A 57,671-nucleotide genomic window follows, 5' to 3' on the forward strand; every position below is an offset into this window, starting at 1 on the left:
TGAGTCGATCTCGTGCACTTGATTTGCACTGCTCACTTTCATCCGCCGCAGGTGGTATACATTGACCGCCCTATCCACTAGGAATCCTGTCACGAAATCAGACCGTCGAACTTTTTTTAACTTTGTGGCAATGGTTCCATAAAGTCGTCAAAAGTAAAGCAAATCGTATTTTGGAATGGGATCAAAAGCATAATCCTTTCCTATTCGGAAGGAAGTTAGCTAACAAATCCACAGGCTTCGGATAGAGCTACCGTGGTCGTTTTACGTTATTGAAAAAGGAATTTGTCAGACCCAGCCTTTTTCCAAACCGAACTTCAACAACTGAAGCACAGAACTGGTCTGCGTTTTTTTAAAGATACGCTTTCGGTGTGTACTGACCGTATGCGGGCTTATACTCAAGATATCAGCAATCTCGGTAGTTTGGCACTCATCGACCAGTAGCCGGAAAACTTCCATTTCCCTTTTGGTAAGTAGGCTCTTCTGTGATGTGCCTTTTTCAGCAGGCAGGATATCAAAATACGATGGTTCGCCTTCAAGCCCTATGATGGACAACACCATTTTATTGCTCTGTTTCAAATCAGTGATGTCCGTAAAGATCACAAAGGTCCGGAGTACGGCCCCTTCCTCATCGCTCTGGATTACCGCGACCTGCTGTAGAAGTCTTTTGATTTGTCCATCCTTGCACCGGATCCTAAAATCATATCTGGTCTTATACCTGAATACTTTTTCCGTTGGAAGGTTTCCCCAAAAATCGGTTATGGCCGCTTCAAAGTCCAGATAGGTGACCAGGTCATCGGGATGGATCGCTTCCAGAAATTTTTCCAAGGTAAATTCCTCCATGGTATAGCCCAACAATTTTGTAATGGACTCATTCTGGTATTCCATCTTCATTTGTGGTGGACTAAAGATGAAATAACAATAATCGCCCACCTGGAAGAGATTGAGTATCTTTTTGTAGATATCCATCTCTATATGTAGTTCCTGAGGGGTCTTGTGCTGGCCAATTTCCTTCCAAATATCAGTGGCCTTTTGGAGCGTGTGCTTATTCATTCAACGGGGGTTACTGAATCTCTAACGTCAAATATTGGGAATCTTGAAAAATAACCCATAAAAAATACCCTCCACAGGGTATTTTTTAAAAGATGCCCAATGAATAGCTTAGACCTTTAGAAAAAATGAAGTTTTAGGAAGCCATAATTGCATGCCCAATATGGCCCATACCACTAGTGAACCGTACCATCTTGCATATCAGCCCCCACACCTTTACCTACCTTGGTATCCTATTGGATAAAATCCCATTGATCGCTTTTCTGCTTTTGGGCACCATCGGTACTTCCCAAACCATCCTCAAAAAAGGGGAAGACCATTCCTATCAGGGATATGCATCTTCCCTTGTGATATCCGACGATCCTTCCGGTTACATGAAATCCTTTGAGATCGGTATCAAATGGACAACCTATATGGGGGAACCTGTAGAGAATTATTCCTTCTCCTGGGAGGCCAATGATCGGTTTACGGTCAAGGTCGATGGAAAGAGCGTTTCCATTTCAAAATACGAACTGGACAAATATCCAGACCTGGTCAAGGAACTGCAAGCGGTAAAACCATCCCGGGCCGATGTGGTACTGTACGGAAAGGCAAAGGGAGGCTCGGCAAGCGTCAAACCAGGAAGCCTGCCCAACGAACCCCGTTTGTTCGAACAAAATGGGGGCTCGGTAAAAAGGGCCGGGCAGTCCTATAGGGTCTACAACCTATTGGGCACTTTTGTCTATGAGGTATCCGACAGCAACCTTCTCTTCGGTACCAGTGGAAAAAAGATAGCGGGATCCATCATTGGCGGAAGCCCCAATTGGAACAACTTCATCCAATGGAGGGACAAGCAAACCTATCTCGGTGGGGTTTCAAGTGTGGCAGACTACCATGTGCTCAATTACTCCCCGGCCGAATATGGCAACCTGTCCGCAGAGGAAAAAGAAAATGCCGACCGCAGGTTCAAGAACATCTACAAGATAGTGGATGAACTGGAGGTAAGGGCATCCTTAAAGACCTTGGAATGGGGATACCAACTGGAATCCATTGCCAGGGAGTACCTGAAAAGGGAAAAGAAAGAAGAAGAAGAAGAGGAGGAGCAAGAAAGCGAAAAAGATGAGGATGATTTTTGGTCCGATGAAGACCCTGTCGGTCATGGCGATTCCGATTTTTGGGATTCCGATGGAGGGCATCAGGAGGCCACTGATGATGACTTTTGGTCATCGGACCGTTTACAGGTGGATATCATCGCCCCAAGAAACGGCTCCACGAGCCAGACCAATGTGATCGACTTTGCTGCCAAGTACAATATACAGAGTGATGGCTTCACCGGGGTCGTGCTCTATAATGGTATCGAACAGCAGTTATTGCCATCCGATGGCCAATTCCGGGGAAAACTGGTCCTCAAGGCGGGCACCAACAATGTCCGTTTCCAGATCCGCCATGGGGAAACCGTCCTCAATGAACAACAAGTGGTCGTGAACTACTCCGGGAAGCCAGTAAAGCTCAGGACCACGCTGACGTGGAACGGACACGCCGATATCGACCTACATTTGACACATCCTAATAATGGGCATTGTAATTACGGGAACAAAAATACGGGACTGGCGGTGTTGGACGTGGACAATACCCAGGCCTATGGGCCGGAGAACATCAGTGTGGAGCACATGATCAGCGGGGAATATACCATAAGCGTTGTAAACTATTCCAATACCCCTGGCATCAAGGCCACGGTCTACATCTTTTTGGACGAAAGGCTCCACACTACCAAGGACATTTATTTTGACCACCAGAGAGAAGTGGTCGTTGAACGTATCAACCATTGACCTATGAAGCACCAATTTTCTTTTCTCTTTTTGATCATATCCCTTACTGCTTCCTATGCCCAAAATGACAGCGAACTGGCCAAGAGCTATTTTTCACGGGCAGAAAAAGAGTATGGGGACAAAAACTTTGCGGCCTCCCTGGACTATTTGCAAAAAGTATCCGAATACCTCAGGGGCTCAACCTATTCCAAAGTCGAGTTCCTCTATGTGATGAACTACTACAAGACAAAAAAATACAAGGAAGCCAACCAGCATGTAAAACGGTTCTTTGATCAAAACCCTTCCTCCTCTTCCTCCATGTACATCGAGATCATGGAAATCCTGCCCGACCTGAAATCCTATGCGGACGAGATCGAACGCCGGGAAAGGGAACAGGCGGAAGCCGCCGAGAGGGAAAGGATCCGTAGGGAAAAAAAAGCCGAGGCGGCCGCTGAACGTGAACGGGTCCGCAAGGAAGAGGAAACACAAAAAATACGAATGCAATTGGAACAGGGCATCAAGCCTGATAAATATCACTATGTGGGGAGTTTCACCCCTGAAGGCCTAGCCGTGATCCAAAGTGAACAAAGCAGAAAATATGGTTATGTGGACAAAACGGCAAAAGAGGTCGTCCCACCCGAGTATGAGGAAGCCGAAGATTTTAAAGAGGGCATTGCCAAGGTAAAACTAAATGGCAAGTGGGGCTTGATCGATCCCACCGGATGGCAGATGACCCCATTTAAGTACGACGAGATCAGTTTTTTCGCAAACGATATGGCCGCAGTCATGTTAAACCATAGATGGGGATTTGTGAACATTGCCGGGGAGGAAACGGTGCCATTGGTCTACGACGAGGTCCATTATTTCAAAAATGGTCTTACAACTGTGACCAAGAATAATAAAAAAGCACTGGTCAATAAAGTGGGCAAAGAGCTGACCGCTTTCAAATATGACACTATTTATAGTTTTTACGAGGGTATGGCAGCAGTGTCCATCAATGGCAAATATGGGTTCATTGACACATCCGGAAAGGAAGTCATCCCTTTGATATATGATGATCACGGACCTTTTAAAGGGCCCTTCGCCAAGGTAAAGCTGGACGGAAAATGGTTCCTCATAGATAAAAATGGAAAAGGGCTATAATTATGTATACAACACTGGGAGGATCGGCCATTTTTTACAAATATCCGCCTGGGACTGCCTTGAAATAAAAGAAGAATTTTTTAACCAAATAAATTTACAATGAGCAAAATACTTTTTACCACAACAATGTTGATAGGACTTTTTGTCCAATTGAACGCCCAAAGTGGTTATGACGAGATCTTGGACTTCAAAGAAGGGTTGGCCGCGGTTTCCTCCAATGGAAAATGGGGCTATATAGACCAGACCGGAAAGCTGGCCATTCCTTTAAAATATGATAAGGCCTATTATTTCCTAGACGGTATGGCCGTAGTGGCCAACAACGATAAGTATGGACATATAAATAAACAAGGTGTTGAGATAACCCCCTTAAAATACGATTGGGTCTACCGCTTCAATGAGGGAACTGCATGGGTAAATATGGGCGATAAATATGGCTTGGTCAATAGGGAGGGAAAGGAAATCACACCCATTAAATACATGCTCTATGGTGATTTTCTGGAAAATGTGGAGGATGTTCTTTTTTCTGAAGGGTTGGTCGTCGTTCATGTGGGCGATTGGGATACAGGGACGGCTGCATATATCGATACTACGGGAAAAGAGGTATTGACTACATCGTACCATAGGGGAAGTCAATTTCATGAAGGACTGGCCGCTGTTTCAAAAGATGGTTATTATGGTTTTATAGATCGTACAGGCAAAGAAGTCATCCCCATAAAATACGATGAAGCATGGGGCTTCTCTGAAGGCACTTCAATTGTCAAGCTTGATGGAAAATATGGATTGGTCGATACATCGGGTAAAGAATTGGTCTCTCCCCAATACGATAGAATTGGGTATTTTTCCGAGGGATTGGTCACGGTAAGAAAGGACGGGAAGTATGGGTATATGAATCGAAAAGGGCAATTGGTAATTCCCATAAAATATGACGAGGCCCATGCATTTAGCAACGGAGAGGCAAGTGTCAAAGAAAATGGAAAATACTTCACTATCTACAAACCATAAACTCGGTATAGAAATAAAAATTTTCAGCTACAAACTTAAATGGATGGATATGGGAACCAAAACCTACCCAAAAATAAAGTCGGTCGTTCTGATCTTTATGCTGTGTCTATGTGCCACTGGTTGCACCTGTGCCAAAAAATACACCCATCTCCAAGCCATGTATATGGAGAGCAAGGCACTGGGGCAAAACATGGAGGATGACTACAGACGGCAATTGCAGGAGAAAGACCAACAGATTTCCGAACTCGTGGCACATATCAAACGCTTGAACCAACAGATAAAGGAATTGGAACCCAAATGAGAACTATGCGAATCCTAGTTTTTCTATGGCTCTGTCTTTGGGGCAGGGACCTTATGGCCCAAGAAAAGGAATGGGGAAAGCTCATTGGGCTTTTGCAAAAGGAAGCTGGCTATTTTGAGGGAAAAAATGGCTTCATCCAATTGGGAAAAAGCAACTACAATACCTTTTTACTGGAACGCATATCCGTCACGGATACGCTGATTGTGTTGGCCACGTCCCTACAAGATCGCTTCGGGAACGAGGGTTCCGAACAGTATGTGGAAGAGACCATCGCCTTGGACCAACCGGAAACCGAAATCGTATCAGCGCAACTGGTCTACGATCATCCCCATTACTTTTCAGATTTTCCCAAATCCCTATTTTTACTGATGGACTTCAAGGGCGGGGTTCCTATGGTACATAGAACAGTGTCCGTACACAAAAACTTAAATACAGGCCAGATCGATAGGTCACAGATGGAGGGGACCACAGCCCAGATTCTATTTCCGATACGAAGTGGTCGTAGAAAATCCCTTTTCCGGGCCATTGACCAATACCAACTAAAGACCCTAAAAACCAAATTGGAAAGTGACCGGACCCATTGAGACAACAATTAGTTGGGGAGTGTTCCCCGTTTGGAGCACCAAAGACTGGAAAGACCCTATACCAAACCTTGCTAAAGGGATATGATATTTGACCGTAAAAAATTGGAAGACCTGAAAAAAAACCAACAGTTGAAGTTGAGGGCAAAAGCTTTTTTCAAGGATTCCATAGAACCGTTCAAGGAAATCACCTCAGTTTTGGACCGATGGGAAGTCCAATATATCCTATCTGGGCTATATATTCCGGACAGGGCGATTGTGCCCTACCTGTTGGACTTGACCAAGGTTTCCTCCCTTATGTGCGATGCCCACTTCCAGGGGACACAAGAGACTGAAAGGTTAGGGAAATTGTTTGAACAATATCCCAGTGTCCATCCGCTACGCTATGTCCCGCCGATTCCCATGATCCAGGGAGAAGCAAGCCTTCAAAAGGCCGGGGACAGTTTGTCTTTGGACGAACAAGATGTCTATCTGTATTACTTGCGCTATGCATGCGTCCTAAAATTATCCTGGAAAGAGCTAATTTCCATCCCTGAAGATGAGCTCTTTAATTTTTGGCATGCCGATACAGTACTATTCCCCGAGCAGTTGGACTGGTTGATTTCCTATTCCTTGGAAGAGGAATGGTACGCCGGAAGACCAGTCAATAGTAATTATTAAAGACCCTACCATGAAAATAAACAGACCCTTCAACCAGCTGACCCTATCAGAATATGTGCCCATCATTGAAAATCACAAGCAATATTCCGATTTCAATACCTTGGGACTTTATCGTTCCCTTTTGGAAAACCAAAACCTGACCTTGCAAGAAAAACAGGAAATCCGTGACTTTGCCCACCAATATTTTCAAAAAACCTTTGAATTTTTACAGCTCAAAGACCCACAGACTTATTTCGAGATATCCACTTTGGGGGAACAGCTCACCAAAGGTGATGAATTGAACCTGTGGCGCATCATACGCGAAAACCAGCAAGATATTTTAAAGAAGAAACAGATCAAGCACCGTAATTTTGGTACATATTCCAAACATGATTGTGGCTATGACCATTGTCCCTATAATGGTTTAATGATCCGACAAGGAACCCCTTTGGCCGAATTCTCCGTATGCTTTGACTCCGATAAAAACCAAGACGAAAAAAAGCAAAAATCCCAACGGTTAAAAAGGGAAAAACGAGATTGGAAGCGGAACAGACCCTCTAACTAATTACACAGAAACATTTCTTTTCACCTGAGAATACCAACCGCTGAACAGCTTAATTTCACTGCCTTTGAGAAACCAGAAATGACATTTCCATTGAGGGGCAATCCATTCACCACATGTTAAAGCTGGACACCTCTGCATAACTGAAAAACTCCACTGTTCTATCAGGTTCTTTGGAACATGGAACTTACTTCCTTGTGTACTTTAAGGTAATGTTCTTCCAAATCCCGTTCTGAAAATTCCAATGGTTTGGGCAAGCCTCGTTCAATCTCTGGTTTTTGAAATAGCACCTTTCGATCCTTCCCATCGGCAAACACCACAAATTCGCCCTGTTTCAGCCGAAAGAATACCTCGGCCCTACGTTTGGACACCTCCCGCTCCCCTTCTGTGATACGCCGTTCGAGGCTTAATCCCGAGCTCTTACTCACACTGCGGGTAGGCATTTTTACCAGTTCAAAAAACCGCTCATAATAACGTGCTGTATCCGGGTCGTTGACCTTTCCAAAGAATTGATACGATAGATTGGACAAAATAGCTTTACTGGCCTTCTCCCCATACATCATATCGTTCTGCACCTTGTCCTGTAGGACATATACACTTACAATATCATAACTCCGAAGGGTGGCCGGAATGCGGTGCATGTTCAATAGCCGTATAGTTGAGGCCTCTTCCAAGAGCATAAAGGAGGGCATGCGTTGCCGGATGGACATTTGTTTGGTGATGGTATGGATGATGGTGGCGATCACCGGGGAGAGGGAAGCATCCTTTTGCGGATTGTTGACCAGGGCAATGACCGAGGGATTCTCTGAATTGTTGATGTCCAAAGGGATCTCATCTGCGGACAACACCATAAAGATCTTTCGAGTGCTGATCTTTTTGATGGCATTCGCCAAGGTGCTCATAACCCCGGCGGTCTGCCGTTCCGACCCCACCCCACTGATAAAGGCATCTGCCATCGCTCGGGAAGTAAGGTTCCCCCTCAAAAACTTGATCAAGCTTTTGATACCCAATTGTTGGTAAAGTGCCATCAAATGGGGAAGGGTACAGAAGTCCGGGTAATCCGTTTTCAACCGCCATATCAATCCGCTGATCAGCCCCTCTGCGGCATCCTTAAAGAACCGGGAGGTACTGTTCCCATCCGAATCCTTATGCTCCATCAGGTTCTCCAACAAGACCCGGGATACCTCATGGACACTTTCCTCATCAGGTAGATATCGTGGCGCAATGGGATTCACCCTATGGTATATGGGTCCAAAGGAAACGATCCGGAAGGGCAACTTTTGGTCCATCCATAGTTGAAAGGCCATTTCGGTGATCTCAAAATCCTTGTAATCATGGATGACCCCTGAAAAACCCTGCTTCTTAAAATGCTCCAAAAAACCATAGATGACACTTTCGGTCTTTCCACTCCCCGCAGCTGCCATAACCGAAATCCCTCTACGGATGTTTCCAAGTACGAGGTCCCTCCCTTTGACCTTCAACCTTAGCTCGAACACCTTGGATGATTTCATGGAATCCTTATAATAATCCACCAGACCATAGATGACAGTATGCGCAAAAAACAAAGGGAGCCATAAGACCATCGACTGCTCCAAAAGCACAGTCGAACCCAAGGTCCATCCTATGGATACAATCACTACCACTAGACCTGCAATTACATAAACAAACCCATACTTGAGATATCTGTTGGCCACTACCGAAATCCCTCCTCCAAGTACCAAACCCAGTATACATTCCAACCAATTCATATGTCCCATTACACTATGATTTAAATTCCTATCGAACCTGATTCCAAGACCTTTCCGATTCCTTTCTTGAGTTGCATCATTGCCCTGTGGGCCAATTGAGCCTTATTGGTCGGAATGTTCGGAAGATTTATACCTGCCTTGAACAAGAGCTGTCGCGCAGCCTGTTGTTCATTGGTGGGCAATCCCAATAAGGCAGAGAAAAACCGTTTGGGGTCTTTATCGAGTACGTTCCTTGCGTGGTAGGTCTCCACATAGTTCCGCCGGTAGCCAAATTGCGCATCAAAGGTCTTTTCAGCCGCCCGAAAAAATTTGTCCCGATCAAAGCCCTGTTTGATGGTCTGTCCATGGAGGATAGTTTCCGAGGTGCGAAACTTGGACCCTGGGGAAAGGCTATGGGAATTGGTCACATCCATCCGGCTCACGATGATATGGACATGACTCTGGTAGCCTTCCTTGGCCATCCCCGGAACAATGCGTTTGCCCTGCTGTTTATGGGGTGCCTCAGCCTCCAAGGCCTTGATTTTCTCTTGGAGTTTGGTAATGTCACCTGTCCTCCTGCCCTCCTTGATGGCTCTGATCCGGTGTTGCAGTTCCAAGATCTTGCTGGCCGAGGCTTGGTTTTCCTTTACCTCCCGGTCCTTCTCGGAATAGGTGCGTTCCCGCTCCAGCTTGGCAAAATACAGGATGTCCTTGACGGTGACTTCTTGGTCACGGTAAAAGGAGGCCGCATAGGCCTTCATGACCTCACGGGTATAGTGTCTCAGTTTCTCAGGATCATCCCCGATGTGTTTGAGCTCTCGTTGGGAGGGACTGACCACTAAGGAATAAAACTTGGGTTCCCTTTGCTTGAGCTTGGCGGTATTGGCATCAATCTCGGCAATGGCCCGCTCGGCGTCAATCCCGTTCTCCTTGTGGTTGAAATATAGTTCCTGCAGCTCTGGGGCCTTGCCTTCGTTCTCCTTATCGAGGTATCGGACAAAGTCGCGGACACTGCCCCGAAAATTGTCCCCCAAATGTTGTCGTGTGATGGCGATGTACATGCTTATGGCTTTTTAAGTTTTGTGCGGTATTTTTCTAGGGCCCCTGCATTGAGGTCCAACTTTAAATGGTCCTTTCCGAATCGGTTGTGGAACAGACTCACATGGTCCAGGACATAGGCAAAGTCTGCCCTGAGTTCCTCGTACCGCTCTTCCAGACGATCGTAGCGGATTTTGGGAACGGTGACCTCGGCATCATAGGGTTCCATATCGGTGGGCTTTTTGGTCTCGGTCAATTGCTGTTCGATAAAATCGAAATCATTGTCCCATGCTTCCCCATCGGATGCCAGCTCCTGTTCAAAGAGTGCCTGGATCATACTGACCGTGGGCAGGGTCTGTTCCTTTTCGATGCTGCGCATGATGGCGACCATGGCATTGAAGCGGCGTTTGATCAGGTATTTGAGGCTGGCAATGGTCTCGTACATCCGCTCGTTTGGGGAAATCCCGTTGTGCTCAAAAAACTCCACCATGGCCAACAAGGTCATGGAATGGGACTTCCCTTGTCGTTTGGAAAATCCTTTGAATTTTTGGAGCACTGTTACTTTGATGCACACGGTCCGAAACGGTTCCTTTTCGTATCCTTTATCCATTTTTAGCTTAAAAATTCCTTGATTTTACTGACCTCAGCGCATTTTTACGCTAAAACCACTTTGGTCATTATTTTCAATTTCCCCGAACACCCCATAAACAGGGGCCTTGCGGAGCACTGAAGATCGGTAGGACGCGCCAGCGTGCTACCCTCTTGCTTCTCCGATTTGTCCCGAAGGGATCAAATCGTATCGCACAACATGGGTCAAAATCAATAGGAATTGAACCCAGTTGCCTAATCTGTAAAAGTCAAATCGATAGGTACGGAACAAGGAAAGTCAAACCCATATGCTAGGCATAGCAAAAGAATTCCGCACTTAAAATGTTGATGAAAACCAACCCTTTAAAGATAGAAAAACCAAGGTTCAGAACATAAAAAAAGCCCATCATAATGGATGGGCTTCGATGTTGTGTTTTGGGTTTTACATATTGAACACAAAATCATAATTGTATAGATTTCGCATGGCTTCCCTTCGACTCCGCTCAGGGCAGGCCTCAATTGAATCTCATGGTCCATGGCATGATTTTGGCAAATTGGCGCAATTCGGTCCCGGAACGACTTTCCACATCTTCCTTGGAAACGGAAAGCAAACGTTCCTGGGTTTCGCTATCGAGATTGGTAAAATTCAAATAGACCATAATTCAATGCTTAAAAATTTCATTGTTATAAATCATAAAGGCTAGGGTCAAAACCATCGGGAAAATCCCCAAGATCATGTTGCAGTTCCGACCCTATTTCTAGATCGGTCATTTCAAGATACACTTTCATCGGATTTGGATTAAAGAATTCCATTATCAGCAAAACTGTAATACCGACCATCAGGCGCAAGGATGATATGGTCCAATACCTTGACATCGAAAAGCTGTGCCGCCTCTTTGATCTTTTGGGTCAATTGTTTGTCCTGATAACTGGCCTTGAGTTGACCCGAGGGATGGTTATGGGTCAAGATGATCCCCACGGAAAGGGTTTTTAGGGTAATGGCAAAAAGGATGCGCAGATCCACCATGGTACCCGTTATACCCCCATGGGATAATGGATAGATACCCTTGACCTTGTTGGACTGGTTGAGCAGCACGATCTTAAAGGTTTCGTGTAGGCCGATGGTCTTGTTGTCCCAATTTTGGAACAATAGATTCGCCACCTCGTTGGAGTTGGTCATGGATAGGGATTTCAGGGTGCTGAGCTTTTCCCGATAACTGATCTGTATTTCATTGACACGGTGTTCCATTTCAAATGTGTTAAGGATGAAAAAGACAGGGATGCCCAAAAAGGTGGACACCCCTTATCCATTTTACTCGGCGGTATTGTTATCACCACCGCCCAACAATAAAATCTCACTGGCCACTACTTCGGTAACGTACCGCTTGTTACCCTCTTTGTCCTCATAGGAACGGGAGGTCAATTTCCCTTCGATGGCCACTTCCTTGCCCTTGGTCACAAATCCTTCGACAATGTCAGCGATCCTTCCCCATCCGATGACGGTATGCCATTCGGTGTTGGTGATGCGCTCCCCTTCGGAGTTCTTGTAATGTTCATTGGTGGCCATGGTAAACCTTGCCACACGTTTCCCTTTGTCAAGGTCTGTAATGGTAGGGTCTTGCCCTACATTTCCGATCAACTGCACTTTGTTTCTCAATGTACTCATGATAAAAAGTTTTAAAGGCCTGCCGTCTTCCTTTATTGGATAAATCAGCAAACAGGGTTAAAAATTTCCCCTCTATTTTTTTGGTCTTTGTTTCCCAAATTTTAAGGGGCGTTTGTTTGCTTCTTACGTGCGTAGCACAATAAAAGAAGGGGGTTCTGTCAAGGCTTTTGGACAGAAATCGGGAGGCTCCGCGACGTAGCAAAACCTTAAGGTTTTCAAGGAAGTGGAAACCCTATTTATGGACAAAACCTGCCTTGGGCTTGACAGGTTCGATAAGGGCCTTAGGAATTCCATCCGACCCATTTGTCAAGGGAGCGTACGGGAAGTTAAGCGACTGCAGGCGATGGTGTCCTGATGGGAAGTCCTTGGGTCCTGCCCTGTTTTTCGATGCCCCGAAAAACAACCAGGGCTTCTTTTATTAAGGACCCCTTAAAATTTGATGGGCGGACGGACGGATTTGCGGCGTTCCCGGCAAAGCCCCAAGAAGGGTTTGCAAAGGAAGGGCGCACCAAAAATCCGTTTGGAAGACTTCCGAATTGGCCAGGCTACTCCTAAATTATTTTGATTCCATAAGTCTTGTGACACTGTAGTTTAGGCATGCATTCTTAATATAAAGCCCCAATGAAAAAATCAAAAAATGAATGTCCAAGAAATGAAGATGGTCCCTAGGAAAAGCTCAAAGTGAAAGTGGTTCCTTTTCCCGCTATGGAAGAAAGCGAGATGTCACAACGTATGGCTTTGGCAAGATCACGGATCAGATGAAGTCCAAGTCCGGTTCGGATGCCCACTACCTCGGTATCGTCATAAAGGGCCCTGAATTTAGCATTGCTTCCCCCAGGGCCATTGTCCGTAATGGATAATTGAACCTTTGTACCTTCCTGCTTTGCATTCCATATGATAAGGGGGGTATCCGTATGATCGAGCACCTTCAACGCGTTACCCGTGAGATTGCGCATGATGGTTTTCAAATAGTTCCCATCCGTTTCAAGGTAAAGGTCTTGGGGGTTTTCAAATCTTATGGTAGTTTGATTTTCACTGGAGAAATGTCTGGATATATCCTGAAAAAGATCATCTATGGATATCCTTTCGAATTGTGGAATGAAATTTTCCATCTGACCCTTGCTCCACAAAAGGATATCTTCCATGGAAACCAATAAATTCTCAGCGGCAGCGATGGTATTCTGTTCGAGCCTAGACCTATTTTCCTTCGAAAGCAGTTCGGGATTTTCCTTTTGGAGGTGCAAAAAGTGGATCAGATTGGAGACAGGGGCCCGTAAGTCATGGTTCAATATCCCGAAGAAACGGGCCTTTAGCTTATTGCTCTCATCCAATTCTTGGTTGAGCCGGAGCAATTTTCGGTTGTTCTTGCGCCTAGTGCTGTTCTGGTAAAACAACAGTCCTCCAATCATTGCCAGGGATACAATTCCCCCAAGCAAGTAAAACTGCTGCTTTTTTTGTGTTTGGAGTTGCATTTCGTTCACTTCGATTTCCTTATCCCGAAGGGCTATTTCATAAGTACTTTCGATACTTGCAATTTTATTCTTGGTATTTTGGGAATACAGGGAATCACTAATTTGGTAGCTTTTGTTTAAGATTTCAATTGCTTTTTTGAATTGGTTCTGTTCTTCCAACACCTTGGAATACGCTTTGTAAAAGTGCATTAATTGCTCTTTGTTTCCGGACACCTTGGCGAGAGAAATCGCTTCCGTTAAACTACTGTCCGCGGCAGCCAATAACTCAGGGTCTGACATCTTAAAACTTGCCGGCATACTATGGCGTAGGCTATCTGTCCGGTATAGATTTATATAAATCATCCCTTTGTTGCCGACATTACTAATGGTGTATATATTTGGGGCATTGCTTTTTTCCAATATGGCAAGGGCCTTATCTATAAACTCCAACTGTCTAGCAGGCTCATTGTTATAGCTTTCAACAAGCTGCGTATAAATTCTTGCCCTTCCAAAATCATTTCCTAGGGTATCCAAGTATTTAAGTGCATCATAAAATGGCTTTTTTGCTTTTTCCGGGTTTTTCTCCAACAGATGGCTCACACCGATAATTTCAAGAGAATAAACAAGCTCAATATAATTTTTTTCCTTTTTAAAACTGGAGACTGCATTTTCTGCATAAGCCCTTGCTTTTCCAAAATTATGCTGTTGGACAAAAATGCTTGAAACCCGATAGGAGCCCATGGCCAACAAATTGTTGTCGTTTAAAGCTTCAGCAGCGGCAGTTCCTTTCATGAAATATTCAAGAGCTTCCGTATACTTGTTTTCGTGTTGTTGCAGACTGCCCAAATTATATAATGTCAATATTTCGCCTCTTTTATCCCCGAGGATTCCATATAACTCGTACGCCTTTATAAGATGCGGTAGAGCCTCTTGTCTTTGCCCCGATTCCATGAGCACATTACCAAGATACTTTTCCGAAGTAACAATACCTTTTGTCCACTTTGTACTTTCTGCAAGGGATAATGCTTCTCGGGCATAGCTTGTTGCTTTTTTTAAGTCAATGCCTGCATATGTGTAGGTCAATTCATTGAGTATCTTCACCTGTATGGTATCATTTTTTGCTTGCTGTAACTGCGTTTCCAATGAATCTATCGTTACCCTTGGTGACTGGGCCCGAACAAAATATGCAGCAAACATGATAATCACCAGTAAGACCCCCTTTTTCATAGGTAAAGTTTTTAAAGCAAAAGCATCAAATTATCCTTAAAACTCCTCCCCACTGGAACGGTTGCCGTAGTGTCCATTTCAATTTCGGCCGCTGTAACCCTACGTACCCGTTGCTTTTGGACCGCAAAACTACGGTGTACACGGACAAAGGAGCCAAAATGCTCAGAATTCAAAAGGCTTCCCAAATTGGAAAGGACGCAATGACGACTTTTCTCGGTCACCAATAAGGTATAGTCCTTTAAGGCTTCCAAATAGAGAATTTCATGAAGTTTCACCTTGATTTGTCCATGACCTTCCTTCACGACAATAACATCAGCACCCAGGGAAGCCTCGTAAAGAGAAGCCTTTTTGCGAACTTCCATAAATTCCGATATGCGCCTGACGGTATCAGCAAATCGCTCCATTTTCAAAGGTTTCACGATAAAATCAAGGGTCTCGAGTCCAAAACTCTCCACGGCGTGTTCCGGATGGGACGTAATAAAAATGCAAACGGGAATGTGCAGCGCCTTTTTACGCAGCTCCAAACCACTCTCCCCGGGCATATCGATATCCAGAAAAAGTACATCAATATCCTGAACATCCAAGACTTGAAGCGCCATTTCAGCATCTTCAAAAATCCCGTTGATCTTAAACTCGGGAAACTTCTTCACAAAGGATGTGACCATAAGTCGGTCAATTTCATCATCGTCAACAATAATGCAATTGATTACGTCCATTTATTGTGGGGTTATACTCAAATTTAGGCAAAAAGGGGATTCTTTATACTCCTGTTGTTCATCTATTTAATCCGTCGTTGGTATAAAGCCTGTTTTTTGGTCGGGCCAACCTTGATATTTTGGTCAATGCAATTATTACAACGATCCATGAAACCTACATTTTTGATCTTGGCACTAATGACCCTGTTGATGCTGTCCTGTTCCAAGGATGGCGATGTACCACCAACACCTGACCCACAGGAAGCTGGATTTGACATCCATGATCCTGTGGGCCATTTCATGTTGCTCAACTTTAAGGATTCCTCGATTGAGGAAGGGACGACCGAGACCCTTAGATTATATCAGTTTTTACCGGACAACCTGATCCATAGTCTCCAATTGAATTTTCCCGATGCATCGAATGCCTATGAAGTAATGGATGAAAACACCATTTCCATCCCGGAAGATCGAATCCGCATCATGATAGTCGATGATGAAATCACCAAGGTAACCATCCAGGGTGAGGAGATCAATGGAACCTTTCATCTGATCAAGTCCCCAGCGCAAAATATACTTCCGGGAAACACCTATACGGGTTCCTATAGGTTAAATGAGGCTACCATAATCCATCCCCATTTTTTCTATGGCTTTCACAAGGACGGGCTTAAGGTGGATGCAGGTTTTGAGAAAGGGACTGTACTACGGACCGATAATTATGAATCCATCGGGAATTTTGCGGCTTACATAGAAACACCCAACATCAATGACCCTACATTGATGGATCAGGAATTATTGATTTGGGTAGGCGGAAAATTGGAGGCCAACTATTATGACGATTACTTTGATTTTGAATTCTACGGGACATTTACCGACCAATAACGGTAATGCCCCATATTCCTGTGGCAATATTGCCAATAAGTATAACTACTAAAACCATGAAAATAACATACAATTTTATTCGAATACTGATCATTTCCTTTACGTTTATTGTATCCTTTACCAATTGTAGCCCCGAGGATGGGCGAGACGGCTTGGATGGACTCAATGGGGAACAAGGACCCCAAGGTGAACCGGGCCAAGATGGCAATGCGAATGTAATCAGTCGTACCTTTTGGTCCAGTCAGATTACATGGAACCAAACCTCACTCTATGGAATTAATTATCTAGTGGCCGAACTGGAAATACCAGAGATTACCCAGGCTGTAGTTGAAAATGGGGTTGTTTTGGTATATGGTTCGTTCTTTTGGGGGCAACCATGGTCGGCCATACCCGTATCCTATTATGAAAATGGGAAAACCAACTATTTTTCATACGGAATAAAAATAGGTACAGTGACCCTCCGTACACATCGTGATGACAATACTCTTTCCCAACCAACTATAGCATTCCGGATAGTCACCATTGAAGGTATTCCTGCAACGGGTACCTTAGAGGATAAATCCAAAGACAATCCTTACCATGGTTATTCCTGGGAAGAGATCAAGGCGATGGATTATGGGGAAATTGCAAAAGCTTTTAATATTTCGGATTGACCCTTGATGATATGGACAGGACGGACAATTACCTATCCATCGGGAATTTTGCCGCCTTTGCTGAAACGTCCAATCCTGAAGACCCAACTAAAAAGGACAGGGAGTTGATGGTATGGATGGAGGAAACATTGGAAGTCAACAATTGGGATGAACTTCACGGTAATCACTATTTCGGCACTTTCACAAAACTATAATGAAGACACTCTTAACATGCAAAATCAAATGAACACCTCGACCACACAATTTTTTCTATCGATCCTTTTGGCCCTGTGGACCTCGGTTTCCGTCAACGCCCAGGTTGGTCTGGAACAAGGCGACTACTTTATTGCAAATGTTGGTACGGGCCGTGCCCTAACACCCGTCGATGCCGGAATGAACAGCAATACACACTTAAAACCTTTCAACAAAAGTGGTATGCAAAAATGGACGGTCAAAAAATACACTACCAAGGACAAAAATGGAAATGAAGCCATTTCCTATACCATCCAGCATGTAGCTTCCGGCCTTTATTTGCGACCCTAGCATGTGCCGGATAATGGCAATGCCCTTATATCCGGGAATGACCATTACAGCAATTTCACCATAGAACGGGATGAAGGGAACTTTGTCATCAAGAACATACAAATGGGCGGCGACGCCATGTATTCCAAGAATTTGGGATTCAGCGATGACGAACCCTGGTTTGGCCCCGACGGGAACGGGGATGGATACCGATGGCAATTTATCCCTGTAGAGTAAAAATTTATTTGTTCAACCAAAACCAAAAAGATGAAAATACCCATAATAATGATCATTGCCATATTGGGTACCGTATTGTCGGGCGAAGCACAGGGACTTGCCATACCCCATGCTAGCAATCTGGAGCACGGGGCCTACAATTATTTGGACCTTCCTTTTCATGTGCGCGGTAGTTTGGATGACAACGGATATTGGGAAATGAACAATTCCACTGTTAGGGGAAGGTTGTTCCTTTCCTATAGATTGACAGATCAACCTGGCCAATTTGGACAGAAAATGGAAAAAACAGCTACTGTGGGCATTGGCGGACTTTGGCAAATGTTCGGTTTTGAACTCGTACCGCCCGACAATGCATATCAAGTCTCTTATTTGTTCGACATTTTTCATTTCCACAATGGGGAAATATCGGTAGGCAGGTCCTATACCATCATACCTACCGATACCTCGATCAAAAAATACGGCATACTCAAATTGGCCGAAAAGCCCAAGTTGTATAAAGAACCTATTCCTTATAGGGAACTGGAAAAGACGGACAAAAAGTTTGAAAAGATCAAACTCAATCCCCAGCCCATTCCGCCCAAGAACATAAAAAAAGGCAAGGCAAACCAAAAAACCAATTAAAGAAATGAACCGGAAAGCTAGACCCACCACAAGGATGAACACAAAACTTTTGATCTTCGGTTTATTGGCTCCTTTTGCATTCACGTGCCCGGGGTGTCCAGAACATAAAACAAGAATTTGTGGTAACATCGGTACGAGGGACATTCCAAAGGGCCCTGAAAGCGACGACCTACGGAACAACTTTAATGGAAGGAAAATGGTATATCACGAAGGGAACAATACAAGGGCAACCATAACCTGTACGGGAAACCGTAGTGCCCAAACCCTACTTGTGGCCGTAACAGGGCGGCAAAAAATAAAAACAGGTATAACAATAAAATTTTAGGACAATGAAGAAAATAATCTTAATACTCGTAATGCTCTCGTGCACAGGATTGCAGGCACAGTTAAAAACCATCAAAATGAAAGTGGAACCGTTGCCAAGGCCAACCATCACCTCGCCACGTGCCGATTCTGAAATCAGCGGGCCTTTTGTTTTGGTGGGCAAAGCAAAGCCCGGTGCGGAAGTAACAGTAAACGTGGTACCCTCGTACAAAAAGAGCAGCTCAAATAAACCTGTTCTTGTGAAATCCGGAGAGAAAAACCTATATGGACCACAGGAGTTCAAAGTAAGGGCAGACGACAAGGGCATCTGGCAAGCCCCGCTCGCAGAAGTCAAATTCCATACCGGGGCCACCAATCGGGAAATCAGGGTCATCATCGGGCAAAAACTCGGACTCAGCACGTCTGAAACAGAGCAATATGTGTACAAAGTCACGACGGAGTTTGTGATGTCCGCTAGCGTGAAAGGCACGCTCCGTCCTACCGACGATAAGGTGAGGGAGGCTTTCAGTGTCCAGTTAGGCACTGCCCCGGTGCCACTGAAATTCAAGGCCGAAACCAACACATCCAATCCATTCCCTATCGGAACCAAGGATTTCAAAATAAGCGGTTCAGGCTTAAAAGGTTGCCAAATTACCGTAAAGGCAACTTTTGACGGCATAGAAGAAACTGTCTATGAAACAAGCAAATTTGCGGGCGTTCAGGTACAAACAAAGAAAAAGACAAAAGATCTGAAGGACAAGGACCTGTTTGCAAAATCCTTTACAATTGGTGAAACAGGACAATGGAGCGTTTCGTCCATTGACCCGATGGAAGACAATGGAAAAAACCCCAATAGTGTAGGTTATAAAAAAACCGTGATGCGTAAAATCAACCTCACTGTAAGCATAAACAACGGGAGCAAAGAGGTGTTGGTGAAAAACATAGCACTGACACCCACACCAGGATTATAAATCATTAAAAATAAGAATTTATGAAAAAGACACTTTTTTTGTTGTTCATAGCCATACTTGCTTTTTCCTGTAGCAACGATGACGACAATGCCCCGCCTCCCGAACCGCCCATCCCGGTCGAACTAAGGTATTTGAGCACCGTCAAGAATAAAAATGGCGAAACAGTCCTGTCCATTGAGTACAACGAAAACAAGCGAATCAAAAAATTTATGGCCTATGGCGGTGATTACATCAATCGTTATGAATACGATGAAAATGGTCGCATCAATACAGTATTCTTGACTCTAAATGGCATCTCGTATGAAACTGCTTATTCGTATGACGAAGATGGAACCATGAATGGATACCGTTTCGATAATGAGGATTATCCAGTGGCCTATGATGCCGCTGACAATTCCTACTCTTTTGTTTCGCCATCCAATATCATAAACAAGATTTATTTGGATCAATATAATAATTGTGATAAGATGGTCATAGATTTCCCGGATAGTACCGATTCATCTTCCTATTACCTGTTTTATGAACAAAACCATAAAGGTCCCTTGTACAATGGAGGCGATATGGGCCTTACAAATATTATAGGCCCTCTTAATGGTTACAACTATTCTGTTTTTAATTTTCAACTTCTGCTCAATGTGTTCTCCTTACCCATCGAGGAAGTTTTGACCGATATAGGCTCGATGACATTTGATAACGGGTATGATGAAGATTCATTTTTGACCAAGACGACCCAAACCAACGTGGTGCCCGATACCGAAAACGGCGGGTCTCAGACAATTGTTTCCGAATATACCTATCATTACATACAACTTTAATGTTCTTTAAAATGAAAACAAAACTTTTCATTTTCGGCCTATTGTCCTTTTTCCTGTCTTCCTGCAGCACAGATGACGACCATGATCTGAATACTCAAATTCCTGCTGAAAACCAATACTTGGGCAAGGTCACAAAACCGGACGGTTCGGACCATGTTTTGATCAGCTATGATCCCGATGGGAGCATTCATGAAATCCGTCAAGAGTATGAGCAGGGTTTTTGGCTGAATCTACAGTACGGATACAACAATGACCATCATATTCGGGCTATTTATGTAAGCGGTGAAGGCATCAGTACGATTAACTTTTTTTATGATGAACAGGGAAACCTATCATCGTATGACGATGGATACGGGGAATTTCCCATACAGTACCATCCAGCCGCAAACCTGTATGAGTTTGATGAAGGGGACGATCACTGCAAGGTTTATCTGAATGAACATGGCGATGTCACCAAGTTTTCCATTCGCTACTTTGGCCACGAAGAAGAAGAGATTTACAATTTCACCTATGATCTGGACAAACGCGGTACGCTGTCCAATGCAAATCCCATAGCGCTTCATACCCTTATTGCGGAGTGGCCTTTGTTCCTGGATATACTGGTAACCAATAATTTAACTTCACGGCCCTTTGTAGAATGCCAGGCTGACGGTTTACAGATTTCTTCCGAAAACAGTTATGGTTCAAACGGGTTTTTGAAAATGGCAAACATCACCAATACCCAAATCGAAACACCCGGAGCAATATCCTATGAATACATTGAACGCTAACCTTGCTGAGGCCCTATCATTGAACATTTTCAAACTAATTTTACAACAACCCTATGAAACCACTATCCTTTCTTATTGCAACATTCCTACTCAGTAACTTGGCACAGGCACAACACGAATGGTATGAGACCTTCCCGGATACCACCAGCATTAAAGTAAAATGTGCTGAACTGGTCCAAGACTTCCAAGGCATGATCACAGCGGTGGACCCCACCATCGACCTACAGGACCCCAGTCCCGCTTTCAGTGCGTGGGGTCCATTTTACCTACAACCACAAAATACCATCTACCTTCCTTTATGGGATTTAAGCCCAATGGAATTAAAAGCATTTTGCACAGAGCTTGGCGGTGGTGAATTGGAAGGCGAAAGGATGTTTGGGCTATTCTTCAATGGATTTTATGTAGCGCATGAAGTAGCACACGCATTACAGTTTGCTTCCCATGCCCGTGCCGACAATGAATATGACAACGAATACACCGCAAATGTCATTGCCTTGCTCTATTGGAGGGAAAAAGGAAAACAAAAGGAATTGAAAGCGTGTTACCAACTGGCCAAAACAGCGCTATTGAAGCTGAAAAATCCCATTCCTGAAGGTGAGGATGCCAAAGCATATTTTACGGAACACTATTGGGAACTCGCCAAGGACCCTTACCAATATGGCTATATCCAATTCTATCAGTTCGTACTGGTCTATGAGGATAAAACACTATCGGATTTTAATGGCTTTATCAAGGAAAACATCATCCAAAAATGATAGTGGGCCAAAGTCATATATATCGACCCCGACTACTTCCCCAACTTTAATTTCAATGGATAACGATGGTTTCGGTTGTTGAAGCGGTGGTTCAGAATTCTTCATATTAAAAATAGACAATTGTCCATGACGTAAGAAAAACAAATGATTCAAAACAAAGGAAAATCCATCATTTTTAATATTAAAAAGGTTAAAATATATTAAATCGGTTCCCCCAAAAATTGCCGTGGGAGACCCTTTAAAATGGGCGTTTTTTATAAAAATTGGAGTCCCGTCCACTTCAGTGCTTAAAAAAGGGGACTTCCCCAAAGAACAAGACCGAATTATCTTTATGTGGATCTACATCCTTTAATCCAACCAATGCCTTTTGGTAAATATCCCCATCGTCGTAGGTGAGCACAAGGGTAAAATCCTTGATCATATAGCTGCCATTGCCCACATTTCGATTTTGATAACCTGTATTTGTAGATTTCATTCCGATAAACCCTCCCTTGTTTTCAAACCTTCCATCCTTGTAAAAAACGATTGCCCTGGCATTGGGGTTGCTTTTCCAATTCGGTCCACTGCTACTGTATGAACCATCGAGCCTGAGACCATCCACTGGCACCGATCTATAATAAAACGTAACCTTGTCCCTTGGCGGGTAACTCATCTTGGTGTTGGACACTATTCCCAATTTTCTTTCATACCCCGGAAACATAAGATGCATTTCCCTTCCCTTATCCAAAACTTCACCCCATGTAAAGGAGTCAAACTTTGGGTTGTCCTGGAAATTCAACAGCCCTTCATCAGGAATCAAGTCAATACATTTCCCATTGTCTAATTTGACAAAGAAGGAAGCAGAATTGCTGCCTTTGATCACATTGGATTTATACGTCATCCATACTTCATATTTGGGTATTTCTGGGTTTGCAGGGCTCACTTCTTCCATGGTGTACTCACCTAAGAGGGTCATATCTTCCAAAAAGCGCTCCATCTCCTTTTGATAGATATCGTTATTGGTCAAGATCAAGATATTGACCATTCGTTTGCCCTTGGAACTGGTTATGAGAATGGCAGCGCCCCTAATACCTTCTTTTTCATAAGGCGCTGAACCGATCCGGGTTTCCCAATCCTTGTCCCTACTTCCCGGCTGCATGATGGCCTCACCGGTACCCAAAACATTTTGAACAAGGGATTCCCAACCAATGCTGAAATTAGCATCGGCATCGTTCACGGTTTCAATGGATTTATAAACGGTCATCACACAATAGTTGCCACTGCCATCTTCCTTGCTGAAGGTGACCGTATTTTCTTGGGAAGATCTTTCCCAACCCAATGGCGGTTGGTACATTACAAGATCAAACTGTTCCTGTCCGTTGGCACAAGAAGCCGAAAGCACCAATAAATAAACAAATAAGGTTTTCATAGTTAGAATTTTAAAGTTTGGTCATGACCACATTTCCAAGATGGATTTTGTTTTTAGCAGTATCGGATTCTGATACATTCTGCCAATTGATCGAATTAAAAACCGTTGAAGGACCAATCCCGCAAACCACACAAGCCTCACCATAGGCCATCTTCAATTGGGTGCTGGACAATTTCAACTTGTCATTGACAAAGACTTCCATTTTTCCGTCCATGACCTTTACTTTCACGTGAACTTTAGGGTCTGCGTTTGTAAATTCAGGAAGTGGTTCGGTTCCCGATATGCCCGGAACACCATTTTGTTTGTTCTGTGAAGGTGTGCCCTTTATTTCCATTTTTACCTGACCCCTAAAATTTGTGGTGCCTTTGGCAGAAGCTACCCCTGGGTTAAAGGTTATTTTTACGGTTTCACCATTTCCGTTGGTATTTTCAGCCCCTGTATCGTGCATTTTTCGGGTGTTGAGCATCAATTCCACACTACCTCCGGTTCGGGTATCAAAATCCTCGTTGGTAATCAAATCAAACTCAATAGAAAAATTCTTTGGCAACGGATAGTTCATCAAGTTGGGACGAAATTGGTTGTATCGACCTAATAGCACCCAATTTCCTTCTTCCTTTGGAAGGTCAACAATTTTGCAATGCTCCTTCATTTGGTTGAAATACCAGTTTTTAGGTGGAGAACCTATGGCATTGGCCGAAAAATCATCAGCAAAATAAACGTTTGGTCTTGTTGCATTTTTGCTGGATGGACTTTTTGGGGAATTGGCTGCTAAACTTTGTTTTCCTTTATTTCGAAAACCGTCCAACCTCGCTTTTAATCCTGCTTCATCAGAAGGTGTATAGGCAACTCCCTTAACTTTTTCCGGGGAAAAGAAATAATCGTGGATATATTGGTAATTCAAGTTTTGGGTCAATGCAGTGTACAATTCATTCAACTGACTACCGCTGGTTTGCCCAAAAAATGGATAATAGACGGTAACCCATTGAGGTTGTGCAAGTTTCAATTTATCATAAACGCCTGGAGCAAACTTGTAAACCTTATAATTGTGCAACGGATTTCCACCATTATTCAATTCAAACGGGTCTGAAAAATTGAACATGTATTCGTCCGACTGAATGTTTCGAACCACAGCAGGTGTGTTCAAACTGTTCTTGTATTTTATTCTTAATTCCGCAATGGTGGTTCTGTATCGTTCGTAATCCTGTTTTTTGCTTTGGTTTCCGGAAACCATCATCTCTGCCAGTGCCTTATCCGACATTTCCAAGAGTTCCCCTTTGGTTACTTCCACAAAGGGCAATTGGTTGTTGGGCGCCAGCATCACACTTTGATTATTGTTTCTAACGGTAATGAATCTGGATGCGTTGGGATGAATGCCTTTGGGCCTTGGATCAGTTTTTTGATGCACGTATAGATCCCCGGTACCATCGGCCATCCAAGTGAAATAATAGGCCCCTTTTTTATTGAGAAACTTCATGGGATATGCCCCCACAATTTGGTTGACATGGATATAGAATGGAGTGTTTTCTTCAGAAACCGGTTTAAAATGCCCTTTCTCGTCAATCCATTTTCCGTTCAGTGCATAACTGACATTCCATACATTGAATTTTACGCCATAGCCCCAACTGTCACGAAAGCGGGTGACCGTTCCCAACCCGCCTACTGGTGTATAGGATTTCTTCATCCAATCCACTAAATTGTTCAGGTGTTTTTCGATGATCTTACCCTCTGTATCCGTGGGCGATTTCCAATTTCGGTCCCAATAGTTGTTGCTCCACCAACCGATGACACTATCTTGAATACGTTGTTCGGGAGTAAGTTGCGCAAAACTGTGGATACCAAAGCACAGCAGCGCTATGCATGTTGCATGTTTCATGATCAATTGATTTAAGGTTCCAATGTGAAAATCGCGGTTTCTTGTCCTGCGGCCACGCCAGTAACATGGATCCCGCTTACCATGCCAATGGTCGCAGTCGCTTTTTCTTCGATGACTATGGGGCCTGCACCGGCCTCCGCTCCAGCTTCAAACACCATTCCGCAATCAACTGGGGCATAGTCTCCATCAAATTTAAAATACATCTGCCCCTTTGCGCCCAATACGGCCGCATTTGCCCCTACACCAAAAGCCAATGTGAGTTCGCCTGTCGTGTAGTCTTTTTGAATTCCAAGAATTACCAATTCGCCCCCTTCCACTTCCCAGCCCTTACAATCCATTTTTACGTTCAGGGGACCTGAAACAATCTTCACTTTTATGGGACAATTGGGGTCTGGCTTTTCATAGATGAACACCTGTTTTTGTGGTGGATTTTCAAGGATTTTTTCGCAATCGCGAACCACGTTTTCCGCAACATCCAGCTTTTGAAACTTTTTGTAATCGTCCAAATGCACAAAAAGCTCCGATGCTACACCATAAAATATATGTTCATAACCATCTGTGTTGAGCAAATATTTGTACCAGTAAAGGGTTTGGTTGGTAATGTCATAATATTTAAAAACCGTGGCCTGCACTTTATGGTCATACAGTGCAGCCGATTCTTGCAGGTAAGCTTCCGTTTCTTCCTTTTTCATGACACATTCTTCATAGGCTGATTCAAAACTTTCCCTGTCATATCGTTTTCGAATTTTGCCTTCCAATTCTTCTTGCAAGTATTTTGCATCGTCTATGGATTTATCATCCGAAGTGGTAAATCCCCTGGTGGCCATATCCAAGGTCTCTTTTTGAATTTGACTCAACATAAACATGGCTTTGCGACTAAAAGGCGGATTACCGACAATCCCATAAGTGCGTTGACTCATTTGCATGACCGATTCCTTGGAAATTTTGTCGGCATGTTTTTCATCATACTCACGATTTTTGTCGCCCCAAGCATACATCAAATCCTCTATTTTTTGACGCTCTTCCAAAACCGGTTTTACATCCTTCAAGGTTTTGGCCGAATGTGGTGTTTTGTATTTATTAGGGTTGAAATATTCGGGAATCGTTGGCTTTAACTTATCGAAATCCAAATCGATATTGTGCTCGCCGACCAGCTTGTCCAAAGCTGGTGAATACCCATTTTTCATGGCCTGTTCCACATGGGGGATCGCCTGTGGAATTTTACCCTGATGGATCAGAATCAAAGCCGTTCCGCAATGGGCTTCGTGATTGTTTGCGTCCATTTGAAGACACATGGCAAAAAGAGTTTCGGCCTTTTGGGTATCGCCCAACGACAAATAACACTGTGCTGCATTGTTGTAGAGCGTTGGGTTAAGGTTTTTGACCATCAAATGCTCCAAAAGTGGCAAGGCATATTGAGGATACCCTGTTTGGTGGAGGATCACAGCCAAATTATTTTGCGAAACCAACATGTCCGTGTTCATTTGGGCCACACAAATAGCAGAATATACCGCAGCTTTGGGATTCTTTTGCGTGAACAGCAAAGGTGGCAGATTATTGAGTTCATGTGTTGAACTGTATTTGGAAATCAGCACATCAACTTCGCTACGGATGTTTGCAGGAATGGACCGTACTGTTTGGGAAAGCATTTGTTCAATGAAGTCGTCGTATTGCATTTCCGTAACAAGCTTTGGCAATTTGCCCAAAAGTTCTGTTTGCTTTTTGGGAATTTTTGTACTGACACCAGAAAGGGAAGCACCTCCAATGGGGGAATTCCCGTTTTGGAGCATACCCATCGCTTCTTCCATCATTTTCCGTTCCTCGGGCGATATGGATTCCATAGCTTCCTTCATTTGCTTTTCGGCATCGCGCATCATGGCCTCTATTTCAGCCTGTGTGGGTATTTTATCTGGTTTTGTTTGTGCTGAGATCATTTGACCGGACGCACAAACGGAAAACATTATGATATATAAAAATCGCTGCATGGCATTTACGTATTTCTGATCAATTGCGAACCTCCTTGAGCTGTCCATTTTTATCGGTTTCGTAGAACATTTGTTCAAGCGTATCCGCCTTCAGCTCAAGGGTCACACCATCATCTTTGGTGGTTACCGAGAGCACTTTGAGGTCGGTCATCAGTATTTTTTGAAAAATCACTTTCCGGTCCGCTTCCAATTTCAGCACCGCGATCTGTCCACTTTTCAGGGCAATTTTTGAATCAACAATGGATTGAAACGCATTCACTGCAACAGAATTGGGAATTTTAAGGGTTACCATAGTGGCATTGGTTATGGAGAACCCATCAATGACAAGTTGACGCTCATAGCCCCGTTCCATGGAAGTCCCTTCAATCAAATTTCCGTTTTGATCGATAAATTTTCCGAATAGTTGGGTACGTTGTGCCGCTAGAGACATGGGTAGGGCCAACAAGGTGATGAGTATTACGGTGAATGATTTCATCTGAATGGCTGTTTTGAAGTTTGATGGGGTAAAATTCGAAAGGAGGTGCCTAAAAGTCAATCCCACCCAAAAGGTATTTTGCATGCCCAAAAAATCCCCTGAAACAGTGAGCTGCCCAATGCATAAAATGCTGATATTCGCAAGTATAAATCCTATCTATGCCCACTAGACTTTTCATGGTCCTGCTCTTCACCATTGCATTTCCCAAAGGGGTATTGACGCAGCATTCCCATGAAATACAGCGACTGATGGAACTTGCCGGATCGCAAAGAAATGATAGTGCAAAAGTTGCCGCTCTGAACCAATTGGGGTTTGAAGGTGATGATTATGGGCTCGATGGTGAAACGTTTGCCAAAGAGGGTTTGCATTTGAGTACAATCTTGAATATCCAGAGCGAAAAGGCAAAGGCTCTTTTGAACCAATCGCTACACTTCACTGAAACTGGTGCCTATGACTCGGCACTTATGGCCATTGAGGAGGCCCAGAGTCTTTATGGAAGCAAAGACTCGACCTCACATGCTTCCTTTTATGCGAAATATTATTTCGCATTGGGCATGTTGGCTCTCCCCCAAGGAAATGACAAGGATGGCGCATTGAAAAATTTTTTGAACGCATTGCGTTTTGCACAGCGGACCAAGGACAATTATCTTGTTTCGGTCTGCTACGGCGGAATCAGCACGTCCTACAATTTTTTGAGACAGTTTGATAAAGGCATCGAAAGCAACCACGAATACCTGAATTTTGCATTGCAGTCAAAAGATACATTGGCTCTGGCCAAAGCCTATCAGAATCTGTCATCCGCCTATTTGAATGCAGGAAACCAGGAGCAATACAGTTTTTATGCTGAATCCTATGAGAACTTGGTCCCACATCTTAAAAATCCTTTTTATAATTGGTTATTGGTACATAATCGGGCGTTGAGCTATGCAGAAAAAGGGTTGTTTGAACAGGCTGTCATAGAGGCCGAACAATCCATTGAAATTGCCAAAAAAGAACAACTCCCCACCTCAAAACTATTGGCATCCTATTACCTCACAGGTTATTGCCATTATCTTTTAAAACAATATGAAACCAGCAATGGGTATATGATGGAAGTGGCAAAATTGGCAGACAGCATCCATTCCCCTGAATATAAAATGTATGCCGCAAGTGGATTGGCAGAAAATTATGCTTTGCTGAAAGCGTATGAAAAAGCCTATGAAAACCTCAGTCTGCAACTGACACTTTCTGATAGTTTATCTTCGGAAAAAACCAAAATCAATTCCAACTACCTGCACATCAAAAATAAAATCGAGCAAAAGGAAAGTCAGATACGGGAGCAACAAAGTTCCATTAAACTGAACAGAACCCTGAACTATATCCTAATAGGGAGTCTTGCGTGCTTATTGGCCATGGGGTTCTTGGTGTATAGAAACTACAGCTATCGGAAAAAAATCCAACTGCAGCGCATACAGGAACTGGAATCCGAAAAGCAACTTTTGGAGGCACAGGCATTATTGAAAGGACAAGAAGAGGAAAGAAGCCGAATTGCCAAAGACCTGCATGATGGATTGGGCGGCCTTTTGAGCGGGGTTAAATTACAATTGGGGGCCATGAAAGGAAATTTGATATTGACAGAAGAAAACGGAAAGGTGTTCAACAGGGCGTTGGACAAGCTGGACGAGTCCATTGCTGAAATGCGCCGTGTCGCACATAACATGATGCCCGAAAGCCTCCTTAAATTTGGACTGTATCAAGCCCTTACGGATTATGCCGAAGGCCTTTCCGTAGGACAGGATTTTGTCATCGATCTTGAGGTGTTCGGACTGGAAAAGAGATTACCTTCCTCTTCTGAAATTGTCATTTACCGAATTGTTCAAGAATTGATCAACAATGCGGTCAAACATGCAAGGGCCAGTAAAATCTTGGTACAACTGATCCGTCACCAAAACCAATTGAACATCACGGTGGAAGACAACGGGATCGGGTTCAATAAGGAGGAAAACAGTGATAAAAAAACCGCAGGCTTGCAAAACATACGTTCAAGGGTGAATTATTTGAACGGCAAGTTGGATTTCCAATCCAGACCAGGCCATGGAACTTCTGTGTTTATTGAACTTGAACTGGAGTCCAATGGATAATATCAAAGTCATTGTGGTGGATGATCACCCCATGGTAATCGAGGGCATGAAGGCCATGCTGAACCAAATTAGGTCTGTACAGGTATGCGCCTTCGCCTCCAATGCCTATGAAGCGCTGGACAAAGTAAATGAGCACCTTCCCGATTTGGTGATCACCGATATCAACATGCCAGAAATCAGTGGTGTGGAACTGGCCTCAAAATTGAAAAAGGATTTCCCCCAGATCAAGATCATCGGGATGAGCACCTTTAATGAAAGAAGCTATATTTTACAAATGATGCAAAATGGGGCCGATGGATACCTGATAAAATCAGCCTCCAAAGAAGAAATTGAAGAAGCGATCGTTTCCGTTATGAATGGAAAGATCTACTTGAGTGTGGACACCGCGATGACGACCCAAGAACGCAGGGATATAAAAACCCAACCTGTTCTTACCCGACGCGAAAAAGAGATCCTTCAACTCATCGGAGATGGATTGACCAATCCCCAAATAGCGGAAAAATTGTTCATCAGCCTCAACACCGTGGATACGCACCGTAAAAATTTGCTCTTGAAACTGGATGCCAACAACACGGCCAGTTTGGTGAGGCAGGCCATCTATTTTAATCTGTTATATATTTGAGGCTTTGTCAGCGCACCCATGCTACACGGATATCCAAATCCCATCGCCAATTTCAGGTTCACAAAAATTGTGATGAAGCCGGTTCCCAATTCATTGACTTAAGCCTTATGGGCTTAATCCCTTTTTGATTACATTTAGTAAATCCAAATCGGGACTTCATGAATCGTATTGCCCTCATCTGTTTCGTTTCCATTGCGTTGCAAGCATTCGGGCAATCCCAAAAAGAAAGCGATTCCATAAGGGTTTTCAGTCTGATCGAAAAGGCCAACACCTATTACAACGAAGCTGCTTACGATTCGGCTTTCCACTATTGTGATCAAGCCGAAACGCTCGCCAAACAATTGAAATCCTATCAGGGCCAAGCTTTCGCAAACATCAAAAAAACAGAAATTCTCATTGAAAAGGACGAATGGTTGGACCAAGCCCTAAATGCGGCTGAACACACCTTGGATTTGGGCAAAAAGAACAACGATTCCTTGGTGATTTCCATTGCCCTTATGCAACAGGCACAGGTAAAAATGTATCAAAACAAGGTTGCAGAAGCCTTGGATTTGTTTAAAAAATCTAGCCCCTACTTTACCAACCACCCTTCAGCTTATGCTGCTTTGGCCCATAACGACCATGGCTATGCTTTTGGGCTTAATGGCCAATTGACCGAAAAGGCCGACCAGCTTTTCAAAGCGTTGGAAGTTTATGAATCCATGCCATCCCCTAACCAAGGTGAGATAGCCATTGTTTATAACAATCTGTCCATGGTCTTTTATGAACTGGGGCAAATGGAGAAAGCAGTACAATATGGAGAAAAATCCATCGAGCATCGAAAACTGGACGGCAACCTGGAAAAACTGGCCCTTGGCTACTGCAATTTGAGCCAGATGTACCGAAGTCTGGATCCCAAAAAAACGGAGGAATATCAAAATCTCTGTGTCGCATATTCCGAGAAAACAGGAAACCAGGACAGGATGGTACATGCCTACATCACCTCGGCATTGATGGCCAGCGATGCAGAAAATCGGGAAAAAGCGATTGAATTTGAGCAAAAGGCCATTAGCATTTTGGAACAAAACCAGAATGATCGGGGCATGTTGGCAAAACGATATTTGGCCTTGGGCATGCATTTCAAGGCATTGAAGAAAAATCCCGAACAGACCGAAGCATATCTGAACAAGGCGTTGGAGCTTTCAAAATCGGCTAAGGATAAAGGTGTGATTTCGGAGACCTACAACCAACTTTCCGATTTCTACGAACGGCAAAACAAACTCAGGGAAGCACTCGACAGCCAAAAAAAGTATTACATCTACCGAGACAGTATCATCACCGAAACGACCAACGGCACCATTGCCGATTTGGAAACCAAATACGAAACAGCTAAAAAAGAGAAAGAAATCGATTCATTAACGGCACAAAATGCGCTCACCGAACAGCAGAAAAAAAACCAGAGCCATCTGTTTCTAGGGCTTTTGGGCTTAGGCCTGATGATAGGCGGTTTACTTTTTTACGCGTACCGAAACAAGCTGAAGACTGCCAAAAAATTAAAGGAACTCGACAGCTTGAAGTCACGTTTTTTTGCCAACATTTCCCATGAATTCCGCACGCCGCTCACCCTGATCAAAAGTCCGTTGCAAAACCTACAAGAGCGGGAGAACGATGCGGAAAAAAACAAGCAACTTGGGATGATCGAACAACACTCGGATCGGATGCTGGTTTTGGTGGACCAACTGTTGCAACTCTCTAAAATTGATTCGGGCAGTGTAAGGTTGCTGTTCCAAAAAAGCAAGCTTTCGGCATTCATGGAAACCTTGGTGGAACCATTTCAGCAGGGAGCAATTGAAAATGGGCTGAAATTCTCAAAAGCGATCACATTGCCCAAAACCGAGCAGTGGTTTGATAAAGACGTACTGGAAAAGATCGTGTCCAACCTGCTTTCCAACGCCTTGAAATACACTCCGGAAAATGGTTTGATCAACTTTCGATCCGAAGTTAAAAACCAACAGCTTTCGATAACAGTTTCCAACCCATCCAGACTTCAAAACAAGGACATTTCCAAATTGTTCGTTCGCTTCCATCAAGAGCAAAGCGATTCCGAAGGTGTAGGTATTGGTCTTGCCCTGGTAAAGGAACTGGTCACCCTATATCGAGGCAACATCAAAGCTTCGGTAGCAAGCGGTATACTTTCTTTTGATGTACAATTGCCACTGGATGAAAACACCCTAAGGGAATTGGGCGTGTTTTCTGAATCCAGTCCACAGGTCCCTTTAGTCAACGATGCCATCGAAAGCTTGGAAGACAGGCCTATCATGCTCGTTGCCGATGACCATGCCGACATCAGGACTGTTCTAAAAGATCTGTTTAAAGATCAGTTCCAAATCCTAGAGGCCGATACGGGCGAAGCTGCTCTGAAAATTGCAATGGAACAAGTTCCGGATATGGTGATAAGCGATGTGATGATGCCCGAAATGAACGGTTTTGAACTCACCGAAAAATTAAAATCCAACGAAGCGACCTCATTTGTGCCTGTAATGTTGCTCACGACCAAAACCAACGATGCAGCCAGATTACAAGGTCTTCAGGCCGAAGCCGACGATTATGTAAGCAAACCTTTTAACCACGCTGTTTTAAAGTCCAAAGTACAGCAATTGATTGCGATGAGGCAAAAGCTACGCGAGCGTTACAGCAAGGAATTGGTATTGAAGCCCACCGATGTGGTGATCAGTTCCTTGGATGGGAAATTCATTCAGCGGTTGGAAAAAATACTGGAAAAGGAACTTTCTAATTCCGACTACACCATTGATGATTTTGCCAAGGAAATTGGTATGAGCCGCATGCAGTTGCACCGAAAATTGAAAACGCTGTTTGGTGTTTCCGCTACAGAATTCATACGTAACGAACGCCTTAAAACCGCTGCGGAGCTTATCAAGAAAGGTGGTGTCAATATTTCAGAAATTGGATACGCCGTTGGGTTCGCCGATATGTCCTACTTCGCCAAATGCTTTAAAGATAGGTTTGGCGCAACCCCTTCCAACTATAGTTTGGACACCTAAAAGCCCTTTATTTACCGGTATTTCAATGCATGTTACATGGCTCTTATGGTCTGTTACATCACTCTTAGTGCTCCACAAATTCCACCACTACTTTTATCCTAAAACCAAATGGACGTTGTGATGCCATGCCTAACAAACAGAAGTACAATTATTCGGGCAAACTGGAACGGCTTCCTTCCACCAAGGTCTATATCAACATCCATTATTTGGAACGGGGCAACTACGAATTGCACATCATGCACAATAACAAATTGATCAAGAAAACAACCTTTAAAAAATAACCTCATGAAAACAATCAAAACACTTTGCTTCACTTTGCTTGCACTAACCTATGGTTGTAGTGGTGATGACGACAATGGCACGCCCGAGATACAGTACGCTGATTTTCCGATAACCATTACCAAAACCAGTACGACTGATCCTGGGGCGAACAGAAGTTTCAATTTTACGTACAACAACGAAAACCAGATAAGCAATATCTCCATTGTGCTTCCTGAAGGTGAAGTATATCGCGATTATGAGTTGAGCTACTCCAATGGCAACCTGATCCGTATTGCGGATGGGGATTTTGGCTATACGTTTGCCTATTCCACAGAAAACAGGTTGAACAATCTTGTTCTGGACAACGGAGTTGTAAACGTCACGGTTCCCGTAACGTATGACGAAAATGCAAATACCTACAGTCTGACCTTGGAGGGCACATCGGTCCTTACAGTTGACGAAGGAGAAACCATGCCCCTATCCTATATGACCGAAAGCACCGAGACCACTATTGCGTATACCACGATGGATGGTGTTTTCAAAGACCTTGAATACCACGTGGCCTTGGGCATTTTCTTTGGCGGAAACCAAGGTATTGATTACTTCTTTTTCCACCCGTTTGCATTGCAGGGCATTTTATTCACCAACGAAACGGAAACTACCGAATGGACCATTACCAATTCACAAGATGGACAAGGCAAGATTGTCCAGGTAAATGCAGCCACACCATTTGCATCCTATGCCTATAGTATCGAATACGAACAACGTGAACCATAATACCACTAAACCTCATAGTATGAAATCAATACGTATCACAGCTATGCTGTTCTTCTTTTTCGGAGCACAGGCCAACGCACAATTCCTTAAAAAAGTAGGCGATGCCGCCCAGCGTGGCGTGGAACGCACCGTAGAGCGAAAGGTGGAGGAAAAAACCGAAAAGGAAACCAACAAGGCCATGGACAGCGTCCTAAACCCCAATAAAACGGATAAGAAGAAAAATAAAAAAGAGAGTCCAAAAAAAACCAAGGAAGCAGCAACAGTAAAGGGAACCGTTAAAACGGTAAATTCCAATAGTGATTTTGTCCCTGGCGGAACCGTAATCTTCGCTGATGATTTTACACAGGATGCACTTGGTGATTTTCCGGCACAATGGAATACCAATGGAAGTGGTGAGGTCGTCACCATTGATGGATTGGAAGGCAAATGGTTGAGCGTGATGCACAACTCCGTTATCAATCCCGTTTTGGACAAAGCCCTCCCGGAAAACTCGACCATAGAGTTTGATCTGTTTTTGCAAGCCGATGGTCAACGATCCACACCGTTCATTCAATTTGGGCTGACACCTGTTCGCGATATTCTCAAGGAAGATATGTTTTACAGAAACCGTTTCTTCATCAACCTGCATCGCTATGCCGAAAAGGATGGACAAACTCTGGAATATGGCTTGAAAAACGACGTGATCGGCAATAAAAGTGACTTTCCGCTCACCCAATATGCCAATAAGGTTCTGCACGTGGCCATCGCCATCAATAAAACCCGAATCCGCTTGTATCTGGACGATAGCAAAGTCATCGATTTGCCTAGAGCTTTGACTTCGGATATGCTCAACAATTTCTTTTTGAACAACAACTACCTGATTCCCGCTTCGGAAATCCCAATGTTCATCAGCAATGTGCGTATTGCTTCCGCAGATGTGGATGCGCGTAGTCTGTTGATCAAGGAATTGATGGACAACGGAAAAACATCAACATCGGATATTTTGTTTGATGTGAACAGCGATGTTTTGAAGCAGGAATCGTTCGCCATCATCAAGCAATTTGGTGATGCCTTGATGCAAAACCAAACCTTAAAAATCAAGATTGTCGGACATACAGATAGCGATGGTTCAGACGCAGCTAATATGGAGCTTTCCAAAAAACGCGCTGCAGCAGTCAAAACCTATATTACCGAAAACTATGCAGTGACCGGCTCCAGGATCCAAACAGAAGGCAAAGGCGAATCACAACCTATTGCCCAAAACACTTCTGCAGATGGCAAAGCCAAAAACCGTCGGGTGGAATTCATCAAATTGTAACCTCATAACCCTAACCCTATGAAAACCATAAAATCCCTATTCTTTACAACACTCTCCGCCATATTACTTGTTTCGTGCAGTAAGGATGATGATGGTGGCAATCAGCCGTTGCAGACCTTACTTTCCAAAAGGATAACAGATTCAGAAACCTTAAGTTATACGTATGATAGCAATAACCGAGCTACAGGTTACAGCTCCGAAAATCCAGTTGGGGAAAACAACTATTCGGTAACTTACAGATACAACAGTTCGGGACAAATGGTGGAAGCGAACTATACTACAACATCTGGCACTTATACCAAGATTGTCTATTTGCATAATAACAATGGGCAACTCACCCAAATAGAAACCTATATGGTGACCGCAGGTGTTGCCACTTTAGAATCAAAATCGGAGGCTGATTACAGCACCACAGGAAAAGTAAGCGTTTATCGGACAACTTTAAGTGGAACACCGTATCTCAATACAGAGTACTATTTAGACCCGAATGGAAATATTACAAGCCAATTATCCTATGACGCATCCGGCCTCCTTATTGTTACCTCGGTAAGTTCTAATTTTGATGATAAAAAAACGGCTTCAGCATCATTGCCAGATGAAAGTTTTGCCAGAAATAAAAACAACTATGGCACTGTAGCCGTCACCCCAACGGGCGGAAGCTCCAATATCAGCAACTTCATGTATGAATATAATGATGATGGCTATCCCACCAAACGTACTTCAAATGTGGGTAGCATTGTAACTTATGAGTACATCAAACGTTAATTTTTGTTTGGAAGTAGTCCTTTGTGAAAACCTGTTTTTAAGCATGGAACACTGACAATATTATTTTTTAAAGTATCCCGAAACGGATATATGTCGATAGTGGATTGGGACATTTGACAATAAATTAAGAGTTTGCTTTCTATTGGTTAGGGGACAATTCAAAAGCCTTCCAAAGTGTTGTTTTTCAAAAGTCGAGTATTTATTCCTTTTAACCAAAATTTGTACTTTGCAATACAACCCGTGTTAAAAATATCCTATATTAAAGCCAAAATATTTATTGATTTTATGCTTGGCACATTGATTTTATGCTTGGCACAAAGAATTTAGTTTTATATACCATCGTACTTTTTCTATGTGTAAATTGTTCAAGTGACTCGAGTAGCGGTACAGAAGATCCTAATACTGAAATTCCCGATTCATCTCCTGAATTCACTTCTTTATCTAAAAATTCAGCCAATTTTGGAGAAACCATCTCAATTGAAGGCACAAACTTAGACGCAAGCGAAAATTACATTATTAAACTTGATGACACTGAGTTGACCATCACAGAAATATTATCAAATGAAATAAAGTTTGAGGTACCTGAGAATGCTATTTCTGGTAATATTAGTATCACTTTCAACGGGACTTCCAAAGTGATTGGAGAACTATTAATTAGTTTGGAGTTCACTGGTATATCCAAAGATTATATTGAGCCCGGAGAGGAAATTGAAATATATGGTACTAATATCAATACAACCTTTGATTATTCGATTAGCATTAATGCCGTTGAGGCAAACGTTAAAAGTATTACTACCAGTAGTTTTGTTCTTGAATTCCCATTGCAAGCATCTTCAGGAGACATATTGGTTTCTTTCAACTCAACAACTTTGAATGCAAGCATATTGTCGATTAAAAAAGTTTTTGAGGGTAATGTTCTCTTATCCACCCAAGAAGAGGTGGATAATTTTGGCAATGAAGGATACACTGATATTACAGGATGGCTTGGAATTGGACCAGAGGATACTATTCCCACAGATGAAATTGAAAATGTAGAGAAACTGGTTCATATAAGAAATGTTGAAACTGGGGTTAATATTTTACATAACAGTGCACTTAAAAATCTACATGGCTTGGAGAATCTAAGTTATTCCGGATTTTTGTGGTTTCAAGTATCAGATTGTGCCTCCCTTACCTCATTGACTGAGCTTCAGATTGTTTTTGCTGATATACAAAGTCTAATCATATCGAGAAACGAGAACCTTGAGGACTTGGAAGGGCTGAATAATATTGGTACTAAGGTTGGCTCATTATTCATAATAGAGAACGATAATTTAAACAATATTGAGGCTCTCTCTGTAGATACCCCGATGTTTAGGACAGGTTTTCTACAAAACTAATATAATTATCAAGCTGCTCTCTTAAACAGATCAATGGGTCTTTCATAGTCAATGGACTGGTGTCTTCTTTCATGGTTGTAATAATCAAAGTACTCTGCCAATAACAGATAAAGGTCCATACCGTCCCTTGGCGGGTTCAGATAGATCTTTTCGTATTTCACGTTTCTCCATAGCCTTTCGATAAAGGCATTGTCCGTGGCCCTTCCCTTGCCGTCCATGCTCAGGCGTATTCCCTGACCCAAAACATAATTGGCGAACTCCTCGGCGGTGAACTGGCTTCCCTGGTCCGTATTGAGGATCTCAGGTGTCCCGTGCCCGCCTATGGCCTCTTCCAACGTTTCCCTGCACCATTGGGCATCCATGGAATTGGACACGCTCCAGTTCAGGACATAGCGGCTGTGCAGGTCGATGATGGCCACCAGGTAGAGATATCCCTGTTGCATGGGGATATAGGTGATGTCGGTGGCCCAGACCTGGTTGGGACGCTCGATGGTCAGGTTCCTGAGCAGGTACGGATACGTTCTGTGTTCCTTGCACCTTCGGGAGGTATGTTTTCCCGGAAGGACGGCCCTGAGGCCCATGACCTTGTAGTAGAGCCGTTCGATACGGTTCCTGCTCACCTTGTACGCTCTGTCCCTGGTCAGCCAGATGTGCATCCGCTTGGCCCCTTTGAAGGGATGGTGGAGATAATGCTCGTCCATCTCGCGCATGAGCTTCAGGTTGAGCTCGCTCTCGCCCCTTGGCCTGTAATAGAGTCCCGAGCGATGGACCGACAATGTTTCGCATTGTTTTACAATGCTCATCTTGGAATGACCCCTGCGTATCATTTTTCTGCGTTTGGAGAGCGGTCTCAGCGCAAGGCGTCCTTTAAAAAATCGTTCTCGACCTTCAACTGGCCTATGGCCTTTAGAGGTTTGTCCTTCTCCCTTTCGGTCTCGATGCGGGCATCCTTCTTGCCCGATTCGAACACCTGCTCGGCCCCATCTAGGAAATCGCGCTTCCATGCGCTGATCTGGGTCGGGTGTATCTCTTACTTCTGGGCAAGTTCGGCAAGGCTATGCCGCTCTTTCAAGGCTTCCAGAACAACCTTGGTCTTGAACTTCGGGGTGAATTTTCTTCGTGTCATATTCAGTAAATTTAATGATTAAACTTACTGCCCTAATTTTTGGGGTATCTACACTATACATAAATGAAATGGGCAAAAAAGCTTGAATCAAAATTAACGATTCAGAAAAATCAATGGGAAAATTGATAACAGGATCCAAATAATTTAACAGCTTGGTAGCCGTCATGATCGCCAAATGTATCAGCTAATGGTACATTTAGATATAAATTGCCTGCCTTTTAACGTTATAGGTTGAGGTACAATTCCAAAATACCCAAAATTGGGTATTGCGGTAAACAGCTGTACAGGGCTATTTTTGTTCATGAACCTAAAATCTTACAACAACCTGGACATGGAACCAGTTATCTTCTTCATTTTAAGTTCCGATTCTTTTTGCCCCTATGGAAAGATGTATAAGGTTGCCACATCAACAAACAACACCATGGATTCCCCGTCATGATGAAAAAAGCATTTTTATCGGTTGTTTTCCTATTGTCTGTCTTTTTTATGGGGCAGGGACAAGAAACCTACCCTGCCAATGTACTTGGGGGTCCGCTCATTGGCATGGATCTATACAACTTCAGTTCCCGTGGGATAACGGGTAAAGTACAACATCTGCACAGTCTGGAAGTCAGCTTTGGCCTTGCGGATTGGTATTGGACATCCAATACAAGCGTCGCGGGTGCAACTTCTTCCATCAACCTGGAAATGGCAGGGGATTTCACAAGCTTCACCATGGTATTGCCGAGTGGCGGTCATAAAAAGGTGGCCCTGTCAGAGGCCAACATCGTTCCAACAGGGTATAGCATTGCCAATATTCAGGTGGATATTGAATTTGGGAAGATCAATGCAAGGGCCCATGCGGAAATTGACTTTTCTGGCCATTGGGGGGAACGAAAACACAGTTCCGGTGGTATGAGATTCAATGCCCAGGATGACGGTGATGCCTTCAACGACTACGTGAACGACTTTTTCAAACAAAACAACCGATACCCTTCGGTTTCGGAACTGTTCTCGGGGCTCGATGGTAAAGTAAGTATCAAAAGCAGGGGCACTTTCAACACCTCCATACTCTCCGATGAAGCTGCCTTTGTGTTGAATAGGATAAGGGAATACATTGAAAAGGAATGGGCCAGGGTCGAAAAGGACAATACACTCAACAAACTCTTGACCGAAGCAGAAAATGCTCAGCATTTCGGCCGTATGAACGAAGCCATACAGAAATACGAAGAACATTATGCCATCAGCCAAGACCCTTCCATCAAGGCCAAAATAGACGAATTGAAGGCCAAAAAACAGGACGAGGCAGAAAAGTCCACAGCAGAGGGAAAATCGGAAGCGGAATCCCAAACCAAATCCGAAGCTGAAAAAAATGGCACAGAAAATAGCCAACCCACCAGAACCCAGGAAGCTCCTGAAAATCTTGATCCTACCATCCCAAGAAATGAAATGGGAACGGAACTGGATTTTTGGGGCAACCCCATCGTTTCCAAAACAGAGGACGGATCGGCCAAGACAGTGGACTATGCGGGCATGGAAATGGAGAACAACGCGCAGTACCGACAACAGATGGAACGACGACAAAATGAAACCTATGCCAAGGAACAGTTCGAACTACAGGAAGCCGAAAAAAAGCAGCAGGTCGATGCGGACAACAACGCTATCTACCAGCAGGGTAACGAGATTTACCAAAACTCATTGAACATCGAGTCCGATTTTGAGGAAGCGAAAAGCCAACTCGATTACGGCTCGGGGGATGCCCTTTTAAAGAGCAGTGCCGCTTTGGCCAGTACGGCGACCAATGCAGCGGACGCGACCACAAGTTTGGCAGGTATGGGTGTGGGAATCATTATGAAAATGGGTAAAAATGCGGCCAAAAGGAAGGCAGCGGAAGAAGCAAGGGCCGAGCGGGAACGCCAACGAAAAGCCGAGGAGGCCCGTATAAAGGCCGCCAAAGAGGCACTCAAGAACACCCGTCTCAAAGTGTTCCAGGCCTTTCCTGAGGGGGAACTGCCCCTGTCCTCCACCAAATCCAGTGGAAACAATCTCTACTACTTTGTGTATTCGTACAAGGAAACGGAACTGACCTCTGAAAACCCAGCGGTTTTTGTGAGCAACCCATTTGCCATTGGAAAATATCCCGACAACACCTGGCCCTTACAGACGAAAATTTCGGAAGGTGTCAACAAACTGACCCCTTTGGAGGAAGTTGTCTGCGGTCCCTTTTATAGCCGATCGGAGGCTGAAGGGGTCCATCGATCCTTTGCGGATTACCTCGCCAAGACCAACATGCAGGCCAAGGTTGTGAATTATGCTGGATTCAATGCCCATCCCGAAAATGGTCCGGGCACCCAAGAAAAACCCAAAGTGGATTTTTGGGGCAACCCCATAAAAAATCAATAGTCGACCCAATAGTATGAAAAACGCCCTAGTCATTTTACTCTTATGCTTGGCAAGCAACACTAATGCCCAAGAGACCATTGCCCGGTTCAAGTACGAGGATGCCGAAAAGGCCTTTGTGGCCCAAAACTACCAAGAGTGCATCGACAACCTGAATGAAGCGGAAAAGCTTTTGGGCAAGACCGCTCCCAACATCCTCCATCTGAAAATCTTGGCACAGCACCAACTTTTTGAGAAAGATCCCTTTGAAAGCTATGAGGCCCTCGAAACGCTTCGCAGCAACTGCAACACCTATCTCGCCAATTATGACATTGCAGGATTGGAGGAAAAATACCGGGATGTGTATGATATCTCAAATCAATTGCCCACGGTTTCAAGCACAAAAGAATTTAAGGAATTGGGGTTGCTACATACCAAAGAACTCAGGGAAGCCTCATTGAACAAGGCGATTGCACAGAACAACTTGGTCTTTGTGGAGGGAAGCACCTTTACCATGGGCAAGAATGGTGATGCCCATGAAGTGACCCTCAGTGATTTCTATATCGGCAAATACGAAGTGACCTATGCGCAGTGGAATGCCTACCTGAGATCCACCGGGCGAGGGAATAGCATCTCGAAATACCAACCGAGCAAGAAAGATGGGGCATTTTACATGCTCACCAGTTATAATGACGCTTGGGACCAGGCCATGGCCTATTGCAAGTGGTTGGAAAAGCAATACGGGGGGACATGGCGCCTACCCACAGAAGCCGAGTGGGAATATAGTGCACGGGGGGGCATTAAATCCCAGGGATATAAATACAGTGGGAGCGATGACATCAGGGAGGTCACCGAAAAAACGGCCAATATTTATAGACCTGTGGGCCTTAAAAAAGCAAATGAACTGGGTATCTATGACATGACCGGAAACTGTTTTGAGATCTGTTATGATTACTGGGACAGGAAGTATTACAGCGAATCCCCAAAAGAGAACCCGATGGGCCCCGGGGAAGGCAAGCACAGAGTGGCACGTGGGGGAGGCGGTAAGATGTTCGCCATATCGAATTACGATAGGTGGAACACTTCCTTGATCGACAAAGTTGGGTTTCGGGTGGTGTACATCCCTGATCAAAACAACCCATGATATTACCCAAGATTTGGCGGAAACATAGGATAACCTAGCTATGGGTACATGCCAGACCCTATCAATCCCATATGAAATCACTATATCCAGATCAAATGTTCCCATAAGACAATCCCTTATCGACCGTTATATTGACCCATAAGGTCAAAGACAAAATTGGCTTGGGTCTGGTCAAGTAACGCACTTTTCTCCATACTATCCGATACACCCGAAAAGGTATAATAATTACTTAAAAAGTATTATTTATACCCTAATAGGTATAATTTCAATTATTATGTGTATTTTGCACCCGAAAAGGTATAGTAATGAAAACATGGAATAGAAATAATCCCATAGCACAGTTCATTCGCAAAAGAAGGAAGGACCTTAACCTGACCCAATTCGAACTTTCGGATACTACAGGGGTGGGGCTTCGTTTTGTCCGTGAATTGGAACAGGGAAAACCCAACTTGATGACGGATAAGATCAATCAGGTACTTTTATTCTTTGGACATGAATTGACCCCTAATCCCATAAGTGATGCGACAAGGAGAAATTTGGGTGAACAATAAATTGGCAGGAATTCTAATGGAAAATGAGGATGGCTATCACTTCGCCTATTCCATGGACTACCTAAGATCGGAAAATCCCGTTGCCGTGTCCCTGACACTACCGTTAACGGATCAAACCTATCATTCAGATTTTTTGTTCCCCTTTTTCGATGGTCTGATTCCCGAAGGATGGTTATTGGACATTGCCCATAAAAACTGGAAACTGAATCCCCGTGATAGGATGGGGCTTCTATTGGCTACCTGTAAGGATTGTATCGGCAACATAAGTGTATTGGAAAAATGAGCAACTGTCTAGCCTGTCAAAAACCGCTTTCCCCAGAAGAGGATCTATATCATCCAGACTGTCTAAAGGCTTTTTGGCAGAATGATACGCCTGTACTTATATTGGAGTATGGGCTATCGGATATCGAGGAACTTGCCAAGGAGAATGTGGCACAACGCGTCATTGTCACCGGTGTACAACCCAAACTTTCCTTGGGTTTCACCAATGATAACGAATCCAGGCTCACCATTGTGGGGGCCTTGAACGGAAGGTACATCTTAAAACCGCCTTTTTCCGAATACCCCCAAATGCCCGAAACGGAGGCCCTTTCGATGTTGATGGCAAAGGCCTGTGGTATTGATACCGTACCCTTTCTCTTGATTCCTTTGAAGGATGGACATTTGGCCTATCTGACCCGAAGAATAGACCGGGATGCCAAGGGCAACAAATTTGGCATGGAGGATGCCTGCCAGTTCACCCAACGTCTTACGGAACACAAATATAGGGGTTCCTATGAACAGGTCGCCAAAGCCGTAATAGGTTATGCACAAAACCCAATATTCGATGTTGTCCGGTTCTATGAACAGGTCCTTGTCTCCTTCTTGATTGGAAACAATGATATGCACCTCAAAAACTTTTCCCTTTTATCGACCCATGGAACTTCCTACGCCCTAGCCCCTGCCTATGACATGATTTCGGCCCAATTGATATTACCTGATGATCCCGAGGAACTGGCCTTGACCTTGAACGGTAAAAAAAATAAAATCACAAAAGAAGATTTTGATTTGGCAATGGAAAAGGCACATATACCCAAAAAGGCCATCGAAAATTTGTGGGCACGGGTCATGGACGGGACAAAAAAATGGCCCACTTTGATTATGGAAAGTTTTCTAACGGATGATAAAAAAAAAGGGCTCCAGGAATTAATTGAAGATAGAATAAGCCGCATCGTATAAATGGTATTATTTGTAAGGTGCTCTTCAAAATCAACATGATTACCGGACCGAACCTTAGTTAGACTATTTGGCCTTCCCAACATATAGTATTCCATCCAACATATTCGGTCCTTGTCCAAAAAGTGGACTACGAAGAAGTGTCCACTTCCTATGGATGACCATAAAAAAGAGGAGCCTGTTTCCAGACCCCTCCCTGCATATATCCAAATTAATCTTTGATTACCTTGGCCTGCTTCTCAAGCGCCGTAATCCTTTCCTTGATCCGGGCTTCACGCTTTTGACGACTTTCGGCATAGGTTTCTTCAATGACCGAGATCTTGTCCTTGTAGAAGGATTGCATTGCGACATAAAAGGATCGGTTGGTCAGGTCATTGGTGTGATTACTTTCACCAAGATGCACCTGACGGGTCAATAGGAACCTTAGCAGTCTATGGAAAGTCTCCTTCTTGAAGTTTTCTTTGAACCGGGCCACCAGTTCTCCGTGGGATAACCTTGAATCATCCTCAAAGAAGTCTTTAAAATGTTCCCTCTGGCTATAAAACCCGATGTTATTCTCGAACAATGAAATGGAAATGGCCACCATTTCATCCGTGGTCAAAGGTTTCTTCCGATCGATATAATCCGTTTCCCTGATCATGTCCGCTACTTCCTTGAACTGATTATTGTTCTCAATCTGTTTTTTCCGAAGTTCCCTTGCATTGATCTTGATGATCTGTTCCTCCGGGGTGCACTCGGCCATCTTTCTTTTCTCCAAGGACTTGGCACCTGAGCTTCCACCATCTGTTTCCTCCCTCACCTTAACAAAAATGGCCTGGGTCAAATAGGTATCCGTTTCCAGAAGAATACCCTTTTCAAAACCATGGTCCAAGGCATTGTCCCATGCCTCCTTTTCCTCAGTAAAGGATTCTAAAGCCTCATTCAGGAATTCAGCTAATTCTTCCTCTGTGTATTCATAGTGCCGGTACTCCTCTTTAATACTTTCCAAGGTAGGCTCAATTGGCTGCTTTAAAATGTCAAGTTCATTGGTCAAATGCACCTCAAGACCTACTTTTTCCATCTGGGCCATGACCCATTGGTTGCGTTCCTCCTCCACCCAGTATTTGCTAATGTTGGGTACCAGTTTCAATCCCTCCTTTTTCACCCTTTTCAAGAGTTGCATAAAGGTCTTGGTCTTTTTGTTTTCAAAACAGGATGTCCGGGTACAGACCATTTTACCCTCCCCGAATAGATTGCCCTGGTTGGCAGCGTTGAATGGACATAAAGTACATGCCCCTGCCTTGGGTAACAAGGTTTTATCCGCTACGTCAAATGGTGCCCTGGTCAAGTCATAGGTCCTACTCCCAACCATTCGTCTGACCCGATGTTCTTGATATTCCCCTTCAAGGCTTTCCAATAGCATCTGCTGCTCCCCTGGTTCAAAAAGGGCCACCGCCACCCCAAGGGAAATGGTCATTTCCCCAGTACGGACAAAGGCCTTGAATCCCTCGATCAAGCCCGCCAGTTTGATGCGCTGTCGGACATAGTTTTCGGATCGCCCCAAACGTTTGGCGATCTCTGTGGGTTCGTAACGGTCCAACAAAAACTGGATGGCCTCGGCCTCTTCTGTGGGTTCTACATCCTTCCGTTGGAGGTTCTCGATGATCTGTACTTCCAGAACTTCCGTATCGACATAGTCCCTTACCATGGCCGGGATAGTCGTCAATCCGGCCAATTTACTCGCACGAAACCGTCTTTCACCTATGACAATGGTGTAACCCTCTTCAGATTTTCTGACCGTTATGGGCTGCAATACCCCATGTTCGGCAATGCTCTGTGCCAAATGATGGAGACTTTGCTCATCAAAGGTTTTTCGGGGTTGACCGGAATCTGGGAAAACCGATTCGATTCCCAACATCTGCATCTGTGGAACCGATACAGCATTTCCATGGGATGTAGATTTCAATGCCCTTCCACCTTGTTTGTTACCTTTTTTTCGTGTCGCTCTTTGTTTTGTTTGTGCTTCCATGATTTTTGGATTTTGGTTAAACAATATTTGAGCTAAAACCAAGCGGAAGACAACATTTTGGAGTGGCAAGGAAACGGAATAAATAGTGACCCATGGAACGGTTTTATGCCGTCCCTTGTCCGAGAAAATAGTGCGAGCTTAACTTTCGATAAAGATTGATTGATAAATTGAGTACCACTATACATCCCCATTGAAATTACAATGGTCTAGCGTTCAAGCAAAAAACATGATAGTGAAATCAAAATGAAGTGAAAGTGATGTTTGCAATCCAGTTGCACAATGAATGCTTTATCTTTGAATCGTGAAACTTTTGGCAATCATATTATCCCTTTATTTTCTTGGCCTGAATGCTATTCCTTGCGGGGATTCGGAAATGGTTGGGGGTGATGATACCCAAAAGGTTTCGGTGATTGACCATGAAGGCGGGCATGATGGGGCATACGAACTTTGTTCGCCTTTCTGCCAATGCCACTGTTGCCATGTCCATACTGTGGATTTTGGCATTACTACTTTTGAACCGATGACCCACTCCATTGTACGAGAAAATTTCGTCCATTTTGATGGGCTGGGCAAAGAGGTCGCCTTTTCACTTTTCCAACCCCCGCGGTATTGATTCAGTTTTTCATGGGATAATTGTATCCCATAGACATTTGACATTCAGGATGCAAACATCCTTTCTGCATCCATGGACTTTCTTTAACTGAATTAATATCATTTGCCAATGATCAATAGAATCATTGATTTTTCAATCAACAATAAATTTTTTGTGGGTCTGTTCACCCTTGCCCTAATCGGGGCGGGCCTATGGAGCATGACCAAGGTTCCCATAGACGCCGTGCCCGATATTACCAACAATCAGGTACAGGTCATCACCCAAGCACCCAATCTGGGAACAGAGGATATAGAGCAATTTGTGACCTATCCGGTCGAGATTGCAATGGGCAATTTGCCCAATGTCAAAGAGATCCGATCCATATCACGGTTCGGACTTTCAGTGGTCACCATCGTTTTTGATGATGATATGGGCAACTACCTACCACGTCAGTTGGTGGGGGAAAAATTGGTTGAGGTCCAGGAAAGCATTCCACAAGGATTTGGCAAACCCAAAATGGGTCCCATATCCACAGGTCTTGGGGAAATATACCAATACACCCTTGAGGTCCAGCCCGGATATGAAGACACCTATTCTACCGCAGACCTGCGATCTGTGCAAGATTGGATCGTCCGGCGGCAAATGGCCATGGTTCCTGGGGTCATCGAAGTGAATGCCTTTGGCGGAAACATAAAACAATATGAAGTAGCTGTTGATCCAGATGCACTCCGTGCCATCGACGTGACCATTTCGGAAGTTTTTGAAGCATTGGAGGGCAATAACCAAAACACGGGCGGTGCCTACATTGAACGCAACCATCAAGCCAATTTTATTCGTGGCGAAGGCTTGGCACGCACAGTCACGGATATTGAGAACATCGTGATCAAGAACGAGGGGGGCATTCCCATCAAGGTCAAGGATGTAGGCAAGGTGCAGGTGGGCCACGCGGTCCGTTACGGGGCCCTGACCAAGGATGGAAAAGGAGAGGCAGTTGGGGGCATGATCTTGATGCTCAAAGGGGCAAATTCCAATGAGGTCATCAGCAAGGTCAGGGATCGCATGCAACAAGTACAGAGATCCTTGCCCGAAGGTCTGGAGATCAGACCCTTTTTAGATCGGAGTGAGCTCATTGCCGAGACCACGGGTACAGTGACCACCAATCTTTTGGAGGGTGGGCTGATCGTGATCTTTGTCCTGGTCTTGCTCCTGGGCAATTGGAGGGGAGGGCTCATCGTTGCCTCCACTATCCCCCTGTCCTTACTTTTTGCCTTTATCCTGATGAACCTGTTTGACGTATGGGCCAACCTAATGAGTCTGGGCGCCATCGATTTTGGGATCATTGTCGACGGTGCCGTGATCATTGTGGAAGCCACCGTGTTTCTGATGTACACCAAGCTGTCCAAAAGAAAATCGACCCAAAAGGAAAGGGACAAACTAACGGGGAATGCCTCCAAGAAAATGATGAACGCTGCGTTTTTCGGACAACTCATCATTTTGATCGTCTTCATTCCCATCTTGGCCTTAGAGGGTGTTGAAGGCAAAATGTTCCGCCCCATGGCATTGACCTTCATTTTTGCGATGCTCGGGGCCATGGTGTTGTGCCTGACCTATGTTCCCATGGTGTCGGCATTGATTTTAAAACCACCGGTAGCTGAGCGTAGTCGAAGCTACGGCGACCGGATTTTGCATTGGGTGGAGGATCGATATGAAAGACTTTTGACCCGTGCCTTGACCAAAAAAGGGGTGATCATTGGCATAACGTGCACTATCTTTTTGGCGGCCCTGTTTGCCTTTACACGATTGGGGGGTGAATTTATTCCCCAATTGGATGAAGGTGATATCGCCTTTCACGCTATTCTGAAACCCGGCAGCTCCCTTTCGGAGACCATTGCGACCACGACCAAGATCGAACGGATCGTCAAAGCGGAATTTCCGGAAGTCGAGAACGTGGTCAGTCGCATTGGTGTGGCCGATGTGCCCACGGACCCCATGCCGATGGACATTGCCGATGTATTTGTCATCCTAAAACCTTCGGATGAATGGACATCGGCAGCGAGCAAGGATGAATTGGTGGAAAAAATGAAGAGTGCAGTGGGCATGGTGCCAGGGGTGAACTTCGAGTTTACCCAACCCATCGAAATGCGGTTCAATGAACTTTTGACCGGAGTCCGTGAAGATGTGGCCATCAAACTCTTTGGAGAAGATCTGGATGTATTGGCCAGTAAAGCTGAAGAAATGGGCAAATTGATAGCCAATGTTCCCGGGGTTGCCGATATGAAAGTAGAGGCCACGGCCGGATTGCCCCAGATCACAGTGGCTTACGATCGGGACAAAATAGCCCAATATGGATTGAAAATCAACACATTGAATAACTTGGTGCAATCGGCATTTGCAGGAGGACAGGCCGGGGTCATATTTGAAGGGGAAAAACGTTTTGATCTGGTCGTCCGGCTAGAGCAAGACAACCGAAGAGGTATAGAGGATATCCAAAACCTGTTTGTCAATCTTCCCAATGGCACGCAGGTGCCCCTGAAAGAAGTGGCGGAAATCAGTTATGAGCCAGGCCCCATGCAGATCAGCAGGGACGATACCAACCGAAGGACCTACGTGGGCATCAACATTCGCAATAGGGATGTGAAATCTGTGGTCAGGGATATCCAACAAAAGTTGGATGCCGAGTTTGAGCTCCCGGCGGGTTATTACATCCGCTATGGAGGGGCCTTTGAGAATTTGGAACGGGCCACAGATCGTCTCCGAACGGTAGTGCCCATTGCATTGGCACTCATTTTTATCCTCATCTATTTTGCTCTGAAGTCATTTCCCCAGACCCTTATGATCTATTTGGCCATTCCCATGGCCACCATTGGCGGCGTGTTCGCCTTGTGGATGCGTGGTATGCCTTTCAGTATTTCGGCCGGGGTTGGGTTCATCGTGCTTTTTGGTGTGGCGGTACTGAACGGTCTGGTCATGGTGAGCGGCCTGAACGAACTTAAGGAAGATGGAGTCACAAACCTCAAAGATCGTGTTGTTCAAGGGACCAAACGACGGGTGAGGCCCATCATGCTCACTGCCTTTACGGACATTTTGGGATTTTTGCCCATGGCCATCTCGGTATCGGCGGGAGCAGAGGTGCAACGGCCTTTGGCCACAGTAGTAATCGGAGGGTTGGTAACGTCCACCCTGCTTACCCTGTTCATCCTGCCCATTTTCTATCAGTGGATGGAACAACGGACCGAACGCAGGGCATTGTCAAAAATGAACTGGAAGGCATTGATCATCTTCCTGATTTTCTTTTCTGTTACGGGAATGGGACATGGACAGGACCTCCAACAAGAACAACATCCCGAAATTGGTCTGGATGAGGCTATAACATTGGCCATGGAGCAATATCCCCAATTGCAAACGGCAGCATTGGAGATGGAACGACAGAAAGCCTTGAAAAGTACCGCCTACAATTTTGGAAACTCCCAAGTGTTCACCGGGGGTGAGGAAATCAATGGCGATATCGGTATATATACCCTTGTAGGGGTGGGACAACAGAATATGGATCTGTTCGGGATCAGGCCAAAGGTGGAATTGGCGCAGCAGCGCATTTCACTTGCAGAGGCATCCTATACATTGAGCAGATTGGAAGTAAAACGGGAGGTCCAAAAAGCGTGGTCCAACGCCTACCGGGCAAGGCAATCCTATGGATTGTACCATGAACTGGACTCTATTTACGATGCTTTTTCAAGGGCGATGGAACTGAACTTTCAGGTGGAGGCCATCTCCCAATTGGAACATACCTCGGCGTTGAACCAAGCATTGCAGATCAAGAACCAACTCCAACAGACTGAAAAGGAATATGCCATGGCACTCCAAAAGTTGAATTTATGGTTGTTCTCCGAGACATTTTACGTCGTCCCGAAGGATTTTGAGCCCGAAACGGACTTACAGGAAATGACCTTGAACAGTTTGGAAGACCATCCGATGACCCATCTGGTAAAAAAGCGCATTGATGAGACCAATGCTTTGAACAAGGTGGTGCGGGCCGAACTTTTGCCCAAATTCAATCTTCAGGGTGGACTCCAACAAATCAATGGACAGCGTGGTTTTTACAGTTATCAAGCTGGAATTTCCATCCCGTTGCTTTCAGGGAACAGGGGCGAGGTCAAGGCAACCCGGATACAAAGTGAAATGGTGGAGCGGGAAGCGGACCTGGTGTTGCGGAAAATGGAAAGCGAATACCGACAAGCCCGATTGGACCATGAAAAATGGTGGGATACCTGGTCTTTCTATCAAAACAAGGCCGTTCCCCTTGCCAAGGATCAACGAAGGGGAGCGCTTATGGCCTATCGGGAGGGGGCATTGGATTACGCTGGATTTACGCAGATCATGCAAGATGCCATCAACACGGAGATCAAGGCTTTGGATGCCCTGGATAACTATCTCCGATCAAAATTTGAACTACAATACTTTATCAATGAATAGATTTATGCATTCCATACGAAAGAGAATAGGGTTTGTGCTGTTGTTGCTGATGGCCGTAGGCTGTGGGAACAATGTTGAAAATCACAAGAGAATAGAAACAAGTGAACAAACTGCCAACGAAATGTCCCCAAGTGAGGGAATCCTAATGACCCAACAACAGTTCGATGCCCTTCAAATGGAAATTGACACGTTGCAAAAACGAAATATGGGCGGATATGTGGAGGCCAATGGACAACTGGAGGTGCCTCCCCAAAATGAGGCCGCCATTACCTCGGTGATCGGGGCAAATGTGGCATCCATCGAGGTCATTGAAGGAGATGAGGTAAAAAAGGGCCAGGTGCTGATGTATCTTTCCCATCCAGACATTATCGCCAAACAGACGGATTACCTCAACGCCCATACCAATGGCCAGTTTCTGGAGAAAGAGTACGAACGGCAAAGGAAACTGTACGAAGCTGGTGTGGGAAGTGGTTCTGCCTTTCAGAAAATTGAGGCCGAGTACCTTGCCGCCAAAAGCCTGGTGAAGGGATATGAGGCCCAATTGCAGCAATTGAACATCAATGTGGCCAGTGTGCGGGACGGGAATATCCAGCAACGGGTCGCCCTGCGTAGCCCTATCGAAGGGTCGGTGCAAAAGGTGAAGATCAAAACGGGCCAGTATGTCGGTCCACAGACCGAACTGATGGAGGTGGTGAACACCCACCACGTCCATGCGGATATGATGGTCTTCGAAAAGGATGTCCATAGGGTAAGTAAGGGGCAAAAGGTGAATTTCAAGGTGCAGAGCCTAGCGGACACCGAACTTTCGGCCACGATCTACTCGGTAGGGAAAACCTTTGAAGAAAGCCCAAAGGCCCTGCACATCCACGCCGAAATTGAGAACAAAACAGGGAATTTGATACCCGGCATGTATATTCAAGGTCGTATCTTGACGGATAGTTTCCAAACAGAAGCATTTCCTGAAGGGGCCATTGCAGAGGAAAACGGCAGATCGTTTGTCTTTCTGGCAAAAAAAGAAAGCAATGATTGGTATTTTGAACCTGTGGAAGTGATCAAGGGAATCCGTGACAATGAATGGGTCGAGGTCAAATTTTTGAAATCACCCGATCAAAAGGCTGAATTTGCCCTGAACAATGCCTATTATCTTATGGCCGAAAGGCAAAAAGGAGAGGCGGAACATAGCCATTAAAGACATTGCGATGAAAGAAATAGAAAACATATTGGAGAGCAAAGGGGTACGGCCTACGGCAATGCGACTTTTGATCTATAAGTTTATGGCCAAAAAAGAAAGGGCGCTTGCCTTGACTGATATAGAGGACGCATTTGAAAAAGCCGACAGGACCACGTTGTACCGAACATTGAAAACTTTTGAGGAAAAGGGGGTGGTGCACCAAATCGATGACGGAACCGGCGTGCAGAAATATGCTGTTTGTGACCAAGGGTGCAATTGCGACCTGGAGCAGGACCTGCATCTCCATTTCCATTGCAACACTTGTGGCGAAACGGTATGCCTAACCGAACAAAAAATCCCGCACATCAACCTCCCTGAAGGCTTTGTTGCCGAAGATGCCAATTTGGTACTCAAGGGAATCTGTGACAAATGCACTTCCGTTGCATCCTAAATTTTGGGAACTTGGCCCTATGATGAAGAAAAAGAAAACACGATTGGAAGACCTGGGCAAGGATGGACATTCCCATAATGATGGACACCACCATGACCATGGAGCATCTGGCTCGGGCCTACCAACATATTTCCCTGCGATTTTCAGCTTTTTGCTGTTGGTAATAGGCATCTGCCTGGACTATTTCGATGTGCTTCCCTTCTTCAAGGGATGGATGCGTATCCTATGGTACACCATTGCCTATATTCCCGTTGGGTTTCCCGTGGTCAAAGAAGGTTGGAAAAGCATCAAAAAAGGGGATTTCTTCACTGAATTTCTATTGATGTCCATAGCCACCTTGGGGGCCTTCGCCATTGGGGAATACCCTGAGGGTGTTGCGGTGATGTTGTTCTATTCCGTGGGTGAACTGTTCCAGGATGCCGCCGTAAAAAGGGCCAAAGGGAACATCAAGGCACTGTTGGATGCACGACCGGATGAAGCCTCGGTCTTCAGGGATGGGGATTTTATAACCGAAAACCCGGAGAATGTCAACATCGGGGAACGCATCAAAGTGCGGGTCGGCGAGAAAGTTCCGTTGGACGGTGCACTGCTTTCAGCAAGGGCCTCGATGAACACGGCTGCCATCACAGGGGAAAGCAAACCCGAGACTCTAGAGAAGGGAGATATCGTCTATGCAGGCAGTATCAATCTGGACGGGGTCATCGAAGTGGAAACGACCAAGGAATTCAAGGACAGCTCCATTGCCCGTGTCTTGGATATGGTGCAGAACGCTACCGCCCGAAAATCCAAGACCGAACTGTTCATCCGAAAGTTTGCCAGGATCTATACACCTATTGTGGTATTCCTTGCCATTGCCCTTACCCTTCTCCCCTATTTTTTTGTGGACGACTATAACTTTAGGGATTGGCTCTACCGGGCATTGATATTCTTGGTGATCTCCTGTCCCTGCGCCTTGGTCATCTCCATTCCGTTGGGCTATTTTGGTGGTCTTGGTGCCGCTTCCCGAAATGGGATACTGTTCAAGGGAGCCTCCTTTTTGGATGCCATGACCAAGGTGAATATCGTTGTCATGGACAAAACGGGCACGGTAACCAAAGGTGTGTTCAAAATCAAGGACATCAAGTCCGCTGGTATGGATGAAACAGAATTCATGGGGTTCCTCCTGGCCTTGGAAGCGCAATCCACCCATCCCATCGCCCAGGCCATAGTACAATACAAAAATGACAACCCGCAGAAAGCCATGGAAGTGAGTGAAGTGGCCGGAAAAGGATTAAAGGGTATAGTTAACGGAAACGTGGTCTTGGCAGGCAACAAAGCCTTGATGGAAGCCAATGGAATAACGATTCCGTCTGAAACCGATTCCATCGTGGAAACCCTGGTCATGGTCAGTGTGAATGGCAAGTTTTCGGGATATGTCACCATAGCCGATGAACTCAAGGAGGATGCCCTGCACGGGGTTCGACAAATCAGGGAAGCAGGGATATCCAAACTCATCATGCTATCCGGTGACAAGGATTCCATCACCCAAGAAGTGGCCAAGGAACTGGACTTGGATTGGGCCAAGGGAGGATTATTGCCCGAGGATAAGCTCCGTGAGGTCGAAAAACTAAAAAAGGTCACAGATAACATCATCGCCTTCATTGGCGATGGTATAAATGACGCACCTGTATTGGCGGCCAGTGATGTCGGCATTGCCATGGGGGGCCTTGGTAGCGATGTGGCCATAGAAACGGCAGATGTCATTATCCAGACCGACCAGCCCAGTAAGATAGCCAGGGCCATTAAGATCGCCCGTTCCACTCGTCGTATCGTTTGGCAGAACATTGGGTTGGCCTTTGGGGTCAAGGCGATAGTGCTCATTTTGGGAGCTGGAGGCATGGCCACCATGTGGGAAGCCGTCTTTGCCGATGTCGGTGTAGCCTTGTTGGCCATCTTGAATGCTGTACGTTTGCAACGGATGCAATGGGAAAACAAAGAGCTTGGTCAAAAAAGGTGAGGCCTGACCATGTCCAAGAAATGGAATCTTAAACACTACAACTTGGATGACAAATTAATGGTTAAGTCTTTCTCTCTAATTTCCCAAAGTTCCATTTTGAAAATTAAACTGTATTGTTTGGAAGAAATGTTTCAATGTTTTTCACTACAGTTGCAATAATTTCATCAGCTTCTGGGGCATCATCCTCGGTAATTTGATGGGCGACACTGGTTTTCCAAGCCCTTTTCACATTTGCGGTCTTGGTATCATCCACCAAATCCGAAGGATTGGTATACGCTAGATTTTTATGCTCCATTTTTTTAAGGAAAAGAGGAACAATCCTTTCCCAGTCCTTTTTGGAAAATTTTTGGGTCAGATGGTACAGATCATAAAAATCCCGTGGTGCCGTGTATGAACGCTGCTTCAGGGCCCTTAGCTTTTCAGCGATCACCTCGTCAATGACATAACATGGGCATTGTTTTTCACCTTGCAACCCATCGGAATAAGGATGCATAATGGGCAATATTTCGGGTTCCAAAAGGATGACTTCATCCGTACTCACCTCCAATTTAATTTTGGTCATCCAACGATCTGGTGGCGGAGGCTGTTGGTTTTTTGAGTGATTGGCCCCCCAATATTTTATGGATACCTGAAATCCTTTGGGCTCATCATTAAAGACCAATCGGGAAATTTCACCTACACTGAACAGGATTCCGGTCCGATCTGTTGTGGTCTTGGCAATACCTTCCAGTTTTTCTTTTTCCAGTACGAAGTCCTTCTCCCTTGCCGTGAAATCCAGATCTTCTGAAAAACGATAATTCTTGATACAGCATTTACGCAGGCATGTCCCTCCCTTGAAAATAAGGTCATCCTTATAGGTTTCAAAAAAGACCGATAGAAAATGCCCCAGGACATAGTCCTTGTCCACGGTATCGGGAGGCACCTTCCATTCTTTTGATCGCTCTATGATTTCCTTTTGAAGAATCATCTAATATCCACTTTGGGCCATTTGCAACAGGTTATCCCTTTTGATGTTCAAACGCAACTTCCATTCACTTACAAATTCCCCTTGATCCAGTCCACCGGCATCGATCAAACTATACTTTTTGTTCACCTGCTTTCTGGCATATTGGATAAAATCCTGTAAGCTGTCCGCATGGAAAAGGGTTGCCAAAAAGCCCAGTCTTTTCGTCAGGGCAATATTGCCATAGGCCTTCGTATAGGTAATCAATCTTTCATTGTCCCATTTTTCATTGGCGAACGCTTTGATCAAATCGTCCAAATCACCCCCATAGCGGGGTTGGTCAAAACAATCCACTATGGTCATTTCCCTATCGGTCACCAAAAAACCATTTGCTCCAAAGCCCTCCAACATGGTACCGATATGTTTGCTTTCCTTTACGGTAACAAACTTTACCTTGGAGCCCAAAATGTTTGTATCCCTTTTCCTGTGGATAGTTTTGACAAAAAGGGTATACGGAAATCGTTCTGTAAGGTTATGATGGTGCAAAGCTGACCAATAGGCCAAGGTACTACCAGGGCTGATGAATGTAGCCAGTACATTGACATTGGAATAATTGGGTTTGGCATATACCCCTCTTTCTATTCGGTTCAACAACCCCTTTTGATGGAGGTTCTCCACCAATTCATTCAGATTATCCCCCAGGCTTTTGGGCAATTGGATGGCCAGTTCCTTCAATTTGAAATAAAGGATTTCATGATCCTCCAAATACTTTACTAAAGCAATATGGCTTTCATTGAGATTTTCTGAGATGTATGTACTTTTCGCCATTACCTTTTACGACACAAAGAACCCTAAAAAATAGGGTCTATCGTTACACGATTGGTAAATTTAGGGGATTCATTTGAAAAAATAAGATTAAATGTCTAAAAAGTTTGATATCAAGGAAACATAGCTCAAAAAGTTAAACCTAGAACCATAGTGGAAACGCCAGACAAAGTATACCACACTCGCTGGATAAAATTGAGTACCTTTAGATGAAAACAAAACTTTGATTTTTAGACCACTATGGCCATTTATTGGGTGGCTCAAATTTTCCGTATTTGGTGGTACCAACCATCCGGCTCATCCAATCAATGTTTTCAAAACCCATTCCCGTTTAGAACACGCAAAGCAAAAACAACTTTTTGAGCACAATCTTCATGTGCTTAACCATCAATAAAATAGTTATACTATTCTACCTTTTGGTTCAACTCTAAAAGCTCAATAATTACTGTGGTTTTGAAGAAAACCTGTCCTTTAGATCATGGTATCTACAAAAAGAGAATTTTACAAAATGTGCTGTTTGGAATAGTCTTTTACACTTTATACCAAAAAACCAATCGCAAAATATCTACTAAGATGATATTTACCTTAGAAACATTTTTAAGTTATTCCTGTAAACTTTGCCTATAGGGATTACAAATCCATCAATGGTAATTCTATTCCATTCTTTCCATTACGGTGAAAGTTGGATTTCTTACTGTCAGTCCCTAATTTATTCGAAAAGCACCATCCATGAGTGCTTGCTCTGAATTCGGAATCCCAATGTGTTTAGCAATGGTCTTCCAATCTTTGACGGCATTTTGGACCTCTTTTAAAATTTGGTTCATTTCAGTAGTGTCCAAGCGAAAATATTCGCCTACGC

At 44.4% G+C, this 57,671-nt stretch carries 53 protein-coding genes (1 of these 53 running past the window's edge); 35 read left to right on the top strand and 18 right to left on the bottom strand.

Going from position 1 to position 57,671, the window contains the following annotated elements; all coding sequences use genetic code 11:
* Nucleotides 1–285: 285 nt before the first annotated feature.
* Nucleotides 286–1,050 (bottom strand): LuxR C-terminal-related transcriptional regulator, encoded by a 765-nt coding sequence (locus DB398_RS10800; RefSeq protein ID WP_108424412.1) that lies wholly within the window; start codon nucleotides 1,048–1,050, stop codon nucleotides 286–288.
* A gap of 176 nt (nucleotides 1,051–1,226) precedes the next feature.
* Here DB398_RS10800 and DB398_RS10805 point away from each other — a divergent pair, with 176 nt between their 5' ends.
* The 7 genes from DB398_RS10805 to DB398_RS10835 all read left to right on the top strand — a co-directional run bounded on the left by DB398_RS10805 (nucleotide 1,227) and on the right by DB398_RS10835 (nucleotide 7,065).
* Complete coding sequence (locus tag DB398_RS10805; protein ID WP_108424413.1) at nucleotides 1,227–2,855, top strand: YfaP family protein; 1,629 nt, start codon at nucleotides 1,227–1,229, stop codon at nucleotides 2,853–2,855.
* A gap of 3 nt (nucleotides 2,856–2,858) precedes the next feature.
* Nucleotides 2,859–3,977 carry a WG repeat-containing protein gene (locus DB398_RS10810; RefSeq protein WP_108424414.1) on the top strand — a complete coding sequence of 373 codons (1,119 nt, stop codon included), beginning with the start codon at nucleotides 2,859–2,861 and terminating at the stop codon, nucleotides 3,975–3,977.
* A gap of 99 nt (nucleotides 3,978–4,076) precedes the next feature.
* Complete coding sequence (locus DB398_RS10815) at nucleotides 4,077–4,979, top strand: WG repeat-containing protein (RefSeq protein ID WP_108424415.1); 903 nt, start codon at nucleotides 4,077–4,079, stop codon at nucleotides 4,977–4,979.
* Nucleotides 4,980–5,028: 49 nt separating this feature from the next.
* The gene (locus tag DB398_RS10820; protein WP_159076393.1) at nucleotides 5,029–5,280 is read left to right on the top strand and encodes a hypothetical protein; all 252 of its coding nucleotides are present in this window, start codon (nucleotides 5,029–5,031) and stop codon (nucleotides 5,278–5,280) included.
* Nucleotides 5,281–5,285: 5 nt separating this feature from the next.
* Nucleotides 5,286–5,864 carry a hypothetical protein gene (locus DB398_RS10825; RefSeq protein ID WP_159076394.1) on the top strand — a complete coding sequence of 193 codons (579 nt, stop codon included), beginning with the start codon at nucleotides 5,286–5,288 and terminating at the stop codon, nucleotides 5,862–5,864.
* Nucleotides 5,865–5,945: 81 nt separating this feature from the next.
* Complete coding sequence (locus DB398_RS10830) at nucleotides 5,946–6,521, top strand: hypothetical protein (protein ID WP_159076395.1); 576 nt, start codon at nucleotides 5,946–5,948, stop codon at nucleotides 6,519–6,521.
* Nucleotides 6,522–6,531: 10 nt separating this feature from the next.
* Entirely contained in the window at nucleotides 6,532–7,065 is a 534-nt protein-coding gene (locus DB398_RS10835) for a hypothetical protein (RefSeq protein ID WP_108424419.1), read from the top strand.
* A 161-nt stretch (nucleotides 7,066–7,226) separates the two neighbouring features.
* Here DB398_RS10835 and DB398_RS10840 read toward each other — a convergent pair whose 3' ends face one another.
* The 8 genes from DB398_RS10840 to DB398_RS10875 all read right to left on the bottom strand — a co-directional run bounded on the left by DB398_RS10840 (nucleotide 7,227) and on the right by DB398_RS10875 (nucleotide 15,475).
* Nucleotides 7,227–8,819 carry a type IV secretory system conjugative DNA transfer family protein gene (locus tag DB398_RS10840; protein WP_199913384.1) on the bottom strand — a complete coding sequence of 531 codons (1,593 nt, stop codon included), beginning with the start codon at nucleotides 8,817–8,819 and terminating at the stop codon, nucleotides 7,227–7,229.
* Between the two features lie 11 nt (nucleotides 8,820–8,830).
* Nucleotides 8,831–9,850, bottom strand: a complete 1,020-nt coding sequence (mobB, locus tag DB398_RS10845) for a MobB family relaxase (RefSeq protein WP_108424420.1) — start codon at nucleotides 9,848–9,850, stop codon at nucleotides 8,831–8,833.
* A gap of 2 nt (nucleotides 9,851–9,852) precedes the next feature.
* Nucleotides 9,853–10,437 (bottom strand): BfmA/BtgA family mobilization protein, encoded by a 585-nt coding sequence (locus tag DB398_RS10850; protein WP_108424421.1) that lies wholly within the window; start codon nucleotides 10,435–10,437, stop codon nucleotides 9,853–9,855.
* Nucleotides 10,438–10,930: 493 nt separating this feature from the next.
* Entirely contained in the window at nucleotides 10,931–11,074 is a 144-nt protein-coding gene (locus DB398_RS10855; RefSeq protein WP_234416217.1) for a hypothetical protein, read from the bottom strand.
* A gap of 140 nt (nucleotides 11,075–11,214) precedes the next feature.
* Entirely contained in the window at nucleotides 11,215–11,664 is a 450-nt protein-coding gene (locus tag DB398_RS10860; RefSeq protein ID WP_108424422.1) for a JAB domain-containing protein, read from the bottom strand.
* 63 nt (nucleotides 11,665–11,727) lie between these two features.
* Complete coding sequence (locus DB398_RS10865; RefSeq protein ID WP_108424597.1) at nucleotides 11,728–12,081, bottom strand: single-stranded DNA-binding protein; 354 nt, start codon at nucleotides 12,079–12,081, stop codon at nucleotides 11,728–11,730.
* A gap of 665 nt (nucleotides 12,082–12,746) precedes the next feature.
* A complete protein-coding gene (locus tag DB398_RS10870) occupies nucleotides 12,747–14,759 on the bottom strand; it encodes a tetratricopeptide repeat-containing sensor histidine kinase (protein WP_108424423.1) in 2,013 nt (670 codons plus the stop codon).
* 11 nt (nucleotides 14,760–14,770) lie between these two features.
* The gene (locus tag DB398_RS10875) at nucleotides 14,771–15,475 is read right to left on the bottom strand and encodes a LytR/AlgR family response regulator transcription factor (RefSeq protein WP_108424424.1); all 705 of its coding nucleotides are present in this window, start codon (nucleotides 15,473–15,475) and stop codon (nucleotides 14,771–14,773) included.
* Between the two features lie 147 nt (nucleotides 15,476–15,622).
* On the opposite strand from DB398_RS10875, the gene DB398_RS10880 reads away from it, so the two are divergent.
* The 10 genes from DB398_RS10880 to DB398_RS10925 all read left to right on the top strand — a co-directional run bounded on the left by DB398_RS10880 (nucleotide 15,623) and on the right by DB398_RS10925 (nucleotide 21,959).
* Nucleotides 15,623–16,333 carry a hypothetical protein gene (locus DB398_RS10880; RefSeq protein WP_108424425.1) on the top strand — a complete coding sequence of 237 codons (711 nt, stop codon included), beginning with the start codon at nucleotides 15,623–15,625 and terminating at the stop codon, nucleotides 16,331–16,333.
* Nucleotides 16,334–16,389: 56 nt separating this feature from the next.
* Complete coding sequence (locus tag DB398_RS10885; RefSeq protein ID WP_108424426.1) at nucleotides 16,390–16,986, top strand: hypothetical protein; 597 nt, start codon at nucleotides 16,390–16,392, stop codon at nucleotides 16,984–16,986.
* Nucleotides 16,983–17,180: a hypothetical protein gene (locus DB398_RS10890; protein ID WP_108424427.1), complete on the top strand. Its 198-nt coding sequence runs from the start codon at nucleotides 16,983–16,985 to the stop codon at nucleotides 17,178–17,180. The genes DB398_RS10885 and DB398_RS10890 overlap by 4 nt, the downstream gene beginning before the upstream one ends.
* Before the next feature lie 16 nt (nucleotides 17,181–17,196).
* Nucleotides 17,197–17,508, top strand: coding sequence for an RICIN domain-containing protein (locus DB398_RS10895; RefSeq protein ID WP_159076396.1), 312 nt, complete (start codon nucleotides 17,197–17,199; stop codon nucleotides 17,506–17,508).
* Nucleotides 17,509–17,511: 3 nt separating this feature from the next.
* The gene (locus DB398_RS10900; RefSeq protein WP_108424429.1) at nucleotides 17,512–17,724 is read left to right on the top strand and encodes a hypothetical protein; all 213 of its coding nucleotides are present in this window, start codon (nucleotides 17,512–17,514) and stop codon (nucleotides 17,722–17,724) included.
* A 30-nt stretch (nucleotides 17,725–17,754) separates the two neighbouring features.
* Entirely contained in the window at nucleotides 17,755–18,345 is a 591-nt protein-coding gene (locus tag DB398_RS10905; protein WP_108424430.1) for a hypothetical protein, read from the top strand.
* Between the two features lie 329 nt (nucleotides 18,346–18,674).
* Complete coding sequence (locus tag DB398_RS10910) at nucleotides 18,675–19,619, top strand: hypothetical protein (RefSeq protein WP_159076397.1); 945 nt, start codon at nucleotides 18,675–18,677, stop codon at nucleotides 19,617–19,619.
* A gap of 20 nt (nucleotides 19,620–19,639) precedes the next feature.
* The gene (locus DB398_RS10915; RefSeq protein ID WP_108424432.1) at nucleotides 19,640–20,434 is read left to right on the top strand and encodes a hypothetical protein; all 795 of its coding nucleotides are present in this window, start codon (nucleotides 19,640–19,642) and stop codon (nucleotides 20,432–20,434) included.
* Nucleotides 20,435–20,445: 11 nt separating this feature from the next.
* Nucleotides 20,446–21,204 (top strand): hypothetical protein, encoded by a 759-nt coding sequence (locus DB398_RS10920; protein WP_159076398.1) that lies wholly within the window; start codon nucleotides 20,446–20,448, stop codon nucleotides 21,202–21,204.
* 53 nt (nucleotides 21,205–21,257) lie between these two features.
* Entirely contained in the window at nucleotides 21,258–21,959 is a 702-nt protein-coding gene (locus DB398_RS10925; RefSeq protein ID WP_108424434.1) for a hypothetical protein, read from the top strand.
* A gap of 280 nt (nucleotides 21,960–22,239) precedes the next feature.
* Here the strand turns inward: DB398_RS10925 and DB398_RS10930 are convergent, their stop codons facing one another.
* From DB398_RS10930 to DB398_RS10945, 4 genes are read right to left on the bottom strand one after another with little or no spacing between them, the layout of a single operon-like run.
* Nucleotides 22,240–23,367 carry a hypothetical protein gene (locus DB398_RS10930; protein WP_108424435.1) on the bottom strand — a complete coding sequence of 376 codons (1,128 nt, stop codon included), beginning with the start codon at nucleotides 23,365–23,367 and terminating at the stop codon, nucleotides 22,240–22,242.
* 10 nt (nucleotides 23,368–23,377) lie between these two features.
* Nucleotides 23,378–25,240: a hypothetical protein gene (locus DB398_RS10935; protein WP_108424436.1), complete on the bottom strand. Its 1,863-nt coding sequence runs from the start codon at nucleotides 25,238–25,240 to the stop codon at nucleotides 23,378–23,380.
* 11 nt (nucleotides 25,241–25,251) lie between these two features.
* Nucleotides 25,252–27,225 (bottom strand): tetratricopeptide repeat protein, encoded by a 1,974-nt coding sequence (locus DB398_RS10940; protein ID WP_159076399.1) that lies wholly within the window; start codon nucleotides 27,223–27,225, stop codon nucleotides 25,252–25,254.
* A 19-nt stretch (nucleotides 27,226–27,244) separates the two neighbouring features.
* Nucleotides 27,245–27,700, bottom strand: coding sequence for a hypothetical protein (locus tag DB398_RS10945; RefSeq protein WP_159076400.1), 456 nt, complete (start codon nucleotides 27,698–27,700; stop codon nucleotides 27,245–27,247).
* Between the two features lie 158 nt (nucleotides 27,701–27,858).
* On the opposite strand from DB398_RS10945, the gene DB398_RS10950 reads away from it, so the two are divergent.
* From DB398_RS10950 to DB398_RS10975, 8 genes are all read left to right on the top strand, one after another.
* Entirely contained in the window at nucleotides 27,859–29,820 is a 1,962-nt protein-coding gene (locus DB398_RS10950) for a tetratricopeptide repeat-containing sensor histidine kinase (RefSeq protein WP_108424439.1), read from the top strand.
* On the top strand, nucleotides 29,813–30,442 hold the full coding sequence (locus DB398_RS10955) for a response regulator (RefSeq protein WP_108424440.1): 630 nt from the start codon (nucleotides 29,813–29,815) through the stop codon (nucleotides 30,440–30,442). The genes DB398_RS10950 and DB398_RS10955 overlap by 8 nt, the downstream gene beginning before the upstream one ends.
* 158 nt (nucleotides 30,443–30,600) lie before the next feature.
* Nucleotides 30,601–33,483 (top strand): response regulator, encoded by a 2,883-nt coding sequence (locus DB398_RS10960; RefSeq protein WP_108424441.1) that lies wholly within the window; start codon nucleotides 30,601–30,603, stop codon nucleotides 33,481–33,483.
* 125 nt (nucleotides 33,484–33,608) lie between these two features.
* Nucleotides 33,609–33,764: a hypothetical protein gene (locus DB398_RS18455; protein WP_199913385.1), complete on the top strand. Its 156-nt coding sequence runs from the start codon at nucleotides 33,609–33,611 to the stop codon at nucleotides 33,762–33,764.
* 4 nt (nucleotides 33,765–33,768) lie between these two features.
* Complete coding sequence (locus DB398_RS18330) at nucleotides 33,769–34,521, top strand: hypothetical protein (protein WP_159076401.1); 753 nt, start codon at nucleotides 33,769–33,771, stop codon at nucleotides 34,519–34,521.
* A 19-nt stretch (nucleotides 34,522–34,540) separates the two neighbouring features.
* Nucleotides 34,541–35,818 carry an OmpA family protein gene (locus tag DB398_RS10965; protein ID WP_159076402.1) on the top strand — a complete coding sequence of 426 codons (1,278 nt, stop codon included), beginning with the start codon at nucleotides 34,541–34,543 and terminating at the stop codon, nucleotides 35,816–35,818.
* 18 nt (nucleotides 35,819–35,836) lie between these two features.
* Complete coding sequence (locus DB398_RS10970) at nucleotides 35,837–36,583, top strand: hypothetical protein (RefSeq protein ID WP_108424443.1); 747 nt, start codon at nucleotides 35,837–35,839, stop codon at nucleotides 36,581–36,583.
* Between the two features lie 305 nt (nucleotides 36,584–36,888).
* Entirely contained in the window at nucleotides 36,889–37,962 is a 1,074-nt protein-coding gene (locus tag DB398_RS10975; protein ID WP_108424444.1) for an IPT/TIG domain-containing protein, read from the top strand.
* Between the two features lie 8 nt (nucleotides 37,963–37,970).
* Here the strand turns inward: DB398_RS10975 and DB398_RS10980 are convergent, their stop codons facing one another.
* A complete protein-coding gene (locus DB398_RS10980; RefSeq protein WP_108424445.1) occupies nucleotides 37,971–38,789 on the bottom strand; it encodes an IS3 family transposase in 819 nt (272 codons plus the stop codon).
* A gap of 734 nt (nucleotides 38,790–39,523) precedes the next feature.
* Here DB398_RS10980 and DB398_RS10990 point away from each other — a divergent pair.
* From DB398_RS10990 to DB398_RS11010, 5 genes are all read left to right on the top strand, one after another.
* Entirely contained in the window at nucleotides 39,524–41,470 is a 1,947-nt protein-coding gene (locus tag DB398_RS10990; RefSeq protein WP_159076403.1) for a hypothetical protein, read from the top strand.
* Nucleotides 41,471–41,483: 13 nt separating this feature from the next.
* Nucleotides 41,484–42,590, top strand: coding sequence for a formylglycine-generating enzyme family protein (locus DB398_RS10995; protein ID WP_108424448.1), 1,107 nt, complete (start codon nucleotides 41,484–41,486; stop codon nucleotides 42,588–42,590).
* Between the two features lie 305 nt (nucleotides 42,591–42,895).
* Nucleotides 42,896–43,141, top strand: coding sequence for a helix-turn-helix transcriptional regulator (locus DB398_RS11000; RefSeq protein WP_108424449.1), 246 nt, complete (start codon nucleotides 42,896–42,898; stop codon nucleotides 43,139–43,141).
* Nucleotides 43,110–43,424: a HipA N-terminal domain-containing protein gene (locus DB398_RS11005; RefSeq protein WP_108424450.1), complete on the top strand. Its 315-nt coding sequence runs from the start codon at nucleotides 43,110–43,112 to the stop codon at nucleotides 43,422–43,424. Before DB398_RS11000 ends, DB398_RS11005 begins: the two co-directional genes overlap by 32 nt.
* A complete protein-coding gene (locus tag DB398_RS11010) occupies nucleotides 43,421–44,359 on the top strand; it encodes a HipA domain-containing protein (protein ID WP_108424451.1) in 939 nt (312 codons plus the stop codon). Before DB398_RS11005 ends, DB398_RS11010 begins: the two co-directional genes overlap by 4 nt.
* Before the next feature lie 208 nt (nucleotides 44,360–44,567).
* On the opposite strand, the gene DB398_RS11015 is transcribed toward DB398_RS11010, so the two are convergent.
* The gene (locus DB398_RS11015; protein ID WP_108424452.1) at nucleotides 44,568–46,364 is read right to left on the bottom strand and encodes a ParB/RepB/Spo0J family partition protein; all 1,797 of its coding nucleotides are present in this window, start codon (nucleotides 46,362–46,364) and stop codon (nucleotides 44,568–44,570) included.
* Between the two features lie 301 nt (nucleotides 46,365–46,665).
* Between DB398_RS11015 and DB398_RS18670 the strand changes: the two genes are divergently transcribed.
* The 5 genes from DB398_RS18670 to DB398_RS11040 all read left to right on the top strand — a co-directional run bounded on the left by DB398_RS18670 (nucleotide 46,666) and on the right by DB398_RS11040 (nucleotide 55,044).
* Entirely contained in the window at nucleotides 46,666–46,977 is a 312-nt protein-coding gene (locus DB398_RS18670) for a DUF6660 family protein (protein WP_108424453.1), read from the top strand.
* 108 nt (nucleotides 46,978–47,085) lie between these two features.
* Nucleotides 47,086–51,426 (top strand): CusA/CzcA family heavy metal efflux RND transporter, encoded by a 4,341-nt coding sequence (locus DB398_RS11025; protein ID WP_108424454.1) that lies wholly within the window; start codon nucleotides 47,086–47,088, stop codon nucleotides 51,424–51,426.
* The gene (locus tag DB398_RS11030) at nucleotides 51,419–52,615 is read left to right on the top strand and encodes an efflux RND transporter periplasmic adaptor subunit (RefSeq protein ID WP_108424455.1); all 1,197 of its coding nucleotides are present in this window, start codon (nucleotides 51,419–51,421) and stop codon (nucleotides 52,613–52,615) included. The genes DB398_RS11025 and DB398_RS11030 overlap by 8 nt, the downstream gene beginning before the upstream one ends.
* A 10-nt stretch (nucleotides 52,616–52,625) precedes the next feature.
* Nucleotides 52,626–53,048 carry a Fur family transcriptional regulator gene (locus DB398_RS11035; RefSeq protein ID WP_108424456.1) on the top strand — a complete coding sequence of 141 codons (423 nt, stop codon included), beginning with the start codon at nucleotides 52,626–52,628 and terminating at the stop codon, nucleotides 53,046–53,048.
* Between the two features lie 22 nt (nucleotides 53,049–53,070).
* Complete coding sequence (locus DB398_RS11040) at nucleotides 53,071–55,044, top strand: heavy metal translocating P-type ATPase (RefSeq protein WP_108424457.1); 1,974 nt, start codon at nucleotides 53,071–53,073, stop codon at nucleotides 55,042–55,044.
* A gap of 103 nt (nucleotides 55,045–55,147) precedes the next feature.
* Here the strand turns inward: DB398_RS11040 and DB398_RS11045 are convergent, their stop codons facing one another.
* From DB398_RS11045 to DB398_RS11055, 3 genes are all read right to left on the bottom strand, one after another.
* Nucleotides 55,148–56,011, bottom strand: a complete 864-nt coding sequence (locus tag DB398_RS11045; protein WP_108424458.1) for a nucleotidyl transferase AbiEii/AbiGii toxin family protein — start codon at nucleotides 56,009–56,011, stop codon at nucleotides 55,148–55,150.
* A complete protein-coding gene (locus DB398_RS11050; protein WP_108424459.1) occupies nucleotides 56,012–56,815 on the bottom strand; it encodes a type IV toxin-antitoxin system AbiEi family antitoxin domain-containing protein in 804 nt (267 codons plus the stop codon).
* A 701-nt stretch (nucleotides 56,816–57,516) separates the two neighbouring features.
* Nucleotides 57,517–57,671: the end of a type II toxin-antitoxin system HipA family toxin gene (locus DB398_RS11055; RefSeq protein ID WP_108424460.1), read on the bottom strand. 1,099 nt of this gene lie beyond the right edge of the window; 155 of the gene's 1,254 nt are visible here — the last part of the coding sequence; the start codon falls outside the window, past its right edge; the stop codon is at nucleotides 57,517–57,519.

The organism is Flagellimonas amoyensis, from assembly GCF_003058265.1.
Classification (GTDB): domain Bacteria; phylum Bacteroidota; class Bacteroidia; order Flavobacteriales; family Flavobacteriaceae; genus Flagellimonas; species Flagellimonas amoyensis.

Coding starts and splice junctions, on each gene's coding strand:
- DB398_RS10800 (WP_108424412.1), bottom strand. CDS start 1,050: ATGAATAAGCACACGCTCCAAAAGGCCACTGATATTTGGAAGGAAATT.
- DB398_RS10810 (WP_108424414.1), top strand. CDS start 2,859: ATGAAGCACCAATTTTCTTTTCTCTTTTTGATCATATCCCTTACTGCT.
- DB398_RS10815 (WP_108424415.1), top strand. CDS start 4,077: ATGAGCAAAATACTTTTTACCACAACAATGTTGATAGGACTTTTTGTC.
- DB398_RS10820 (WP_159076393.1), top strand. CDS start 5,029: ATGGGAACCAAAACCTACCCAAAAATAAAGTCGGTCGTTCTGATCTTT.
- DB398_RS10825 (WP_159076394.1), top strand. CDS start 5,286: ATGCGAATCCTAGTTTTTCTATGGCTCTGTCTTTGGGGCAGGGACCTT.
- DB398_RS10830 (WP_159076395.1), top strand. CDS start 5,946: ATGATATTTGACCGTAAAAAATTGGAAGACCTGAAAAAAAACCAACAG.
- DB398_RS10835 (WP_108424419.1), top strand. CDS start 6,532: ATGAAAATAAACAGACCCTTCAACCAGCTGACCCTATCAGAATATGTG.
- DB398_RS10840 (WP_199913384.1), bottom strand. CDS start 8,819: ATGGGACATATGAATTGGTTGGAATGTATACTGGGTTTGGTACTTGGA.
- mobB (WP_108424420.1), bottom strand. CDS start 9,850: ATGTACATCGCCATCACACGACAACATTTGGGGGACAATTTTCGGGGC.
- DB398_RS10850 (WP_108424421.1), bottom strand. CDS start 10,437: ATGGATAAAGGATACGAAAAGGAACCGTTTCGGACCGTGTGCATCAAA.
- DB398_RS10855 (WP_234416217.1), bottom strand. CDS start 11,074: ATGGTCTATTTGAATTTTACCAATCTCGATAGCGAAACCCAGGAACGT.
- DB398_RS10860 (WP_108424422.1), bottom strand. CDS start 11,664: ATGGAACACCGTGTCAATGAAATACAGATCAGTTATCGGGAAAAGCTC.
- DB398_RS10865 (WP_108424597.1), bottom strand. CDS start 12,081: ATGAGTACATTGAGAAACAAAGTGCAGTTGATCGGAAATGTAGGGCAA.
- DB398_RS10870 (WP_108424423.1), bottom strand. CDS start 14,759: ATGAAAAAGGGGGTCTTACTGGTGATTATCATGTTTGCTGCATATTTT.
- DB398_RS10875 (WP_108424424.1), bottom strand. CDS start 15,475: ATGGACGTAATCAATTGCATTATTGTTGACGATGATGAAATTGACCGA.
- DB398_RS10880 (WP_108424425.1), top strand. CDS start 15,623: ATGAAACCTACATTTTTGATCTTGGCACTAATGACCCTGTTGATGCTG.
- DB398_RS10885 (WP_108424426.1), top strand. CDS start 16,390: ATGAAAATAACATACAATTTTATTCGAATACTGATCATTTCCTTTACG.
- DB398_RS10895 (WP_159076396.1), top strand. CDS start 17,197: ATGCAAAATCAAATGAACACCTCGACCACACAATTTTTTCTATCGATC.
- DB398_RS10905 (WP_108424430.1), top strand. CDS start 17,755: ATGAAAATACCCATAATAATGATCATTGCCATATTGGGTACCGTATTG.
- DB398_RS10910 (WP_159076397.1), top strand. CDS start 18,675: ATGAAGAAAATAATCTTAATACTCGTAATGCTCTCGTGCACAGGATTG.
- DB398_RS10915 (WP_108424432.1), top strand. CDS start 19,640: ATGAAAAAGACACTTTTTTTGTTGTTCATAGCCATACTTGCTTTTTCC.
- DB398_RS10920 (WP_159076398.1), top strand. CDS start 20,446: ATGAAAACAAAACTTTTCATTTTCGGCCTATTGTCCTTTTTCCTGTCT.
- DB398_RS10925 (WP_108424434.1), top strand. CDS start 21,258: ATGAAACCACTATCCTTTCTTATTGCAACATTCCTACTCAGTAACTTG.
- DB398_RS10930 (WP_108424435.1), bottom strand. CDS start 23,367: ATGAAAACCTTATTTGTTTATTTATTGGTGCTTTCGGCTTCTTGTGCC.
- DB398_RS10935 (WP_108424436.1), bottom strand. CDS start 25,240: ATGAAACATGCAACATGCATAGCGCTGCTGTGCTTTGGTATCCACAGT.
- DB398_RS10940 (WP_159076399.1), bottom strand. CDS start 27,225: ATGCAGCGATTTTTATATATCATAATGTTTTCCGTTTGTGCGTCCGGT.
- DB398_RS10945 (WP_159076400.1), bottom strand. CDS start 27,700: ATGAAATCATTCACCGTAATACTCATCACCTTGTTGGCCCTACCCATG.
- DB398_RS10950 (WP_108424439.1), top strand. CDS start 27,859: ATGCCCACTAGACTTTTCATGGTCCTGCTCTTCACCATTGCATTTCCC.
- DB398_RS10955 (WP_108424440.1), top strand. CDS start 29,813: ATGGATAATATCAAAGTCATTGTGGTGGATGATCACCCCATGGTAATC.
- DB398_RS10960 (WP_108424441.1), top strand. CDS start 30,601: ATGAATCGTATTGCCCTCATCTGTTTCGTTTCCATTGCGTTGCAAGCA.
- DB398_RS18455 (WP_199913385.1), top strand. CDS start 33,609: ATGCCTAACAAACAGAAGTACAATTATTCGGGCAAACTGGAACGGCTT.
- DB398_RS18330 (WP_159076401.1), top strand. CDS start 33,769: ATGAAAACAATCAAAACACTTTGCTTCACTTTGCTTGCACTAACCTAT.
- DB398_RS10965 (WP_159076402.1), top strand. CDS start 34,541: ATGAAATCAATACGTATCACAGCTATGCTGTTCTTCTTTTTCGGAGCA.
- DB398_RS10970 (WP_108424443.1), top strand. CDS start 35,837: ATGAAAACCATAAAATCCCTATTCTTTACAACACTCTCCGCCATATTA.
- DB398_RS10975 (WP_108424444.1), top strand. CDS start 36,889: ATGCTTGGCACAAAGAATTTAGTTTTATATACCATCGTACTTTTTCTA.
- DB398_RS10980 (WP_108424445.1), bottom strand. CDS start 38,789: ATGATACGCAGGGGTCATTCCAAGATGAGCATTGTAAAACAATGCGAA.
- DB398_RS10990 (WP_159076403.1), top strand. CDS start 39,524: ATGATGAAAAAAGCATTTTTATCGGTTGTTTTCCTATTGTCTGTCTTT.
- DB398_RS10995 (WP_108424448.1), top strand. CDS start 41,484: ATGAAAAACGCCCTAGTCATTTTACTCTTATGCTTGGCAAGCAACACT.
- DB398_RS11000 (WP_108424449.1), top strand. CDS start 42,896: ATGAAAACATGGAATAGAAATAATCCCATAGCACAGTTCATTCGCAAA.
- DB398_RS11005 (WP_108424450.1), top strand. CDS start 43,110: ATGCGACAAGGAGAAATTTGGGTGAACAATAAATTGGCAGGAATTCTA.
- DB398_RS11010 (WP_108424451.1), top strand. CDS start 43,421: ATGAGCAACTGTCTAGCCTGTCAAAAACCGCTTTCCCCAGAAGAGGAT.
- DB398_RS11015 (WP_108424452.1), bottom strand. CDS start 46,364: ATGGAAGCACAAACAAAACAAAGAGCGACACGAAAAAAAGGTAACAAA.
- DB398_RS11025 (WP_108424454.1), top strand. CDS start 47,086: ATGATCAATAGAATCATTGATTTTTCAATCAACAATAAATTTTTTGTG.
- DB398_RS11030 (WP_108424455.1), top strand. CDS start 51,419: ATGAATAGATTTATGCATTCCATACGAAAGAGAATAGGGTTTGTGCTG.
- DB398_RS11035 (WP_108424456.1), top strand. CDS start 52,626: ATGAAAGAAATAGAAAACATATTGGAGAGCAAAGGGGTACGGCCTACG.
- DB398_RS11040 (WP_108424457.1), top strand. CDS start 53,071: ATGAAGAAAAAGAAAACACGATTGGAAGACCTGGGCAAGGATGGACAT.
- DB398_RS11045 (WP_108424458.1), bottom strand. CDS start 56,011: ATGATTCTTCAAAAGGAAATCATAGAGCGATCAAAAGAATGGAAGGTG.
- DB398_RS11050 (WP_108424459.1), bottom strand. CDS start 56,815: ATGGCGAAAAGTACATACATCTCAGAAAATCTCAATGAAAGCCATATT.